The sequence below is a fragment of the Streptomyces sp. NPDC001292 genome, from assembly GCF_042896465.1.
GTDB lineage: Bacteria > Actinomycetota > Actinomycetes > Streptomycetales > Streptomycetaceae > Streptomyces.
The window spans coordinates 1-46,147 of record NZ_JBIAXG010000058.1; the positions used below are offsets into that span (position 1 = coordinate 1).

General features: G+C 72.0%; 41 protein-coding genes and 1 pseudogene. 14 read left to right on the forward strand and 28 right to left on the reverse strand.

Features of this window, described 5'->3' with window-relative positions:
- The first annotated feature begins 665 nt into the window (after positions 1-665).
- Positions 666-1,667, forward strand: a complete 1,002-nt coding sequence (trpS, locus tag ACFY4A_RS37190; protein WP_390833736.1) for a tryptophan--tRNA ligase — start codon at positions 666-668, stop codon at positions 1,665-1,667.
- Positions 1,668-1,716: 49 nt separating this feature from the next.
- Here the strand turns inward: trpS and proC are convergent, their stop codons facing one another.
- From proC to ACFY4A_RS37220, 6 genes and pseudogenes are all read right to left on the reverse strand, one after another.
- Positions 1,717-2,526, reverse strand: coding sequence for a pyrroline-5-carboxylate reductase (gene proC / locus ACFY4A_RS37195; RefSeq protein ID WP_390833737.1), 810 nt, complete (start codon positions 2,524-2,526; stop codon positions 1,717-1,719).
- Positions 2,527-2,603: 77 nt separating this feature from the next.
- The gene (locus ACFY4A_RS37200; RefSeq protein WP_390833738.1) at positions 2,604-3,377 is read right to left on the reverse strand and encodes an ABC transporter permease; all 774 of its coding nucleotides are present in this window, start codon (positions 3,375-3,377) and stop codon (positions 2,604-2,606) included.
- A complete protein-coding gene (locus ACFY4A_RS37205; protein ID WP_390833739.1) occupies positions 3,374-4,174 on the reverse strand; it encodes an ABC transporter ATP-binding protein in 801 nt (266 codons plus the stop codon). The genes ACFY4A_RS37200 and ACFY4A_RS37205 overlap by 4 nt, the downstream gene beginning before the upstream one ends.
- Positions 4,175-4,206: 32 nt before the next feature.
- Positions 4,207-5,051, reverse strand: a pseudogene (locus ACFY4A_RS37210) (class I SAM-dependent methyltransferase).
- 62 nt (positions 5,052-5,113) lie between these two features.
- Positions 5,114-5,617, reverse strand: coding sequence for an EamA/RhaT family transporter (locus ACFY4A_RS37215; RefSeq protein WP_390833740.1), 504 nt, complete (start codon positions 5,615-5,617; stop codon positions 5,114-5,116).
- A 43-nt stretch (positions 5,618-5,660) separates the two neighbouring features.
- Complete coding sequence (locus tag ACFY4A_RS37220; RefSeq protein WP_390833741.1) at positions 5,661-5,999, reverse strand: SH3 domain-containing protein; 339 nt, start codon at positions 5,997-5,999, stop codon at positions 5,661-5,663.
- Between the two features lie 182 nt (positions 6,000-6,181).
- Between ACFY4A_RS37220 and ACFY4A_RS37225 the strand changes: the two genes are divergently transcribed.
- Positions 6,182-8,398 carry a serine/threonine-protein kinase gene (locus ACFY4A_RS37225; protein WP_390833742.1) on the forward strand — a complete coding sequence of 739 codons (2,217 nt, stop codon included), beginning with the start codon at positions 6,182-6,184 and terminating at the stop codon, positions 8,396-8,398.
- 108 nt (positions 8,399-8,506) lie between these two features.
- On the opposite strand, the gene ilvD is transcribed toward ACFY4A_RS37225, so the two are convergent.
- The 4 genes from ilvD to ACFY4A_RS37245 all read right to left on the reverse strand — a co-directional run bounded on the left by ilvD (position 8,507) and on the right by ACFY4A_RS37245 (position 13,018).
- Complete coding sequence (gene ilvD / locus ACFY4A_RS37230; protein ID WP_390833743.1) at positions 8,507-10,360, reverse strand: dihydroxy-acid dehydratase; 1,854 nt, start codon at positions 10,358-10,360, stop codon at positions 8,507-8,509.
- Between the two features lie 238 nt (positions 10,361-10,598).
- A complete protein-coding gene (locus tag ACFY4A_RS37235) occupies positions 10,599-11,204 on the reverse strand; it encodes a TetR family transcriptional regulator (protein WP_390833744.1) in 606 nt (201 codons plus the stop codon).
- Positions 11,201-12,028: a sugar phosphate isomerase/epimerase family protein gene (locus ACFY4A_RS37240; RefSeq protein WP_390833745.1), complete on the reverse strand. Its 828-nt coding sequence runs from the start codon at positions 12,026-12,028 to the stop codon at positions 11,201-11,203. Before ACFY4A_RS37240 ends, ACFY4A_RS37235 begins: the two co-directional genes overlap by 4 nt.
- Positions 12,029-12,091: 63 nt before the next feature.
- Complete coding sequence (locus ACFY4A_RS37245; RefSeq protein ID WP_390833746.1) at positions 12,092-13,018, reverse strand: Ppx/GppA family phosphatase; 927 nt, start codon at positions 13,016-13,018, stop codon at positions 12,092-12,094.
- A 107-nt stretch (positions 13,019-13,125) separates the two neighbouring features.
- Here ACFY4A_RS37245 and ACFY4A_RS37250 point away from each other — a divergent pair, with 107 nt between their 5' ends.
- Complete coding sequence (locus ACFY4A_RS37250; RefSeq protein ID WP_390833747.1) at positions 13,126-13,956, forward strand: hypothetical protein; 831 nt, start codon at positions 13,126-13,128, stop codon at positions 13,954-13,956.
- Between the two features lie 144 nt (positions 13,957-14,100).
- Here ACFY4A_RS37250 and ACFY4A_RS37255 read toward each other — a convergent pair whose 3' ends face one another.
- Positions 14,101-15,918 (reverse strand): hypothetical protein, encoded by a 1,818-nt coding sequence (locus ACFY4A_RS37255; RefSeq protein ID WP_390833748.1) that lies wholly within the window; start codon positions 15,916-15,918, stop codon positions 14,101-14,103.
- 265 nt (positions 15,919-16,183) lie between these two features.
- Between ACFY4A_RS37255 and radA the strand changes: the two genes are divergently transcribed.
- Complete coding sequence (gene radA, locus ACFY4A_RS37260) at positions 16,184-17,593, forward strand: DNA repair protein RadA (protein WP_390833749.1); 1,410 nt, start codon at positions 16,184-16,186, stop codon at positions 17,591-17,593.
- Positions 17,594-17,675: 82 nt separating this feature from the next.
- Positions 17,676-18,800: a DNA integrity scanning diadenylate cyclase DisA gene (gene disA / locus ACFY4A_RS37265; protein WP_141359566.1), complete on the forward strand. Its 1,125-nt coding sequence runs from the start codon at positions 17,676-17,678 to the stop codon at positions 18,798-18,800.
- Between the two features lie 101 nt (positions 18,801-18,901).
- Here the strand turns inward: disA and ACFY4A_RS37270 are convergent, their stop codons facing one another.
- The gene (locus tag ACFY4A_RS37270) at positions 18,902-19,738 is read right to left on the reverse strand and encodes a hypothetical protein (protein ID WP_390833750.1); all 837 of its coding nucleotides are present in this window, start codon (positions 19,736-19,738) and stop codon (positions 18,902-18,904) included.
- A 203-nt stretch (positions 19,739-19,941) separates the two neighbouring features.
- Here ACFY4A_RS37270 and ACFY4A_RS37275 point away from each other — a divergent pair, with 203 nt between their 5' ends.
- The 5 genes from ACFY4A_RS37275 to cseC all read left to right on the forward strand — a co-directional run bounded on the left by ACFY4A_RS37275 (position 19,942) and on the right by cseC (position 24,723).
- Positions 19,942-20,904: an A/G-specific adenine glycosylase gene (locus tag ACFY4A_RS37275; RefSeq protein WP_390833751.1), complete on the forward strand. Its 963-nt coding sequence runs from the start codon at positions 19,942-19,944 to the stop codon at positions 20,902-20,904.
- Positions 20,905-21,293: 389 nt separating this feature from the next.
- Positions 21,294-21,833 carry a SigE family RNA polymerase sigma factor gene (locus tag ACFY4A_RS37280; RefSeq protein WP_384435094.1) on the forward strand — a complete coding sequence of 180 codons (540 nt, stop codon included), beginning with the start codon at positions 21,294-21,296 and terminating at the stop codon, positions 21,831-21,833.
- Entirely contained in the window at positions 21,821-22,483 is a 663-nt protein-coding gene (locus tag ACFY4A_RS37285) for a hypothetical protein (protein WP_390833752.1), read from the forward strand. Before ACFY4A_RS37280 ends, ACFY4A_RS37285 begins: the two co-directional genes overlap by 13 nt.
- Before the next feature lie 177 nt (positions 22,484-22,660).
- Complete coding sequence (cseB, locus tag ACFY4A_RS37290; protein ID WP_390833753.1) at positions 22,661-23,362, forward strand: two-component system response regulator CseB; 702 nt, start codon at positions 22,661-22,663, stop codon at positions 23,360-23,362.
- Between the two features lie 11 nt (positions 23,363-23,373).
- The gene (gene cseC, locus ACFY4A_RS37295; RefSeq protein WP_390833754.1) at positions 23,374-24,723 is read left to right on the forward strand and encodes a two-component system sensor histidine kinase CseC; all 1,350 of its coding nucleotides are present in this window, start codon (positions 23,374-23,376) and stop codon (positions 24,721-24,723) included.
- Between the two features lie 411 nt (positions 24,724-25,134).
- Here cseC and ACFY4A_RS37300 read toward each other — a convergent pair whose 3' ends face one another.
- The gene (locus tag ACFY4A_RS37300) at positions 25,135-26,727 is read right to left on the reverse strand and encodes an MDR family MFS transporter (protein ID WP_390833755.1); all 1,593 of its coding nucleotides are present in this window, start codon (positions 26,725-26,727) and stop codon (positions 25,135-25,137) included.
- A gap of 150 nt (positions 26,728-26,877) precedes the next feature.
- Here ACFY4A_RS37300 and ACFY4A_RS37305 point away from each other — a divergent pair, with 150 nt between their 5' ends.
- Positions 26,878-27,474, forward strand: a complete 597-nt coding sequence (locus ACFY4A_RS37305; RefSeq protein ID WP_390833756.1) for a TetR/AcrR family transcriptional regulator — start codon at positions 26,878-26,880, stop codon at positions 27,472-27,474.
- Positions 27,475-27,533: 59 nt separating this feature from the next.
- Here the strand turns inward: ACFY4A_RS37305 and ACFY4A_RS37310 are convergent, their stop codons facing one another.
- Positions 27,534-28,109 (reverse strand): M23 family metallopeptidase, encoded by a 576-nt coding sequence (locus ACFY4A_RS37310; protein ID WP_390833757.1) that lies wholly within the window; start codon positions 28,107-28,109, stop codon positions 27,534-27,536.
- 438 nt (positions 28,110-28,547) lie between these two features.
- Entirely contained in the window at positions 28,548-31,073 is a 2,526-nt protein-coding gene (locus ACFY4A_RS37315) for an ATP-dependent Clp protease ATP-binding subunit (protein WP_390833758.1), read from the reverse strand.
- 441 nt (positions 31,074-31,514) lie between these two features.
- On the opposite strand from ACFY4A_RS37315, the gene ACFY4A_RS37320 reads away from it, so the two are divergent.
- Positions 31,515-32,183, forward strand: coding sequence for an SCO3374 family protein (locus ACFY4A_RS37320; RefSeq protein ID WP_390833759.1), 669 nt, complete (start codon positions 31,515-31,517; stop codon positions 32,181-32,183).
- On the opposite strand, the gene ACFY4A_RS37325 is transcribed toward ACFY4A_RS37320, so the two are convergent.
- The 10 genes from ACFY4A_RS37325 to ACFY4A_RS37370 form a co-directional block, all read right to left on the reverse strand.
- Entirely contained in the window at positions 32,162-32,497 is a 336-nt protein-coding gene (locus ACFY4A_RS37325) for an Lsr2 family protein (RefSeq protein WP_390833760.1), read from the reverse strand. The genes ACFY4A_RS37320 and ACFY4A_RS37325 overlap by 22 nt on opposite strands.
- 217 nt (positions 32,498-32,714) lie before the next feature.
- A complete protein-coding gene (locus ACFY4A_RS37330; protein WP_390833761.1) occupies positions 32,715-33,248 on the reverse strand; it encodes an amino-acid N-acetyltransferase in 534 nt (177 codons plus the stop codon).
- Positions 33,249-33,257: 9 nt separating this feature from the next.
- Positions 33,258-33,722, reverse strand: coding sequence for a BlaI/MecI/CopY family transcriptional regulator (locus tag ACFY4A_RS37335; protein ID WP_390833772.1), 465 nt, complete (start codon positions 33,720-33,722; stop codon positions 33,258-33,260).
- Positions 33,723-33,885: 163 nt separating this feature from the next.
- Positions 33,886-34,074, reverse strand: coding sequence for a hypothetical protein (locus tag ACFY4A_RS37340; protein ID WP_390833762.1), 189 nt, complete (start codon positions 34,072-34,074; stop codon positions 33,886-33,888).
- Positions 34,075-34,128: 54 nt separating this feature from the next.
- Complete coding sequence (locus ACFY4A_RS37345) at positions 34,129-34,911, reverse strand: hypothetical protein (protein ID WP_390833763.1); 783 nt, start codon at positions 34,909-34,911, stop codon at positions 34,129-34,131.
- A 75-nt stretch (positions 34,912-34,986) separates the two neighbouring features.
- Positions 34,987-35,784: a type III pantothenate kinase gene (locus ACFY4A_RS37350; protein ID WP_225076891.1), complete on the reverse strand. Its 798-nt coding sequence runs from the start codon at positions 35,782-35,784 to the stop codon at positions 34,987-34,989.
- A 5-nt stretch (positions 35,785-35,789) separates the two neighbouring features.
- A complete protein-coding gene (gene nadC, locus ACFY4A_RS37355) occupies positions 35,790-36,767 on the reverse strand; it encodes a carboxylating nicotinate-nucleotide diphosphorylase (protein ID WP_390833764.1) in 978 nt (325 codons plus the stop codon).
- Between the two features lie 5 nt (positions 36,768-36,772).
- Entirely contained in the window at positions 36,773-38,503 is a 1,731-nt protein-coding gene (locus tag ACFY4A_RS37360) for an L-aspartate oxidase (RefSeq protein ID WP_390833765.1), read from the reverse strand.
- Positions 38,500-39,510 carry a pantoate--beta-alanine ligase gene (gene panC / locus ACFY4A_RS37365; RefSeq protein ID WP_390833773.1) on the reverse strand — a complete coding sequence of 337 codons (1,011 nt, stop codon included), beginning with the start codon at positions 39,508-39,510 and terminating at the stop codon, positions 38,500-38,502. Before panC ends, ACFY4A_RS37360 begins: the two co-directional genes overlap by 4 nt.
- Positions 39,511-39,518: 8 nt before the next feature.
- The gene (locus ACFY4A_RS37370; RefSeq protein WP_390833766.1) at positions 39,519-40,451 is read right to left on the reverse strand and encodes a Rossmann-like and DUF2520 domain-containing protein; all 933 of its coding nucleotides are present in this window, start codon (positions 40,449-40,451) and stop codon (positions 39,519-39,521) included.
- Between the two features lie 197 nt (positions 40,452-40,648).
- Between ACFY4A_RS37370 and ACFY4A_RS37375 the strand changes: the two genes are divergently transcribed.
- Positions 40,649-41,872, forward strand: a complete 1,224-nt coding sequence (locus ACFY4A_RS37375; protein ID WP_390833767.1) for a threonine aldolase family protein — start codon at positions 40,649-40,651, stop codon at positions 41,870-41,872.
- A gap of 88 nt (positions 41,873-41,960) precedes the next feature.
- Positions 41,961-43,067 (forward strand): DUF5937 family protein, encoded by a 1,107-nt coding sequence (locus ACFY4A_RS37380; RefSeq protein WP_390833768.1) that lies wholly within the window; start codon positions 41,961-41,963, stop codon positions 43,065-43,067.
- 214 nt (positions 43,068-43,281) lie between these two features.
- Here ACFY4A_RS37380 and ACFY4A_RS37385 read toward each other — a convergent pair whose 3' ends face one another.
- From ACFY4A_RS37385 to ACFY4A_RS37395, 3 genes are all read right to left on the reverse strand, one after another.
- The gene (locus ACFY4A_RS37385; protein ID WP_390833769.1) at positions 43,282-43,944 is read right to left on the reverse strand and encodes an AAA family ATPase; all 663 of its coding nucleotides are present in this window, start codon (positions 43,942-43,944) and stop codon (positions 43,282-43,284) included.
- A gap of 32 nt (positions 43,945-43,976) precedes the next feature.
- The gene (locus tag ACFY4A_RS37390; RefSeq protein ID WP_390833770.1) at positions 43,977-44,648 is read right to left on the reverse strand and encodes a response regulator; all 672 of its coding nucleotides are present in this window, start codon (positions 44,646-44,648) and stop codon (positions 43,977-43,979) included.
- 73 nt (positions 44,649-44,721) lie between these two features.
- Positions 44,722-45,927, reverse strand: a complete 1,206-nt coding sequence (locus ACFY4A_RS37395; protein WP_390833771.1) for a sensor histidine kinase — start codon at positions 45,925-45,927, stop codon at positions 44,722-44,724.
- Positions 45,928-46,147: the final 220 nt, after the last annotated feature.

The window sequence follows — 46,147 nt, forward strand, 5'->3', positions numbered from 1 at the left end:
GTTCTCAAGGAACGGACGCTTCCTTCGTACTCACCCTCTCGGGCTTTCCTCCGGGCGCTTCCCTTCGGTGTTTCCGACTCTATCAGATCTTTTTCCGATCCGATTTCCTCGGCGCTTTCCAGGTTTCCGCTTTCGCGTTTCCCTTTCCGGCGGTTCCGACTCTATCAGATCTTTTTCGACCTGACTCCCAGTCGGCGGGATTTGTCTTCGCGACCGTTGGGCCGTTCCGACGGGGTGAGACTTTAGCGGATTCCCTGCTCCCGTGCGAATCGGGGGCTGCGACCTTTCGGGCGCGGATTCCTCATTCCATGAATACGCACGCCGATGACACGACAACAGACAGACTGCACAACTGTCGTCGGTAAAGGGTGGCACTTAGGAAAGGTTGTCCGGGGACCGACCGGAGTCGGCTCTCACGTCAGGCAACTCGGAGAACACTACGTATCGCTGCGAGGTGTGTCAACTCACGGGCGGACGGCCCTCCGGAGTCCTATCCTGGGGTCATGACTACGCGTACGTGCACCCATCTGTGGTGGGCCGCCTGACGGCGGCCGTACTCACGTATGCATCCAACGGCCGCCGCCTCGGCGGCCGTTCTCGTATCTCCCTCCAGGACTCCGGGGGCCGGCCGACCGGGGACGGCGGCCTCGACCAGGAGGTGGAGTGTGGAGAGGACTCGGGTCTTCAGCGGGGTCAAGCCGACCGGACACCTGACGCTGGGGAACTACCTGGGCGCCATGCGGCGGTGGGCCGAGGTGGACCAGCACCGGTCGGAGGCGTTGTTCTGCGTCGTCGACCTCCATGCGCTGACCGTGGACCATGACCCGGCGCGGGTGCGCAGACTCAGCCGGCAGGCTGCGACGCTGCTGCTGGCGGCGGGGCTCGATCCGGAGCTGTGCACCCTGTTCGTGCAGAGCCATGTGGACGAACACGCCCGGCTGTCGTACCTGCTGGAGTGCGTGGCCACGGACGGCGAGATGCGGCGGATGATCCAGTACAAGGAGAAGGCCGCGCGCGAGCAACAGCGGGGCGGGAGCGTGCGGCTGTCGCTGCTGACGTATCCGGTGCTGATGGCGGCGGACATCCTGGCGTACGGAACGGACGAGGTGCCGGTCGGTGACGACCAGACGCAGCACGTGGAGCTGACCCGTGATCTGGCGGTGCGGTTCAACCAGCGGTACGGGCACACGTTCGTGGTGCCGAAGGCGACGCCTCCGAAGGTGGCGGCGCGGGTGATGAACCTCCTGGACCCGTCGTCGAAGATGGGGAAGTCGGACGACTCCGGGCCGGGCATCGTCTATCTGCTCGACCAGCCGGAGGTCGTGGAGAAGAAGGTCATGCGGGCGGTGACCGACAGCGGGCGGAACGTCGTCTACGACCCGCAGGAGCGGCCCGGGGTGGCGAATCTGCTGGAGATCCTGGCCGCTTGTCAGGGTGGGAACCCGGAGGCCCTGGGCGGTGTATATGAGTCGTACGGCGCCTTGAAGAAGGACACCGCGGAGGCCGTGGTCGAGCTCCTCAGGCCGGTACAGGCAAGGCACAGGGAGCTGTGCGCGGATCCCGCGTATGTGGAAGGGGTGTTGCGCAGGGGCGCGGAGAAGGCCAGGGAGATGGCGCGGCCGAGAGTGGACGCGGCGTACCGGGCGATCGGGTTGCTGCCTGCCTGAGTGAGCGGCGGCGGGGCGGGCGGCCTGCGTCGGCCGCCCGGTGCCGGGGTCAGTTGTTGCCGGAGGCCAGCTCGCGGCTGCGGTCGCGGGCGGCTTCCAGCGCGGCGATGAGCGCGGCGCGCACGCCGTGGTTCTCCAGTTCGCGGATGGCGTTGATCGTCGTGCCGGCCGGCGAGGTGACGTTCTCGCGGAGTTTCACGGGGTGTTCCCCGCTGTCGCGGAGCATCACCGCGGCGCCGATCGCGGACTGGACGATCAGGTCGTGGGCCTTGTCCCGGGGCAGGCCGAGGAGGATGCCGGCGTCGGTCATGGCCTCGACCAGGTAGAAGAAGTAGGCCGGTCCCGAGCCGGAGAGGGCGGTGCAGGCGTCCTGCTGGGACTCGGGGACGCGGAGCGTCTTGCCCACGGCGCCGAAGATCTCCTCGGCGTGGGCGAGGTGTTCTGCGGAGGCGTGGGTGCCGGCGGAGATGACCGACATGGCCTCGTCGACGAGGGCGGGGGTGTTCGTCATGACGCGGACGACCGGGGTGCCGGAGGCCAGGCGCTCCTCGAAGAAGGAGGTGGGGATGCCCGCGGCGCCGCTGATGACCAGGCGGTCGGCGGGGACGTGCGGGGCGAGTTCGTCGAGGAGGGTGCCCATGTCCTGGGGCTTGACGGTGAGGATGAGGGTGTCGGCGGTCTTCGCTGCTTCCGCGTTGGTGACCGGGGTGACTCCATGGCGGGCGCGGAGTTCTTCGGCCCGTTCCGGGCGGCGGGCGGTGACCAGCAGGTCGGCGGGTGTCCAGCCGGCTCGGATCATTCCGCTGAGCAGGGCTTCGCCGATCTTTCCGGTGCCGAGAACTGCGACTTTCTGGCTCATGGGATTCATCCTCCCACCGGTGGTCCGGGGTATGGGTGGACTGTCCGGCTGGCGGGACACCCTCCGGTCCTGTGGGGCTACGCGGTTCGCCGCCTGAGGGTGGCCGCTCCCAGGCCGAGGACGAGCAGGGCGCAGCCCGCCACGATCAGTGCGTCGCGTACGAATGTCGTCGTCACGTCGGTGTGGCGCAGCACCTCGTTCATGGCGTCGACCGCGTAGGACATCGGGAGGACGTCGGAGATGGCCTCCAGGGCGGGGTGCATGTCGGACCGGGGGGTGAACAGGCCGCAGAGGAGGAGCTGGGGGAAGATCACCGCCGGCATGAACTGGACCGCCTGGAACTCGGAGGCGGCGAAGGCGGAGACGAAGAGGCCGAGGGCGGTGCCGAGCAGGGCGTCGAGGAGGGCGACCAGCAGGAGCAGCCAGGGCGAGCCGGTGACGTCCAGGCCGAGGAACCAGACCGCCAGTCCCGTGGCCAGCGCGGACTGGATGATCGCGAGGGCGCCGAAGGCGAGCGCGTAGCCGGCGATGAGGTCGCCCTTGCCGAGCGGCATGGCGAGGAGTCGTTCGAGGGTGCCGGAGGTGCGTTCGCGCAGGGTGGCGATCGAGGTCACCAGGAACATGGTGATCAACGGGAAGATGCCGAGGAGCGAGGCGCCGATGTTGTCGAAGGTGCGCGGGCTGCCGTCGAAGACGTAGCGCAGCAGGAGCAGCATCACGCAGGGGACCAGCAGCATCAGTGCGATGGTGCGCGGGTCGTGGCGGAGCTGGCGCAGAACCCGGGCCGCGGTGGCGGTGGTGCGGGCGGCGCTCAGGGCACGGGGCGCGTGGGGTGCGGTGGTCGTGCTCATCGTGCTGTCTCCTTGGTGCGGCCTGCTGCGGCCGCCTCGTCGACCAGGTGCAGGAAGGCCGCCTCGACGGTCTCGGCGCCGGTTCGGGCCCGGAGTGCTTCGGGGGTGTCGTCGGCGAGGAGCTGCCCCTCGCGCATGAGGAGGAGGTGGTGGCAGCGCTCGGCCTCGTCCATGACGTGGGAGGAGACGAGGAGGGTGGCGTCTCGGGTGGCGGCGATGTCGTGGAAGAGGTTCCACAGGTCGCGGCGCAGCACGGGGTCGAGGCCGACGGTCGGTTCGTCGAGGACCAGCAGTTCGGGGGTGCCGAGGAGGGCGACCGCGAGGGAGACGCGGCTGCGCTGGCCGCCGGAGAGGTTGCCGGCGAGGGCGTCGGCGTGGCCGGTGAGGTCGACGTCGGCGATGGCCCGGCTGACGTTGTCCCGGCGGCGTTCGGCTGCCGCGCGGCCGGGGTCGAGGATCGCGGCGAAGTATTCGAGGTTCTGGCGGACGGTCAGGTCGTCGTAGACGGAGGGGGCTTGGGTGACGTAGCCGATGCGATTGCGGAGGGTGGCGTGGCCGGCGGGCAGGCCGAGGATCTCCAGGGTGCCGCCGACCTTGGCCTGGGTGCCGGCTATGGCGCGCATGAGGGTGGACTTGCCGCAGCCGGAGGGGCCGAGGAGGCCGGTGATACGGCCGCGCGGGACGGTGAAGTCGAGGCCCCGCACGACGGTGCGGGGGCCCCGGACGACGGTGAGGGCTTCGGCTCGGACGGCATCCGTTTCTGGGCGGGGTGGTGGCCCCGAAGGAATATTCATCATGCGATGATTAATGCGCGCGGGAGGGAGCGCCGTCAAGTGGGGTGAGGGGATGAGCCGCGTCGAGATGTGGTGGCGACGAGGAGAAGCACGTCGTAGGTCTCCTCCACGTGGCCGTCCGGGAAGACCTCCAGCAGGTGGTCCCGTTCCTCGGTGAGGAAGGCGTCCCTGTGTTCCTCGGCGCAGACCCAGGAGGCGTGATTGGCTGCCGAGGTTGGCGAGGTGGGTGTCGAGCGGGACCCGGCGGCTCCAGCGGACCTCGCGACGGGTGAAGCAGAGTCGTTCGGGGTGCGTCCGGCCCGCGCGGACGGCGGCCGCCTCTCGCTCGGCGTAGGGGTCGACGCGGAAGAGGCGGCGGATGCGGGCGTTCTGCCGGGCGATCCACTCGAAGCCGGGCGGCGTCCCTGTTCCACCACAGCGCCAGGGCACCGCCCGGACGCAGGACACGCAGGGCCTCCTGGACAGCCCGGGAGGGGTGGGTCCAGTGCCAGGACTGGGCGTAGGTGAGGCGGTCGGCGCTGGACGTAGGTGAGGCGGTCGGCGCTGGAGTCGGCGAGGGGGAGGGCGTTGCCGTCGCCGCGCACGATCAGGATGCCGGGGCGGGTGAGCCGGAAGTGGGCCGCCATGCCGTCGCCGGGCTCGACGGCCAGCACGTCGGCACCGCGTTCGTGCAGCAGGGCGGTCGAGCCCGGCGCCGATGTCGACGACTCGGGCGGCCGGCGAGGGACCGGCCGGTGAGTTCCTCCAGCGCGTCGAAGAGGGCGGGCGGGTAGGAGGGCCGGTTCGCCGCGTACTGGGCCGCGGCGGCGCTGAAGGAATGGGCTTGGCCTGCGTGGGCGGGCGGCGGGGATGCGGTCGTACGGCCGTCGTGCGACCGCACGAGCAATCCGTGGCAGGGGATTCCGGCGGCGTGGACCGGTTCGCGGACTGCGCAGCCCCCGCTCAGGAGCGGCGGCGCTTCTTGGATGGGTTGCCCGAGCGGCGGGTGGCCCGGCGTTCGTACTGTTCGCGGGCCTGCTGGTACTCCTGGCGGTGCAGCTTCTCGCCTGGGGCCTCGACGAGCGAGCGGAAGAAGTAGGCGAGGAGGGAACCGGTGAATCCGATGGCGAGCAGGCCGCGCAGGGAGGCCTGGCGGTCGGGGTCGGGGCGCTTGCCGAAGCCGTCCCAGGTGTGACGGAAGGCGAGCGCGCTGCACACCGCGAACATCACCACGACCAGGAGTTCCACGAAGGCGCCGGAGCCGGCGATCTGGAGTCCCTGGTAGGCGAAGCGGAGCACGAAGCAGGAGACGGCGGCCGCGGCGAGCGAGCCGGCGGCGACGCCGATACGGCGGGCGGTGTAGCCGTTGTCGTGGTTCACCCAGGTGGTGCCGAAGAAGCGCAGGGGCTCGGGGCGGGGCCCTGCGGAGCCCGCGGTGGTGCCCGGGGTGCCGTTGTCGTCGCTCACGGGTCGATTATGGCTCCGGGGTGCCCGCGGGCTCCGTCGGGGATCAGCCGCAGCGGCCGGTCACGTAGCCGTCGCTGCCCGTCTTCACATAGGTGTCCGAGACGTACTGGCCGCTTCCGATGTTGTCCCAGATGTTCGATGTGCCGTAGTAGCCCGACACCGTCGTACCCGGCGTCTGGCAGTAGATCGGCACCTGGGCGCCCTCGCTCAGCGTGCGGACGATGCTGTAGCCGGTGCCGGGGCCGCTGCGGACGTTGAGCTGGACGCCCGGCGCGACCGGGTAGTACTGCACGGCCGCCGCTGTCGCGACGGTCTCCGCGGTGTCGCCGCCGGACTCCTCGACTCGCTCCCCGACACGCTCTGCGGCACGGTCGACAGACATGAGAAACCTCCCCCGTCACACCCCATGACTGCCATGGGGCCCCGTTGATTCCCCGAGAACGCTTCGCGAAACACAGGTACGCGATTCGCACGTGAAGACCCGCAAGCCGCCTCGGTCCCGTTCGGGTCATCGACTAGGCTCCGTGCGTCGCACGCGCGAACGAACAGCACGGGGGGTGGTCCATGACGCCACAGCGCAATACCGGTGCGGGCGCGGAAGCGGAACTTCCGGAGTACGCCGGTCACTACCGCCTCGAGTCGTGTCTCGGCTCCGGCGGCATGGGCGTGGTGCATCTGGCCCGCAGCACCTCGGGGCTGAGGCTCGCGGTGAAGGTCGTACACGCCCAGTACGCCTGGGACCCCGAGTTCAGGGGGCGGTTCCGGCAGGAGGTGGCGGCGGCCCGGAGGGTCAGCGGCGCCTTCACCGCGCCCGTCGTCGACGCCGACCCGGAGGCCGAACGGCCCTGGATGGCCACCCTGTTCATTCCCGGCCCCACGCTTTCGGACCAGGTGAAGCGGAACGGGCCGTTGCCTCCCGCCCAGTTGCGGCGGCTGATGGCGGGGCTTGCCGAGGCGCTGCGCGACATCCACCGGGTGGGTGTCGTCCACCGCGATCTCAAGCCGAGCAACGTGCTGCTCGCCGAGGACGGGCCGAAGGTCATCGACTTCGGCATCTCCCGCCCGAAGGACAGCGAACTGCGCACCGAGACCGGCAAGTTGATCGGTACTCCGCCCTTCATGGCGCCCGAGCAGTTCCGCCGGCCGCGGGAGGTCGGGCCGGCGGCGGACATTTTCGCGCTCGGCTCCGTGCTGGTGCACGCGGCGACCGGGCGGGGGCCGTTCGACTCCGACAGCCCGTACATCGTCGCCTACCAGGTCGTGCACGACGAGCCCGACCTGACCGGCGTACCGGAGGACCTGGCGCCGCTGGTGCTGCGCTGTCTGGCCAAGGAGCCCGAGGACCGGCCCACCCCGGACGAGCTGATGCGGGAACTGCGCTCGGCGGCCGCCTCGTACGACACCCAGGCGTTCATACCGGAGCGGCTGACGTCTGGGACCGGTGTGTTCTCCGGAACCGGTGGACCGGACGCGGGTACCGGTGGGGCGGACGCGGCCGGTGACCACGGCGGTGACGCGTCCCCGGCCGAGCCCCAGGGGGAACCGAGGGGCCGTACGACACGGCGGTCCGGGCGGCTGACGGGGATCCTGACCGGGCGGCGCCCGCGCTCGCGGCGGCTCGCCGTGGCCGCCGGGGCCCTCGGACTGGTCGTCGGCGGCGGACTCGCCACGGTCCAGTTGCTCGACGCCGGGATGTCGCCGCACAGCTCGGCGCCGGAGAGCACTCTGCCCGGAGCCGCTTCGGCCGCGTTCTCCGAGTGGGTGGCCAAGCCCGTGTCCGGCGAGGGCGCCCCCCAGTGCTCGTACGGGGCCGGAAAGCTGTTCTGCGCGCGGCCGGGACTGGTCTACGCCCTCGATCCGGCGGACGGAAGCCTGCTCTGGCGGCACTCCGTACCCAAGATGCTCACCGGGGTGCCGCCGGTCGTCGCGGGTGGTCTGGTGCAGCCGATGACGGACCACGGCCGGCGTCTGGAGGCGCTGGACCCCGACTCGGGCAGGCCGCGCTGGCAGTCGGACGTTCCGGCGTACAGCGGAGTGCGCTGCGTCGGCGGCATGGTGCTGCTCACCGGCACCGACGGGCTGGTGCGCGCGGTCGACGCCGCGTCGGGCGAGACCAGGTGGAGCCGGCCGGTGCCCGGTCTTCCGCTGCCGCACTTCTCCGTGTTCGCCGCGGATCCGCTGGCGTACGCGGTGAGCGCGTCGGCCGACGGGGCGAACACTCGGGTCGTCGCGGTGGACCCGGCCACGGGCGATGTGCGCTGGGAGGCGCGGCTGCGCGGAACGCTGACGCCCGTGGGCAGCCGCGACGGCTCCCTCGTCCTGCTCTCCGCCGAGCCGGCCTTCGGCCGGGTGGACGCCGTGGTCCGCTACACGCCGCAGTCCAGGGCGTCGGTCCGGGTCACGCTGCCCGTTCCCCGCGACACGGTGCAGGCGGGCGTGCACGGCGACGTGGTGCACCTGCTGGGCGGCGGTGGCTCGCTGGACGCGGTCGACCTGGCGGCGCGGAAGGTGCGGTGGCGGCTGGAGACGGCCGTGAGCCGGGGTTCGGCGCCGATCGCCGACGCCGGCCACGTGTACTTCCTCGCCGGGGACGGGCGTCTGCTGGCGGTCGGGGCCCGCAGCGGGCGGATCGTCGGCCAGACCCGGCCGCGGCTCGGCGCGCACACGGACCGGGTCGCGGCGGAGCTGCCCGTGCCCGTGATCGTCAAGGGCCGCGTCTACGCGGGCGCCCCCGACGGCACCGTCTTCGCCGTGGACGGCCACGACCCGGCGTCCTGGTGACCTGCGGCCACGCTCCGGCCTCCTGGTGACCTGCTGAAGGGGCCGCCTCCGAAGAGACGGCCCCGCGGGTCCGCACGGATCAGGCCGCGTCAGCCGTCATCCGTCACGTCAGCCCAGGTTCGACACGTCCCGCACGGCGCCCTTGTCGGCGCTGGTGGCCATCGCGGCGTAGGCCCGCAGCGCCGCCGACACCTTCCGGTCGCGGTCCTTCGGGACGTACGCGCCGTTCAGGGTCTGCTCACGGCGGGACAGCTCCGCGTCGTCGACGAGCAGTTCGATGGAGCGGTTCGGGATGTCGATACGGATGCGGTCGCCGTCCTCGACGAGCGCGATCGTGCCGCCGGAGGCCGCCTCGGGCGAGGCGTGGCCGATGGACAGGCCCGAGGTGCCGCCGGAGAAGCGGCCATCCGTGATCAGCGCGCAGCTCTTGCCCAGGCCGCGGCCCTTCAGGTACGAGGTCGGGTACAGCATCTCCTGCATGCCGGGGCCGCCCTTGGGGCCCTCGTAGCGGATGACGACGACGTCGCCCTCCTTGACCTGCTGGGTGAGGATCTTCTGGACGGCCTCCTCCTGCGACTCGCAGACGACCGCCGGGCCCTCGAAGGTCCAGATCGACTCGTCGACGCCCGCGGTCTTCACCACGCAGCCGTCCACGGCCAGGTTGCCCTTCAGCACCGCCAGGCCGCCGTCCTTGGAGTAGGCGTGCTCGACGGAGCGGATACAGCCGTCGGCGGCGTCGGTGTCCAGGGCCTCCCAGCGCTCGGACTGGGAGAACGCCTCCGCCGAGCGCACGCAGCCGGGGGCCGCGTGCCACAGCTCGACCGCCTCCGGGGACGGGGAACCGCCGCGCACGTCCCAGGTCTTGAGCCAGTCCGCCAGGGAGGGGCTGTGCACCGCGTGCACGTCCTCGTTCAGCAGACCCGCGCGGTGCAGTTCGCCGAGCAGGGCGGGGATGCCCCCGGCGCGGTGCACGTCCTCCATGTAGTACGTGCGGTTCCTGGTGACGTTCGGCGCCACCTTCGCCAGGCACGGCACCCTGCGGGAGACGGCGTCGATCTGCTCCAGGCCGAAGTCGACACCGGCCTCCTGGGCCGCCGCCAGCAGGTGCAGGATCGTGTTGGTGGATCCGCCCATCGCGATGTCCAGGGCCATCGCGTTCTCGAAGGCCGCGAAGGTGGCGATGGAGCGGGGCAGGACCGTCTCGTCGTCCTGCTCGTAGTGGCGGCGGGCGAGGTCCATCACCGTGCGGGCCGCGTCCTCGTACAGGGCGCGGCGGGCGGTGTGGGTGGCGAGGACGGAGCCGTTGCCCGGCAGGGACAGGCCGATCGCCTCGGTCAGGCAGTTCATCGAGTTGGCGGTGAACATGCCGGAGCAGGAGCCGCAGGTCGGACAGGCGTTCTCCTCGATGCGGAGGATGTCCTCGTCGGAGACCTTGTCGTTGGCGGCGTCCGCGATCGCGTCGATCAGGTCGAGCGTGCGGACGGTGCCGTCGACCAGCGTGGCGCGGCCGGCCTCCATGGGGCCGCCGGAGACGAAGACCGTGGGGATGTTCAGGCGCAGGGCCGCCATCAGCATGCCCGGGGTGATCTTGTCGCAGTTGGAGATGCAGATCAGGGCGTCGGCGCAGTGCGCCTCGACCATGTACTCGACGCTGTCCGCGATCAGGTCGCGCGAGGGCAGCGAGTACAGCATGCCGCCGTGGCCCATCGCGATGCCGTCGTCGACGGCGATGGTGTTGAACTCGCGCGGGATGCCGCCCGCCTCCCGGACCGCGTCGCTGACGATCCGGCCGACCGGCTGGAGGTGGGTGTGACCGGGCACGAACTCCGTGAAGCTGTTGGCGACCGCGATGATCGGCTTCCGGCCGATGTCCGCACCTGGTACACCGGAGGCGCGCATAAGGGCGCGGGCGCCCGCCATGTTGCGGCCGTGGGTGACTGTGCGGGACCTCAGCTCGGGCATCGTCGCTCGCTCCTTCGGGAAGTTCTGCCGGGCAGCAGGGAGTCCCGGCAGAGTTCTGGCTCAGTCGAGCCTACGCCGGTCATCCAGGGGTCGGGACGCGCTGTCCGAAATGCGGGACGCGTGTCTCGAGGCGACGGGACGCGTCCTTCGGGTCGACGGATCTCCTGCCTCGGTCGACGGGACGCGTGTCTCGGGGGGACGCGTTCATCCGGGCGGACGCGGGAAGGCCGTCCGGGCGTCACGTCCCCGTGAGATGCCGCTGCACCACGGGTGCCACCCGCGCGATGATCTGCTCCACGTCCGCCGTCGCCAGCGGCTCCACCTTGATCACGTACCGCAGGATCGCGCACCCCACCAGCTGCGCGGCGGCGAGCTCGGCGCGCAGCTCCGCGTCGGGCAGGTCGAACCGGTCGGCGATGCGCCGCAGCAGCTGCGAGACGATCAGCCGGCGGAAGACGGCGGCCGCGGTGTCGTTGCTCAGCGCGGAGCGGACGATCGCCAGCAGGGGCGTACGGGTGGCCGGTCGCTCCCAGATACCGAAGAAGAACCGGGCGAAACGCTCTCCGACGCCGTCGAGCGGGCCGTCGACGAGCGCCTCCGGCGCGTTCAGCGCGGGCGCGAGGACGACCTCGATCGCCGCCTCGAACACCTGCTCCTTGGTGCCGAAGTAGTGGTGGACCAGGGCCGAGTCGACTCCGGCGGCCTTGGCGATGCCGCGTACCGAGGTCTTCTCGTAGCCGCGTTCGGAGAACTCCTCGCGGGCCACGGTCAGGATGCGGTCGCGGGTGTCGGCGGCCTCCTCGCGGCGGGGGCGGCCACGGCGGCGGGCGGTGGCGCCGGTCATCGCCTCGGCACCTTCACCGCCGAGGCCAGGTGCAGCCGGGTGAAGGCCAGGGCCTCGGCGAGGTCGGCCTCACGCTCGGCGCTGGACATGGCCCGGCGGGTGTTGACCTCGATGACGACATGGCCGTCGAAACCACTGATGGCGAGACGTTCCAGCAGTTCGGCGCAGGGCTGTGAGCCACGGCCGGGCACCAGGTGCTCGTCCTTCGCCGAGCCCCTGCCGTCGGCGAGGTGCACATGGCCGAGCCGGTCGCCCATGCGGTCGACCATCTGGAGCGCGTCGGTGCGGGCCGTCGCCGCATGGCTGAGATCGATCGTGAAGTGGCGGTAGTCGTCCTTCGTGACGTCCCAGCCGGGGGCGTACGCGAGCATCTCGCGGTCGCGGTAGCGCCAGGGGTACATGTTCTCCACCGCGAAGCGCACGTCCGTCTCGTTCGCCATCCGCCAGACACCGGCGACGAAGTCGCGGGCGTACTGGCGCTGCCAGCGGAAGGGCGGGTGGACCACGACCGTGCTCGCGCCGAGCTTCTCCGCGGCCGCCCTGGCGCGCTGGAGCTTGGTCCAGGGGTCGGTGGACCACACCCGCTGGGTGATCAGCAGACAGGGGGCGTGCACGGCGAGGATCGGGATCCGGTGGTAGTCGCTGAGTCTGCGCAGCGCCTCGATGTCCTGGCTGACCGGGTCGGTCCACACCATGACCTCGACGCCGTCGTATCCGAGCCGTGCGGCGATCTCGAAGGCCGTCGCCGTCGACTCCGGGTAGACGGAGGCCGTCGAAAGAGCGACCTTCGCATCCGGAATGCGTACGGGTTCGGGTTCCACCACGAGGGACAGGTTACGGGGTGCGACGGGTGAGGGCGGGGCCTGCGGCCACCCTTGTGGCCTTCGTCATCCCATGTGGTCGAGACGCCGCAGGATCACACCCTCCCTGAGGGCCCACGGGCATATCTCCAGGCGTTCCACACCGAAGAGGTCCATGGCGCCCTCGGCGACCAGGGCGCCCGCCAGGAGCTGTCCGGCTCGGCCGTCGGAGACGCCGGGGAGTTCGGAGCGCTCGTCGGTCGTCATGCCGGACAGCCGCGGCACCCACGCCTCCAGGGACTCCCGCTTCAGTTCGCGCTGGACGTAGAGCCCCTCGGTGGAGCGGGGGGCGCCGGCCAGCCGTGCGAGCTGCTTGAAGGTCTTCGAGGTGGCGACGACATGGTCGGGGGCGCCGAAGCGGCTGAACTCGCCGACCGTCCGCGCGATCTCGGCCCGCACATGGCGGCGCAGCGCCTTGACGTCCTCCGTGGTGGGCGGGTCACCGGGCAGCCAGGCGGCGGTGAGCCGGCCCGCGCCGAGCGGCAGCGACACGGCCGCGTCGGGTTCCTCGTCGATGCCGTAGGCGATCTCCAGTGAGCCGCCGCCGATGTCCAGGACCAGCAGCTTCCCGGCCGACCAGCCGAACCAGCGGCGGGCGGCGAGGAAGGTGAGGCGGGCCTCCTCCGCACCGCTGAGCACCTGGAGCCCGACCCCGGTCTCCTCCTGCACGCGCGCGAGGACGTCGTCGGCGTTGTCCGCCTCGCGTACGGCGGAGGTGGCGAACGGCAGCAGGTCCTCGACGCCCTTGTCCTCGGCGGCCTGGAGCGCGTCGCGGATCACGGCGACGAGTCTGTCGACGCCGTCGGAGCCGATCGCGCCGCTTGAGTCGAGGAGCTGCGCGAGCCGCAGTTCGACCTTGTGGGAGTGCGCGGGCAGCGGGCGCGCGCCGGGGTGCGCGTCGACCACCAGCAGATGCACCGTGTTCGAGCCCACGTCGAGGACACCGAGTCTCATGTACGGAACGCTACTGCCACCCGGCACGTCGTCCGCCCCCGGCGCCCTGTGCCAGGCACTGCTCGGGACGGTCCCGGCGCGGACGCCGGGCGACTTACCCTGGACGGGTGCCAAAGACGAAAAAGGCGAAGACCGATAAATCGGCGAACCCGGCGAAAGCAGTGAAGCCGAAGAAGCGGGGCGCGGAATCCGACGAGAAGGGACTCGACTTCGCGCGCGCGTGGGTGGAGTTCCCGGATCCGGCGGACGACGAGCAGGTCTTCCGCTGTGATCTGACCTGGCTGACCTCTCGTTGGACCTGCATCTTCGGAAGCGGTTGCCAGGGCATCCAGGCGGGCCGCGCGGACGACGGGTGCTGCACCCTGGGCGCCCACTTCTCCGACGAGGACGACGAGAAGCGGGTCGCCGAGCACGTGGCGAGGCTCACACCGGACATCTGGCAGAACCACGCCGAGGGCATGGAGAACGGCTGGGTGTCCGAGGACGACGAGGGCTCCCGGCAGACGCGTCCCTTCCAGGGCTCGTGCATCTTCCAGAACCGGCCCGGCTTCCCCGGCGGCATGGGCTGCTCGCTGCACATCCTGGCCCTGCGAGAGGGCCGCGAGCCGCTGGAGACGAAGCCGGACGTGTGCTGGCAGCTGCCGATCCGGCGGACCTTCGAGTGGATCGACCGGCCCGACGACACACGCGTGTTGCAGGTGTCGATCGGGGAGTACGACCGCAGGGGCTGGGGCCCGGGCGGCCACGACCTGCACTGGTGGTGCACCTCGGCGACGTCGGCGCACGGCGCGGGCGAGCCGGTGTACGTCTCCTACCGGGCCGAGCTGACCGAGCTGATGGGCAAGGCCGGTTACGACCGCCTGGTCGAGCTGTGCGAGGAGCGCCTGGCCTCCGGGCTGCCGCTGCCGGCACCGCATCCGGCGGATCCGTCCGTCTGACGGGCCGTCGGCCGCCGCGGGCATGCCGGTGCCGACATCGACCGTACGGGTGCCCGTCGGCTCCGGGCGCGGCAGCTCGCCGGAAGGCGCCGCCGGTGTTCGGGCCCGATCGCCGGCGGCGGGCGCGCCGGCGGTCGTGCGCCACTACTGGCGACCGCCCGCAGAGGCCGGGGCCGGGCATCCGCGGTCGCGCTTGGCGTGCCGACCCGAGCCGTCGCACGCCGTTCCCTCACGCCCTCCTTCTGGCCGGCCCTCGGACGGGCTGGGCGTGTCGCCGTCCGCGGACGGCGGGGGCGTGCTGTCCGGGTCGGTCGGCGACGGCTCGGTGGGAGTGGGTGTGGGATCGGTCGACGGCGATGGGTCGGTCGGAGTGGGGGTGGGCTCGGAGGGCGCCGGAGTGGTCGGCGTGGGACGCGGACCGGACGTCGCGGGCGGGTCGGCCGGGTGCTTGGGCCCGGTTCCGGAGGGGCTGGGTGCGGTGCCGTAGCCGCCGATGGAGACGACGGCACCGGCGGGCGCGATCGCCACCCGTGCGCTCCAGCGGCCGGAGGGCTCGCGCAGGTGGTCGACGTACACCTTGACCGTCAACGACTCGCCGGGCTGGAGGGTTCCGGACGGGCGGCTCAGGTAGAGCCAGGGCGCCCCGGTGGACGCGGACCAGTGGACCGGGCCGGGCCCGGCGGCGGTGAGCGTGATCAGGGTGGTGTCACCGGTGTTGTCGGCGCTCACCGTCAGGCGGCCGTCCTTGTGGCCGGTGCCCGTGACGCTGATGACCTCCACGGAGACGTCGGGCCGCCCGCTCGTGCCGAAGCGGCCGCCGGGCCCGGGCCCCGCGTTGCCGGTGTTCTCGTAGCCCCGGCCGGCCTTCTCGCCGCCCAGGGCGCCGGGGCCGTGCCCTTCGTGCGCGCTGGCGGCGGAGCCGTCGGGGCCCTCGTCGGCCGGGCTGCCGCGGTAGGCGGCCCACAGGGCCAGCACCGGCGCGGCCACCACCGTGGCCACCACCGTGGTCGTGACGGCACGCGCGCGGAGCCGGTCCCTGCGGGCGGCACGGTCCTTGGGATCCATCGGGAAGCCGCGCCGGTCGAAGCGGGGAGCGGTGCTCCGCGCGCGCGGGTGGCGGGCCAGGGCCCTGAGCAGGGCCGCGCGGGGCGCGGGCAGCACGGGCAGCCCGGCGGGGGTCACGGTGGCGCCGGGCCACTGACCGGGCAGGGCGCGCTCGGCGGTGCGGCGGCAGCGCGGGCAGTCGTCGACGTGCCGGACGAGCTCGCGCCGCAGCGGCGTGCCGAGCACGAGCCGGCTGTCCCCGGTGAGGCGGGACACGCTCGGGCAGGCGCCGGTCTCCACGACGGCGAGCGCCGCGCGGGTGCGCTCCACCTCGCAGGCGGCCGCGGCGAGCAGTTCCCGCGCGGTGGCGAGGTCCGTGCCGAGGACGGCGGCGACCTCGTGTGCGGCGAGATGGTGGCGTACGGCGAGTTCGAGCGCCTCGCGCTGCTCCGGGGTGGTGCCGGCGGCCTCCGGCCAGGCGAGCAGGGCGAGTTCGCGGCGCCGCTCCCGCTGGACCTCCTCGGAGACGGACGGCGGCACGGCCCGTGCGGCCGCGTGCCGGTCGCCGCCGGTGCGGCCCGCGGCGTGCGTGCCCGGACGTTTCTGCTTGGCCTCGGCCAGCTTGCGCAGGCACGCCCAGCGGGCCAGCGCGTACAGCCAGGCCCGGCGCTCGCCCGCGGTCCCGGGTCCGCGCTGCCCGCGCCGCTCGGCGAACGCCAGCGCGTCCCCGAGGGCGGCGGTCGCCGCCTCGTGGTCGCACAGCACGGACAGGCAGTACGTGAACAGGCCGTCGAGATAAGGCTCGTAGCGCGCGGGCGGGCGCTGCGCCACGGCGTGCGCGGCAGCGCGGTCGCGCGCCTCGCGGTGCGACCGGTGCGCACCGGTCGTGCGGGTCGAGGTGTCCGGACTGCTGCTCATCACCTGTGCGACCGTAGGCGGCGCGGGTTCGTCCCTCCGTGCACCTTGAGCACTTTTAATCCGTACGGGTGAAACGATCCCTCATAAGGGGAACGGAACCTCGGGTTCCATGACTCGATCGAGTGCGCCCGCGTGGCGACGCCCCGGCGCGGGGCCCGGCGCCCGGCGCCCGGCGTCCGGCTCGGGACCCGGCGACGACCCGGCGCGGGATCCCACCGGGCCACCGGCGGCCGGGCTGTCAGTGCCGGCGGCTACGGTTTTCTCCATGGCTGCCCGTACCAAGACCACCAAGGACCGCCCGTCCTACCGCTGCACGGAGTGCGGCTGGCAGACGGCCAAGTGGCTCGGCCGCTGCCCCGAGTGCCAGGCCTGGGGCACGGTCGAGGAGTACGGCGCGCCCGCGGTCCGTACGACGACGCCGGGCCGGGTCACCACCTCCGCCCTGCCCATCGGCCAGGTCGACGGCCGCCAGGCCACCGCCCGCTCCACCGGCGTGCCCGAACTCGACCGGGTCCTGGGCGGCGGGCTGGTCCCCGGTGCCGTCGTCCTCCTCGCCGGCGAACCCGGCGTCGGCAAGTCCACGCTGCTGCTGGACGTCGCGGCCAAGTCCGCCAGTGACGAGCACCGCACGCTCTACGTCACGGGCGAGGAGTCCGCGAGCCAGGTCCGCCTGCGCGCCGACCGCATCGGCGCCATCGACGACCACCTGTATCTGGCCGCCGAGACCGATCTGGCCGCCGTCCTCGGCCACTTGGACGCGGTCAAGCCTTCCCTGCTGATCCTGGACTCGGTGCAGACGGTCGCCTCGCCCGAGATCGACGGCGCGCCCGGCGGCATGGCGCAGGTGCGGGAGGTCGCGGGCGCGCTGATCCGCGCCTCCAAGGGACGCGGCATGTCCACGCTGCTGGTGGGCCACGTCACCAAGGACGGCGCCATCGCGGGACCGCGCCTGCTGGAGCACCTGGTGGACGTGGTGCTCCACTTCGAGGGCGACCGGCACGCGCGCCTGCGCCTGGTCCGCGGCGTCAAGAACCGCTACGGCGCGACGGACGAGGTCGGCTGCTTCGAGCTGCACGACGAGGGCATCACGGGCCTGGCCGACCCCAGCGGCCTGTTCCTGACCCGCCGGGCGGAGCCCGTGCCCGGCACCTGCCTGACCGTCACCCTGGAGGGCCGCCGCCCCCTGGTCGCGGAAGTGCAGGCGCTCACCGTCGACTCCCAGATCCCCTCCCCGCGCCGTACGACGTCGGGCCTGGAGACCTCCCGGGTCTCGATGATGCTGGCCGTGCTGGAGCAGCGGGGCCGGATCAGCGCGCTGGGCAAGCGGGACATCTACTCGGCGACGGTCGGCGGGGTGAAGCTCTCCGAGCCGGCCGCCGACCTCGCGGTCGCCCTCGCGCTGGCCTCGGCGGCGAGCGACACCCCGCTGCCGAAGAACCTCGTCGCGATCGGCGAGGTGGGTCTGGCGGGCGAGGTCAGACGGGTCACCGGCGTGCAGCGCCGGCTCACCGAGGCCCACCGCCTGGGCTTCACGCACGCCCTCGTGCCGGGCGACCCGGGCAAGGTCCCGCCCGGGATGAAGGTCCTGGAAGTGGCCGACATAGGGGACGCGCTGCGGGTACTGCCCCGCTCGCGTCGCCGGGACGCCCCACGGGAGCAGGAGGAGCGCCGGTAGACTTTGCCCTGGTCTCGCCCGTCCGTACGAACCGAGTGTGCGAAACGGGAGCGCCTGAAGTACCTGCGACCGGAGGAGTGCAGTGGCAGCCAACGACCGGGCAGCAGCTCCCGGAAAGTCCGGCGGGAGTTCCGGCGCCGATGGCCTGATGCGCGCCTCCCTGAGCGCCGTGGCACCTGGCACGGCCCTGCGGGACGGCCTCGAGCGGGTGCTCCGCGGCAACACCGGCGGGCTCATCGTGCTCGGCGCCGACAAGACCGTGGAGTCGATGTGCACGGGCGGTTTCGTCCTGGACGTCGAGTTCACGGCGACCCGGCTGCGGGAACTGTGCAAGCTGGACGGCGGCATCGTGATCTCGTCCGACCTGTCGAAGATCCTGCGGGCGGGCGTGCAGCTGGTCCCGGATCCGACGATCCCGACCGAGGAGACCGGCACCCGGCACCGTACGGCGGACCGGGTGAGCAAGCAGGTCGGCTTCCCGGTGGTCTCGGTCTCGCAGTCCATGCGGCTGATCGCCCTGTACGTCGACGGCCAGCGCCGTGTCCTGGAGGACTCGGCGGCGATCCTCTCCCGCGCGAACCAGGCCCTGGCGACCCTGGAGCGCTACAAGCTCCGCCTGGACGAGGTGGCGGGCACGCTGTCGGCGCTGGAGATCGAGGACCTGGTGACGGTCCGGGACGTCTCGGCGGTCGCGCAGCGCCTGGAGATGGTGCGCCGTATCGCCACCGAGATCGCCGAGTACGTGGTGGAGCTGGGCACCGACGGGCGTCTCCTGGCCCTCCAGCTCGACGAGTTGATCGCGGGCGTGGAGCCGGAGCGTGAACTGGTGGTGCGGGACTACGTCCCCGAGCCCACCGCCAAGCGCTCCCGCACGGTCGAGGAGGCCCTGGCCGAGCTGGACAAGCTCTCCCACGCCGAGCTGCTGGAACTGTCCACCGTCGCCCGCGCCCTGGGCTACACCGGCTCTCCGGAGACCCTCGACTCGGCGGTCTCCCCGCGCGGCTTCCGTCTGCTGGCCAAGGTGCCCCGGCTGCCCGGCGCCATCATCGACCGCCTGGTCGAGCACTTCGGCGGCCTGCAGAAGCTGCTCGCCGCGAGCGTCGACGACCTCCAGACGGTGGACGGTGTGGGCGAGGCGCGGGCGCGGAGCGTCCGTGAGGGCCTGTCGCGGCTGGCGGAGTCGTCGATCCTGGAGCGCTACGTCTGACCGGCGCCGGCCACGGCCGACCGGCTCAGGCCTCTTCGGTCACCCTCGACCGTCCGCAGCACCCTCTTCGGTCACTCTCGGCCCGGTCCGCCTCGTCCGCGTCAGTCCTCCGACAGCACGAACGACGTCCGCAGCTTCGCGTACCCCGGCACCTTCGCCTCGACCAGGTAGGTGCCCGCCCGGGCCGACCCGGCCGGAGGCGTCGCGCACTGCGGGGCGCTCGGCCTGCGGTCCCAGCGGACGGTGTAGGTGATGTCGCTGCCCGCCGGCACCCGGTACAGCCGGCTCCCGGCCGTCGTGGGGCAGTCGGCCGAGGACCAGTAGGCGGCGCTGCTCTCGGCCTGACTGATCATCACCACCGCGGACTTCGGCCCGAGATCGATCTTGCAGTCGCTCCCGGAGGAGTTCGCGGCGGTCAGCTCCAACTCCGGCGTCTGTCCGGGCCCGTAGGAGTTGTGCACGCTGCGCAGTGTCAACTTGACCGTAGCTGGGGTGCAGTTGGGCAGCGCGCTGCCGGCCGGCAGCACCGCGCCCGGACCGCCGCCGCCCTTGGCACCGTCGTCCCCGCCGCCGGTGGACCCGCCGGAACCGGCGCCGTCTCCGTTCCCGCCCCCGCCGTCGGAAGCGCCCGTGTCGCCGGTGTCGCCGGTCCCCGACCCCGACCCACCGGAGTCACCGCCGCCGGACTCGTCCCGGCCGCCGGGGCGTTGGCTGATCGCGGGACCGGAGCCGGAGGGTCCCGGCGTGATGGTCGAGGCCGAGGGCCCCGGATGCTTGTCGTTCGGCCCGCCGCCGTTCGTCTTGCGGCCCCCGCCTCCCAAGGGGACGATCCAGACGATCAGCAGCGCCAGCAGGGCGACCGCGGACAGCATGACGAGCCGCCGTCGCCAGTAGATGGAGGCGGGAAGCGGACCGACCGGATTGCGCAGAGATCCCACGGCCCAAACTGTACGAGAGATCGTCGGCTTCCCCGGCCCCACCCGCCGGGCCGACGACAGATTTTCCGGATCATCATCACGGCAACACCCATACTCGCGGGCCTCTTTGACCCCGCCGAGATCACCCGGGCACGGTCCGTGACGACACCAGCCCGCGCCGGATCACACAGCCGCCCACCCCCACGTGGCAGGATCGGAAGGCCATGACTGCGCCCACACTGCCCCCGCACAGCAGCCCCGACACCCCGGCCACCGGCACGCCCGCCGGTGCCGAGGCCTCCGGCACCTCCCTCGGACCGACCCTGCACACCCAGGTCATCACCTGGTTCGACGACCACGCCCGCGACCTGCCCTGGCGACGTTCCGACGCCGGCGCCTGGGGCGTGATGGTCAGCGAGTTCATGCTCCAGCAGACGCCGGTGAGCCGTGTGCTGCCGGTCTACGAGCAGTGGCTCGACCGCTGGCCCCGGCCCGCCGACCTCGCCAAGGAGGCTCCGGGCGAGGCCGTCCGCGCCTGGGGCCGGCTCGGCTACCCGCGCCGCGCCCTGCGCCTGCACGGCGCCGCGGTCGCCATAACGGAACGGCACGGCGGCGACGTACCGACCGAGCACGCGCAACTGCTCGCCCTGCCGGGCATCGGCGAGTACACGGCCGCGGCCGTCGCGTCCTTCGCCTACGGCCAGCGGCACGCCGTCCTGGACACCAACGTCCGCCGGGTGCTGGCCCGCGCGGTCACCGGCGTGCAGTACCCGCCGAACGCCACCACCGCCGCCGAACGGCGTCTGGCGCGCGCCCTGCTGCCCGAGGACGAGGGGACCGCGGCCCGCTGGGCGGCCGCCTCCATGGAGCTCGGCGCGCTGGTGTGCACGGCGAAGAACGAGTCGTGCCCGCGCTGCCCGATCGCCGCGCACTGCGCCTGGCGGCTCGCGGGCAAGCCCGCGCACGACGGACCGCCGCGCCGCGGACAGACGTACGCCGGCACGGACCGGCAGGTCCGCGGCAAGCTGCTCGCCGTGCTGCGCGAGGCCCACGCGCCCGTCCCCCAGCCGGTGCTCGACCGGGTCTGGCACGAGCCGGTCCAGCGGGCCCGGGCCCTGGACGGTCTCGTCGCGGACGGCCTGGTGGAGCCACTGCCGGGCGGACTGTACCGGCTGCCACTGACCTGACCCTCCGTCACCCGATCCCGGCATCTCACACCTGGCGCCCGACACCCACCACCCGACACCTGACCGACAGTCACCTCACAGGCCCGCCAAGGCTGCAGGGCGCGTCGCGGCCGTTCGTGTCACACACCTGCACGCCACCCGACCCCCCAAATCACCACCAAAAGGAACAAATCGGGGCATGGCCTTACCCCGTTCCTACTTCCGTTACACAACCGACGCACAGCCGAGGGCTGGCCGCAGGCTGCTTCGGACAGCGCCGTGACAACGCCTCCGTACCTTCAGTTGCGTGCCCGACAGGCACCGGACGGCTGCCGACCACAGCCCGTCCGCTCACGGCTTGGAGACCGGCTGCAGGCGGGTCGGGAAACGGGGATCGGAGGCGGTCGTACATGGCGCAGGGTGAGGTGCTCGAGTTCGAGGAGTACGTGCGTACCCGGCAGGACGCGCTGCTGCGCAGTGCGCGCCGGCTGGTCCCGGACCCGGTCGAAGCCCAGGACCTGCTCCAGACGGCACTCGCGCGGACCTACGGGCGCTGGGAGGGCATCGCCGACAAGCGACTCGCGGACGCCTATCTGCGCCGCGTGATGATCAATACGCGTACCGAGTGGTGGCGGGCCCGGAAGCTGGAGGAGGTCCCCACCGAGCAGCTCCCGGACGCCCGCGTCGAGGACTCCACCGAGCAGCACGCCGACCGCGCGCTCCTGATGGACATTCTGAAGGTGCTCGCTCCCAAACAGCGCAGTGTCGTGGTGCTGCGACACTGGGAGCAGATGTCCACGGAGGAGACGGCTGCCGCCCTCGGCATGTCGGCGGGTACGGTCAAGAGCACGCTGCACCGGGCGCTCGCCCGGCTCCGCGAGGAGCTGGAGGCCCGCGATCTGGACGCACGCGCGCTGGAGCGTGAGGAGCAGGAGCGTTGCGCGGCCTGACCGGCAGGGGTCCAGGCCCCGGGCCCAACCGGGCCCGGGACACCTACCAGGCGGCGATCACGGCGATGACCGTGCTCGCCGCCCTCGCCCTTTCGGCGTCCGCCTGCGGCACCGGGGGTACCGGCGCGCGCGACGAGGGCCCGGCCCACGCCGGCTCGGTCGCGGGCAGCGTCCCGGCCCCCTCCCCCGACCCCACCGGCCGGGCCCAGCGGGTGGACCCGGTCCGGCTGATCAAGGACGACCCGCGGGTCTCGGCCGCGGTCAAGCGCGGCCTCAAGCCGTGCGTGGCCGACGAGTACCCCGTCGACGTGTCGTACGGCGACCTGACCTCGGGATCGGCCGAAGACATCGTCATCAACGTGCTGACCTGTGGAGACGCGGTGGGTGTGGGCGCCTATGTGTACCGCGAGCAGGGGGGCCGGTACGAGAACGTCTTCAAGGCCGAGGAGCCCCCGGTCTACGCCGAGATCGACCGCGGCGACCTCGTGGTGACCAAGCAGGTGTACGCGCGGGGGGACCCGGTGTCGAGTCCGTCCGGCGAGGACGTGATCACGTACCGCTGGTCGGCGGACCGGTTCGTCAGGGAGTTCAGCACGCGCAACGAGTACAGCAAAAACGTCGGTGGCGCGGCGGTGACCCCCGGCCACTGACGGCAGCGAGGGGGTCAGGACCGCGGCCGCGCGACAATGGCGAGGGCGTGAGCCTGTCAGGCACGTCCGCCGCCGGGCGCGTCCACCCGTGACCGGTTCACCATGAGACCGGACCGGTGCCCGCACGGTGGGCCCGGAGCGCACGACGAGAAGCACACGAGGACTGAGAGCACCCGGATGGCAGAACAGACCCACGTCCTGTTCGTCGAGGACGACGACGTCATCCGCGAGGCCACACAGCTCGCCCTGGAGCGGGTCGGCTTCGCGGTCACGGCGATGCCCGACGGGCTGTCGGGCCTGGAGGCGTTCCGGGCCAGGCAGCCCGACATCGCGCTGCTGGACGTCATGGTCCCCGGCCTCGACGGGGTCAGCCTGTGCCGCCGCATCCGCGACGAATCGACCGTTCCTGTGATCATGCTGTCCGCGCGGGCGGACTCCATCGACGTGGTGCTGGGCCTGGAGGCGGGCGCCGACGACTACGTGACCAAGCCGTTCGACGGCGCCGTCCTGGTCGCCCGCATCCGCGCGGTGCTGCGCCGCTTCGGGCACGCCGGCGGCGTCCGGGCCGACGCCGACCCCGCCGCGGTGGACGGCGGGGTGCTGAGCTTCGGGGACCTGGAGGTCGACACCGAGGGGATGGAGGTGCGCCGGGCTGGGCACCCGGTGGCGCTCACGCCCACGGAGATGCGGCTGCTGCTCGAGTTCTCCTCGGCTCCGGGCACGGTGCTCTCCCGGGACAAGCTGCTGGAGCGGGTGTGGGACTACGGCTGGGGCGGCGACACCCGCGTGGTCGACGTCCATGTGCAGCGGCTGCGCACGAAGATCGGCCAGGACCGCATCGAGACGGTGCGCGGCTTCGGCTACAAGCTGAAGGCCTGAGCGGGGTGGTCATGCCGGGGATCTCGCGGCGCCTGCTCCCCAAGCGCCTGGAGCGCGCGGACATCCGTACGGGGCTGAGGTGGAAGCTCAGCGCGGCCATCGCGCTGGTCGGCGCGCTGGTGGCGGTCGCGCTCAGCCTGGTCGTGCACAACGCCGCCCGGGTGTCGATGCTGGACAGCGCGCGCGACCTGGCGGACGAGCGGGTCCAGATCGCCCAGCGCAACTTCGAACTGTCGGGGCGGCCGAACTTCCCGGGCATCCGGATCGACGACCCGCAGCTGCCCTCCGAGCTGCGGGAGAAGGTCGAGCAGGGTCGGCGGGCGACCTACGTCGCCGACCACACCGGCAAGCTGCCCGACATCTGGGCGGCCGTACCGGTCAAGGACGGCCACGTGCTGTCCCTGCACACACACTTCACCGACCGCAGCACGAACATCCTCAACGACCTCGACCAGGCCCTGGTCATCGGCTCCATCACGGTCGTCCTCGGCGGCAGCGCCCTGGGTGTGCTCATAGGGGGTCAGCTCTCGCGCCGGCTGCGCAAGGCGGCGGCCGCGGCCAACCAGGTCGCCAAGGGCGAGACGGACGTACGGGTCCGCGACGCCATCGGAGGTGTCGTACGCGACGAGACCGACGATCTCGCGCGCGCCGTGGACGCGATGGCGGACGCGCTCCAGCAGCGCCTGGAGGCGGAACGCCGGGTCACCGCGGACATCGCGCACGAGCTGCGCACTCCGGTGACCGGGCTGCTGACCGCGGCCGAGCTGCTGCCGCCCGGCCGGCCGACGGAACTGGTCCTGGACCGTGCGAAGGCCATGCGCACGCTGGTGGAGGACGTGCTGGAGGTCGCCCGGCTCGACAGCGCCTCGGAGCGGGCCGAACTCCAGGACATCGTGCTGGGCGAGTTCGTCACCCGGCGGGTGGCCGCGAAGGACCCGGACATCGAGGTGCGCGTGGTGCACGAGTCGGAGGTCACCACCGACCCGCGGCGTCTGGAGCGGGTGCTGTTCAACCTGCTCGCCAACGCCGCCCGGCACGGCAGGCCGCCGATCGAGGTGACCGTCGAGGGCCGGGTCATCCGGGTGCGCGACCACGGCCCCGGCTTCCCCGAGGACCTGCTCGCCGAGGGTCCGAGCCGGTTCCGCACCGGCAGCACGGACCGCGCCGGGCACGGCCACGGCCTCGGCCTGACCATCGCCGCGGGTCAGGCCCGTGTCCTCGGCGCCCGTCTGACCTTCCGCAACGTCCGTCCCGCGGGTGCCCCGGAGCACATCCCGGCCGAGGGCGCCGTCGCCGTCCTATGGCTGCCCGAACACGCCCCGACGAACACGGGCAGCCATCCCCTGCTTCCGGGGCAGTGACGCCCGGTAGCCGACGCACCAGGCCGGGCCGGCGCGCCCCCGGCGGCCCTCTGCGGCGCGGCGGGAAGCGGCCCCGGAGCGGGCGGTCCGTGGCCGCCCGCTCCGGGGCGGTCCGTGGCCGCCCGCTCCGGGGCGGTCCGTGGCCGCCCGCTCCGGGGCGGTCCGTGGCCGCCGCGGTGCCGGCCAGGACGCTGCGGCCGGCCAGGTGCGCCGGCCGGCCGGTCGGGCGTGGCGGACGGGGCCGCCCGCCGCGGTCCTGCGCGCGGCAGCGGGAGGGCGGACGGCCGCGGGCCCGCGGCGGACATGCCTGGGGCCCGTGGAAATCCGCTCCCGGCGGACTTCCACGGGCCCCACTCACGTTCGGCCCAGGCGGTCCGGACGGCCTGCGCCACGCGACCGCGGCTCGGGCGGTCAGACGGCCTCCGCCACGTCCTGACGCGCCTGCGCCTCGCCCGCGTCGGCCCGGTCCCCCGCGGCTGGTCCCGCTCCCCTCAGCGGGACCTCCTTGACGAACACCGCCGTGACGAGCGCGACCACCGCCACCACGGCGCCCAGCAGGAACGCCGAGTGCGTGCCGGCGGACACAGCGTGCTGGTAGGCCTCGCGGGCCTGGGCCGGCAGCTTGGCGAGGCTCGCCGCGTCCAGCTGTGCCGACTGCTCGGTGATCCCGCGGCCCAGGGCACCGGCCCGCTCGGCCATCTCGTGCTGGACGCGGTTGTTGAACAGCGCGCCCATGATCGCGACACCGAAGGAGGAGCCGAGCGTACGGAAGAGGGTGGTGGACGAGGACGCCACGCCCATGTCCTTCAGCTCCACGCTGTTCTGCGCGACCAGCATGGTGATCTGCATCAGGCAGCCCATGCCCGCGCCCAGGACGGCCATGTAGAGGCCGGAGGTGAGGCGGGTCGTGCCGGTGTCCATGAGGGACAGCAGGTACAGCCCGGCGATCATCAGGACGCTGCCGACGACCGGGAAGACCTTGTACCGGCCGCTGTTGGTGGTCACCCGGCCCGCGATCAGCGACACGACCATCATCGCGGCCAGCATCGGCAGGAGCAGCAGACCGGAGTTGGTCGCGGAGGCACCCTGCACCGACTGCTGGTACAGCGGCAGGAACAGCACCGCGCCGAACATCACGAAGCCGGTGATGAAACCGATCAGCGACATCAGGCTGAAGTTGAGGCTGCGGAAGATGTGCAGCGGCACGATCGGCTCGGCGGCCTTGGTCTGCCAGAGCACGAACCCGACGAGCGCGACGACGCCGATCGCGATGAGCTCCATGATCCGCGCGGAGGTCCAGGCGTACTCCGTGCCGCCCCAGGTGGTGACGAGGACGATGGAGCTGATGCCGACGGTCAGCAGCACGGCGCCCAGGTAGTCGATCCGCGCCTCGGCGCGCTTCTTCGGCAGGTGCAGTACGGCGCTGACCGCGACGAGGGCCACCGCGCCGAGGGGGAGGTTGATGTAGAAGGACCAGCGCCAGCCCCAGTTGTCGGTGATCGTGCCACCGACCAGGGGGCCGCCGATCATCGCGAGCGCCATGACACCGGCCATCATGCCCTGGTACTTGCCGCGCTCCCGCGGCGGTATCAGGTCGCCGATGATGGCCATCACACCGACCATCAGACCGCCCGCGCCGAGGCCCTGGACGGCGCGGAAGCCGATCAGCTCGCCCATGTTCTGGGCCATGCCGCTCAGCGCGGACCCGAGCAGGAAGATGACGATCGAGGTCATGAAGGCGCCCTTGCGCCCGTACATGTCGCCGAGCTTGCCCCACAGCGGGGTGGCCGCGGCGGTCGCGAGGGTGTAGGCGGTGACGACCCAGGACAGGTGCTGAAGGCCGCCGAGCTCACCGACGATCGTCGGCATCGCGGTGCCCACGATCATGTTGTCGAGCATCGCGAGCATCATCGCGATCATGAGGGCGAGCAGGACGACCCGCACGCTCCTGGGTTGTTTGCCGGCCTCGGCCGTCGCCGGCCCGGCTTTCGCGCTGTCCGCCATCCGTCCTACTCCCCCAGTCGACTGGTACTTACTTGCCGCCCGGCAAGTTGATTACACTCTGGAAAGTAGACCCTTAACTAGCCGGTCGTCAAGTAAGTTTTGCCGACCGGCCGGCAGGCAAGGTGTCCAGGGAGCGCGAGGAGTACGAAGATGGACGTCACGATGGACGGCACCAGGCAGCAGCGCCGCGGCAACACCCGCCAGCGCATCCAGGACGTGGCACTCGAACTCTTCGCCGAGCAGGGTTACGAGAAGACCTCCCTGCGCGAGATCGCCGAGCGTCTCGACGTCACCAAGGCGGCCCTGTACTACCACTTCAAGACGAAGGAAGAGATCCTCGTCAGCCTGTTCGAAAGCCTCACACGGCCGATGGAGGACCTGATCGAGTGGGGCCGACGGCAGCCGCACACGCTGGAGACCAAACAGGAGATCGTCCGCCGTTACGACCAGGCGCTCGCCGACGCGGCGCCGCTGTTCCGCTTCATGCAGGAGAACCAGGCGACCGTACGGGAGCTGCGCATCGGGGACACCTTCAAGGACCGGATGCGCGGCCTGCGGGACATCATCATCGACCCGGGCGCGAGCCTGGCCGACCAGGTCCGCTGCGTCAGCGCCATCTTCACGCTGCACGCCGGGATGTTCGTCATGCAGGACCTCGAGGGCGACCCCGCGGAGCGGCGCAAGGCCGTCCTCGAGGTCGCCATCGACCTGGTGACCCAGGCGCACCGGGGCGCGCAGGGGCCCTGACGCGCGTCCGCCGCCCGCTGTTGCTCAGCGGGCGGCGGTGCGGTGCGGCGTTCGGCCGGTCAGATGGCCACGCCCTGCGAGCGCAGGAAGGCCAGCGGGCTGACCGCGGAGCCGTAGTTCGGGGTGGTGCGGATCTCGAAGTGCAGGTGCGGGCCGGTGGAATTGCCGGTGTTGCCGGACAGGGCTATGTGCTGACCGGTGGCGACGACCTGGCCGATCCGCACGTCGACGCGGGAGAGGTGGGCGTACTGGGAGTACGTCCCGTTGGCGTGCTTGATGACGATGGCGTTGCCGTAGGCGGGGCCGTCACCGGCGCCGTTGGGGCCGGCCTTGACTACGGTGCCGCCGTGCGCGGCGACGACCTTGGTGCCGATCGGCACGGCGAAGTCCTGGCCGCTGTGCTTGTGCGCCCAGTGACCGCCGGCCTGGTTGAAGCCGGCGCTGAGCGCGAACTGCTTCACCGGCGCGGTCCAGGCGGCCGACTGCGCGACGGCGGCGGGGGCCGCCGCGGTCTCGGCGGCGGACGCTACTCCCGCGCCCATCGCGAAGGAGACCCCCAGACCGGCGGCCAGGACAGCGGCGCGGGTACGGAGCTTGGTCGTACGGGCGGAACGGGACGTGGCGCGCTGGAACATCGAAACCTCTGGGGGTCGGGGGCAATGAGAACCACCCGGACGCATGTGCCTTCGCCGGGCGGGCCATCCCTTGGTAACCCCGCCGGTCACCGACGCTCAAACACCCCTACTACGACAGAAAGTAGTAAGAGAGGGCAGTGTCGTATGTCTCTTGACGTGTCCCCCATTCAGGACAAATGCCCTGTAGAGAACCCATTCCGTAATATTTCATTGCCTTAAATGTCCGTTATTTCAAGCCCTGTCCCCCACTAAGCGCCGTAGTACGTGTCGGAGCGCTTGTGTGCCATGTCACCGGAGAGTGGGGGTGGACGCCTTTTCCCTGTGACGGAGGCCATGTGGCCCGCGTCTCAACGGGCAGCCCCCTCGGCCGCGGGCACACCGGCACACGAGAGGGGCCGGTGCCCGAAGGCACCGGCCCCTCTCGGACGCCGCTGAGGCTTACGCCTCCTTGCTCAGGTTCGGCCCGGGTCCACCGGCCGCCTGCTCGATCGGCGGGACGTCCGGCAGCGCGGACTTCTCCTCACCTCGGAAGGTGAAGGTCTGGGACTCGCCCTCGCCCTCGGTGTCCACGACCACGATGTGACCGGGGCGCAGCTCGCCGAAGAGGATCTTCTCCGAGAGCGTGTCCTCGATCTCGCGCTGGATGGTCCGGCGCAGCGGCCGGGCGCCCAGAACGGGGTCGTAGCCCTTCTTGGACAGCAGCTCCTTGGCGGACTGGGAGAGCTCGATGCCCATGTCCCGGTCCTTCAGACGCTCGTCCACCTTGCCGATCATCAGGTCGACGATCCGCAGGATGTCGCCCGGCGTCAGCTGCGGGAAGACCACCACGTCGTCGACGCGGTTGAGGAACTCGGGCCGGAAGTGCTGCTTGAGCTCGTCCGACACCTTGTTCTTCATGCGCTCGTAGTTGGTCTTCGTGTCGCCCGAGGCCGCGAAGCCCAGGTTGAAGCCCTTGGAGATGTCCCGGGTGCCGAGGTTGGTCGTCATGATGATGACCGTGTTCTTGAAGTCCACGACCCGGCCCTGGGAGTCGGTCAGGCGACCGTCCTCCAGGATCTGCAGCAGCGAGTTGAAGATGTCCGGGTGGGCCTTCTCGACCTCGTCGAACAGGACGACCGAGAACGGCTTGCGGCGCACCTTCTCGGTGAGCTGGCCACCCTCCTCGTAGCCCACGTAGCCGGGGGGCGAACCGAAGAGGCGGGAGACCGTGTGCTTCTCGCTGAACTCCGACATGTCGAGGGAGATCAGCGCGTCCTCGTCACCGAAGAGGAACTCGGCGAGCGCCTTGGACAGCTCGGTCTTACCGACACCGGACGGGCCGGCGAAGATGAACGAGCCACCCGGACGCTTCGGGTCCTTCAGACCCGCACGCGTACGCCGGATCGCCTTGGACAGCGCCTTGACGGCGTCGTTCTGGCCGATGACCCGCTTGTGCAGCTCCTCCTCCATGCGGAGCAGGCGGCTGGACTCCTCCTCCGTCAGCTTGAAGACCGGGATGCCGGTGGCCGTGGCGAGGACCTCGGCGATCAGCTCGCCGTCGACCTCGGCGACGACGTCCATGTCGCCTGCCTTCCACTCCTTCTCCCGCTTGGCCTTGGCGGCCAGGAGCTGCTTCTCCTTGTCGCGCAGGGAGGCGGCCTTCTCGAAGTCCTGCGAGTCGATCGCGGACTCCTTGTCCCGGCGGACGGCGGCGATCTTCTCGTCGAACTCGCGCAGGTCCGGCGGCGCGGTCATCCGGCGGATGCGCATCCGGGAGCCGGCCTCGTCGATCAGGTCGATCGCCTTGTCCGGCAGGAAGCGGTCCGAGATGTACCGGTCGGCCAGGGTGGCGGCCTGGACCAGCGCCTCGTCGGTGATGGAGACGCGGTGGTGCGCCTCGTACCGGTCGCGCAGGCCCTTGAGGATCTCGATCGTGTGCGGCAGGGACGGCTCGGCGACCTGGATGGGCTGGAAGCGGCGCTCCAGGGCCGCGTCCTTCTCCAGGTGCTTGCGGTACTCGTCCAGGGTGGTGGCACCGATGGTCTGCAGCTCACCGCGGGCCAGCATCGGCTTGAGGATGCTCGCCGCGTCGATGGCGCCCTCGGCGGCACCCGCACCGACCAGCGTGTGCAGCTCGTCGATGAACAGGATGATGTCGCCGCGGGTGCGGATCTCCTTGAGCACCTTCTTCAGGCGCTCCTCGAAGTCACCGCGGTAGCGGGAGCCGGCGACCAGGGCACCGAGGTCCAGGGTGTAGAGGTGCTTGTCCTTGAGGGTCTCGGGCACCTCGCCCTTGACGATGGCCTGCGCGAGGCCCTCGACGACGGCGGTCTTGCCGACGCCGGGCTCACCGATCAGCACCGGGTTGTTCTTGGTACGGCGGGACAGCACCTGCATGACCCGCTCGATCTCCTTCTCGCGCCCGATGACCGGGTCGAGCTTGGACTCGCGAGCGGCCTGGGTGAGGTTCCGGCCGAACTGGTCGAGGACCAGGGACGTCGAGGGGGTGCCCTCGGCAGGACCGCCGGCGGTGGCGGTCTCCTTGCCCTGGTAACCGGAGAGCAGCTGGATGACCTGCTGCCGCACCCGGTTGAGGTCTGCGCCCAGCTTGACCAGGACCTGGGCGGCGACGCCCTCGCCCTCACGGATCAGGCCGAGCAGGATGTGCTCCGTGCCGATGTAGTTGTGGCCCAGTTGAAGGGCCTCCCGGAGCGACAGCTCCAGGACCTTCTTGGCACGGGGGGTGAAGGGAATGTGGCCGGAGGGCGCCTGCTGGCCCTGGCCGATGATCTCCTCCACCTGCTGGCGGACCGCCTCGAGCGAAATCCCGAGGCTCTCAAGGGCCTTGGCGGCGACACCCTCACCCTCGTGGATCAGGCCCAGGAGGATGTGCTCAGTGCCGATGTAGTTGTGGTTGAGCATCCGGGCTTCTTCCTGAGCCAGGACGACAACCCGCCGCGCGCGGTCGGTGAACCTCTCGAACATCGTTAATCGCTCCTCAGAGCGGTCAGGCAGTGGGGGGAACTTCCCCTCCCTGTCCTTCCGCAGCTTAGTCCCGCAAGCGGGGACCGCTCATTCCAACTGCCGACACCGTCCTTGGCCTCCTGACCCCGAACGCCGACATCTGCTCCAACCCGATGGTGCGAGACGATGTTCCCGCAGGCCAGGCAGTTACCCCAGTCGCCAGTACGCCGATGGCGAACGTGAGACTCCGCTGCCCGGGTGCCGCCTGCGTGTCGCCCCCTCCCACTAGGCATCTCTTACCCGTACCGACTGACATTGCATGCCGCGTGCCCGAGTTCCCTCAGCTATGGGCGAACAACCTTGCGCCCTTTCCCACCCTCGCGGGCCCCTCTCGTTCGGCACACTTCGCACACACACTGATACCGAGCGTAACTCCGACGCGTTTCGGGCTGTTTCTCAGGCATGGTCGGCAGCCCTTCCACGGTCCCCGTTCCGGTCCCCTCTCCCCGTCAGCCGCCGGCCCCCGGAGACGGGGAGCGGGACTGGCGGCATTGGCGGCACTGGTACGAGAACGAACTGGGCTGGGGCACGGTGCCCGGAGCACCGGTACGACTTGTGGTGGGCCGCCGTTTCGACGTCCTGGACGTGCCCGCCGAGGCCGGACGTGTGGCGCTGCGCCATCTGTGGCCCGGCTCTCCGGTGGCCGTGCGGGGGGACCGGATGCGGCTGCTGGTCGCCGCGGGCAGCGCGGAGGAGCTGCCCGGACTGCTGGAGTGGCTGGAGTGGGGCCCGTCGGCGCTGGACCTGGACGTGGTGGCCCTGGGCGCGGGCGCACTGATGGACGCTCCGCCGCCCCCGGGCGCCAGTCCGCGGCCGCTCAACCCCGGCCGCTCCGGTTCACAGGGGGCCGCCGTGTGGCTGCGGCCCCCCGGGTCTGGGTGCGAGGTCGAGGCCTCGCTGCCGACTCTGTCGGCCGTGGGGGGCGGTGGGGGCACCCCCGATCTCGTACGCCTGGTGGACACGGTGGCGACACACGTCCACCGGATCCGGTTGCGGCGCGCGTGCGCCCAGCCGTTCCCGTTCCGCGAGGGGCTGACACAGGCCCCTGATCAGCCGTTGGCCTTCTCGTAGGCCTCGCGAATGGACGCGGGAACACGGCCGCGGTCGTTGACCTCGTAGCCGTTCTCCTTCGCCCAGGCGCGGATCTGCGCGGTGTCCTGGCCGCCGCCGGAAGCGGCACGCGCCTTTCCGCGTCCCCCCGAAGCGCGACCCCCGGTTCGCCGGCCGCTCTTGACGTAGGGCTCGAGAAGACCACGGAGCTTGTCCGCATTGGCGGTGGTGAGATCGATCTCGTAGGTCTTGCCGTCCAGCGCGAACGTCACGGTCTCGTCCGCCTCGCCGCCGTCGAGGTCGTCGACAAGAAGGACCTGAACCTTCTGTGCCACCGGATTTCCTTTCATCGATAACGTGAGGACCGGGGATGGCCGGTGTCCGCCGATTCGCCGTCCCCTGTTATATGCAGTGCAGCAGTACGCCGGAAAGCAAACCGCTTTTGCGGGAAAAACACAAACCCCTGGGAGAGACCAGGCACTCACCCCGTCCGGAAACATGCGCGTTTCGGACATAGGGAACGCGGGCATGCCGGGCCTGACGGAATGTCGATCACAGATGCAGAAGCATCCGGCTGTTGCCCAGGGTGTTCGGTTTCACTCGTTCGAGACCGAGGAACTCCGCGACACCCTCGTCATAGGAACGCAGCAGCTCCGCGTAGACATCGGCGTCGACGGGCGTCTCACCGATCTCCACGAAGCCGTGCTTCGTGAAGAAGTCCACTTCGAAGGTCAGGCAGAATACGCGGCGAACGCCGAGCCTGCGTGCCGTCTCGAGCAACTTCTCCAGCAGCCGATGTCCGACCCCGGCGCCCTTCAGTCCCGGCTTCACCGCGAGAGTGCGCACTTCCGCCAGGTCTTCCCACATCACGTGCAGTGCGCCGCAGCCGACGACCTCGGCGTTGTCGTCCCGTTCGGCGACCCAGAACTCCTGGATGTCCTCGTAAAGCGTCACCGTCGCTTTGTCGAGCAGGATGCCGCCGCGAACGTAGGCGTCCAGCAGTCGGCGCACTGCGGGGACATCGCCGGTCCGGGCCCGTCGGACGGTGATGGCTTTTGCGGTCTCTTCGGGACGTTCTACGGACATGAGCGGACGCTATCGCCCGCGGCCGTCCCGTGCCGAGCCGGGGTTCTCGTCACGGGTTTCCGGAGCCTGGGCGGTATCCGGGGCTTGGGCGGTATCCGGGACTTCACCGGTGACTTCGGGGGCGCCGGTTCCCCCGATGACGCCTTCGGCGGTGCCTTCGACGATGCGCACGGCATCCCGCAGGGCCTGCCGCTGTTCGTCGCTCATCATCCCGAAGAAGGCGACGAGAGCGGCGGCGGCGTTGTCGCTCTGGGACCAGGCGTCGTTCATCAGTGCGGCGGCGTAGGCGGCACGGGTGGAGACGGCCTCATATCGATAGGCCCGGCCCTCGGCTTCGCGGCGCACCCAGCCCTTGTGATGGAGATTGTCCAAAACGGTCATCACCGTGGTGTACGCGATGGACCTCTCCCGCTGAAGGTCTTCCAGGACTTCTCGAACGGTCACCGGGCGGTTCCACTTCCACACCCGCGTCATGACCGCGTCTTCGAGTTCTCCCAGGGGCCGAGGCACAACTCAGCACCCTAGTGGGAGATCCCGGCAATGGCGTGCCGAACGTACGCCTTCGGCGCCAAACGTGAACAAAAAGGACGTACCACCCCATGGTGAGGTGGCCTCACGCGGGGGTCGTACGCCGTTTTCAGGCGTCGGTCGGCGCGCCGGCCCCGGAGGTCCGGGAGCCGCTCTGCGCACGCGCGAGGGCGGCGTCCACGGCCGCGTCCTCCTTGGCCTTGGCGGCCCCGCCCTGGGTCTTCACGATCACCCTGACCAGAGCGATGAAGAACGCGGCCATGACGACCGGGGGAAGGAGTGCGGAGACGTAGTCCATGGATCCAGAGTAGCCACGACGGCGGGACGAACCGGGGCGGGGTGGCCCGGAGCGTCACACCGCCGCGAGACGCTGCTGCGGCTTCCCGGACGGCGGGCCCGGCTTCCGCCGCGGGAAGACCTCGCCCGGCGTGGGCACGGGCCGCCGAACGGGCTTCGGCGCCGGCGCCGTCCCGGGCTGCGCGGGGGCGGGCCGCTCCCCCGGCTTCGCGGCGGGCTTCTGGGCGGGCTTCTCGTCCCCGCCGTCCTGCTGCTGCCTCCCCCGGCCTCCCGGCAGCCCGCCCGCGACCGCCTGAAGCGCACCGCGGGAGGCCGCTACGGCCGACGGGACGCCTCCGGCCGGACGGAGGGGGCCGATCGGGTGGACGGAGCCGGTCGGGACGGCCGAGGCCGGCGGTTCGGCGGGGGCCGGGCGGGCGGCCGGGAGGGGGCGTGCGGCGGCGGGCGCGCGAGGGGGTGCCCCGGGCGGGGTGAGCGTCCGGCAGCGGTGCAGGAGGGCCGCTGCGGCCGGGTCGCCGCGCAGGGCGCCCAGGGCGGCCAGGTCGTCGTCCGTGGGCCGGTGGCCCGCGCCCAGGCACTCGGCGAGGAGCGCGAGGTAGCCGGCGGCCGCGCCGGGGAGGGCGGCGCGGTACCGGGCGAGGTCGGCCACCAGGAACGCGCGCAGCCGGACACCCTCGTGCATCGCCTCGTCGAGTGACTCGGCGAGCCGGCGACAGTCCCGCACGTCTTCGGCGCTGGCGGGACGGGGCTGAAGGGCGAGGGCGAGGGCGCGGCGGAGCACGAGCAGCTCCTCCGCGCCGAACGCCATGCCGCCGCGGGTTCCGTATGGCGTAGGCATAGGCCGACGATACGCGCTAATCAGACAAATTCGACATAAGTCGCGAGTGCGGCGTGTGGGGGTGTCGCAGCCCCATCAGGGGCGCGAGACGTTCCGCTCGTAGACCAGCCGCAGCCCGATGAGGGTCAGCCACGGCTCGTGCTCGTCGATCAGCGAGGACTCGCCGAGCACCATCGGCGCCAGCCCGCCCGTCGCGATCACCGTCACGTCGTCCGGATCGTCGGCCAGCTCCCGGGCCATGCGGCTGACCACGCCGTCGACCTGCCCGGCGAACCCGTAGATGATGCCGGCCTGCATCGCCTCGACCGTGTTCTTGCCGATCACGCTCCGCGGCCGGGCCACCTCGATCTTCCGCAGCTGCGCCGCCCTGACGCCCAGCGCCTCGACGGAGATCTCGATGCCGGGCGCGATGACCCCGCCGACGTACTCCCCGCGCGCGCTGATGGCGTCGAAGGTCGTCGCCGTACCGAAGTCGACGACGATCGCCGGGCCGCCGTACAGCTCGTTCGCCGCCACCGCGTTGATGATGCGGTCGGCGCCGACCTCCTTGGGGTTGTCGAAGAGGATCGGCACGCCCGTCTTGACGCCGGGTTCGACGAGCACGGCGGGCACGTCGCCGTAGTGGCGCCGCGTCACCTCGCGCAGTTCCTGGAGCACCGACGGCACGGTCGCGCAGATGGCGATGCCGTCGATGCCCTCGCCCAGTTCGTCGCCGAGCAGCGGGTGCATGCCCATCAGGCCCTGAAGCAGCACCGCCAGCTCGTCGGCCGTGCGGCGCGCGTCGGTGGAGATGCGCCAGTGCTCGACGATGTCCTCCCCGTCGAACAGGCCCAGCACGGTGTGCGTGTTGCCGACGTCGATCGTGAGGAGCATGGCCGTCACTCCGCCTCGCGCAGGTCCAGGCCGATGTCCAGGATCGGCGAGGAGTGGGTCAGGGCCCCGACGGCCAGGAAGTCGACGCCGGTCTCGGCGTACGCCCCGGCGTTCCCCAGGGTCAGCCGGCCCGATGCCTCCAGCAGTGCCCGGCCGTCGACGATGGCCACGGCCTCCTCGCACTCGCCGGGCGTGAAGTTGTCCAGCAGGATCAGATCGGCGCCGGCGTCCACGACCTCGCGCAGCTGGTGCAGGGTGTCGACCTCGACCTCGATCGGCACGTCCGGGAAGGCCTCCCGTACGGCCTTGAAGGCCTGCCCCACGCCGCCGGCCGCCACCACGTGGTTGTCCTTGACCAGGGCAGCGTCCGACAGCGACATGCGGTGGTTCACACCGCCGCCGCACCGGACGGCGAACTTCTCCAGCGACCTGAGGCCCGGCGTGGTCTTGCGGGTGTCGCGCACGCGCGCCTTGGTGCCCTCCAGCGCGTCCGCCCAGGCGCGCGTTGCGGTCGCGATGCCGGACAGGCGGCACAGCAGGTTGAGCGCGCTGCGCTCGCCGGTCAGCAGGTCACGCGTGCGCGTGGTGACCGACAGCAGCTTCTGCCCGGCCTCGACGCGGTCGCCGTCCTCGACGTGCCGCTCGACCTCGAACTCGTCCGTGCAGACCACCGAGAGCACCGCCTCGGCGACCCTGAGGCCCGCTACCACGCCCGTCTCGCGCGCGGTGAAGTCGCCCGTGGCCACGGCGTCCTCGGGGATGGTCGCGACGGTCGTCACGTCCACGCCGTGGTCCAGGTCCTCCTGGATGGCGACGTTGGCGATGTCCTCGACCTCGACGGGGTCGAGTCCGGCGTCCGCCAGGAGCTGGGCGAGCGCGGGGTCGAGCCCGCACTCCAGGTACTCCTCGTCGGCGTCCGCGCCGCAGGCACAGCCGTCGCCGCAGCCGCCGTTCGAGGCGAGGGGAAGGTCTTCGCTGCTCACTTGTGTCACTGCTCCAGGGGACGCGGGGCCGGGGCCCCGGGGCGGGTCGGGGGGAACTCTGCGGTGTCCGTGGCGTGCACGGCAGGCGTGCCGTCCGGGTTCAGCCGTACGACGATGTGGCGGCGCCAGTGGGTGTCGTCCCGCTCGGCGCGGTCCTCGCGCCAGTGGCAGCCGCGGGTCTCCTCGCGCAGCCGGGCGGCGGCGACCAGGACGCCGGCCACGCACAGGAGGTTCGTGGTCTCCCAGGTGTCGACGCCCGGCTCGGCGGTCTTGCCGTTCTCCTCCAGGGCCGAGCGGGCCTCGGCGTGCAGCCGCTCCAGCTGGTCGGCGGCCCGGGCCAGCGACGCGGCGGACCGCAGCACGCCCGCCCCCTCGGTCATGATCCGCTGGATGGCGAACCGGGTCTCGGGGGCGAGCAGCGGGTGGGAGGGCGTCTCGGCGTAGGGGACGGGTTCCGGCACGCACGCGTGCAGGCCGTTCTCCGAGTGCTCCCGTGCGATGTCGGCGGCGATGCGCTCGGCGTAGACCAGGCCCTCCAGGAGGGAGTTGGAGGCGAGGCGGTTGGCGCCGTGCACGCCGGTGCAGGCCACCTCACCGCACGCGTACAGGCCCGGCACGGTCGTCCGGCCGTGGGAGTCGGTGCGCACGCCTCCGGAGGCGTAGTGGGCGGCCGGGGCGACCGGGACGGGCTCGGTGACCGGGTCGATGCCGTGGGCGCGGCAGGCGGCCAGGATCGTCGGGAAGCGGTGCTCCCACATGCCGGCGCCGAAGTGCCGGGCGTCGAGGAACATGTGCTCGGTGCCCTGCTCCCGCATCCGCCGCATGATGCCCTTGGCGACGATGTCCCGGGGGGCGAGTTCGGCCAGTTCGTGCTGCCCGGTCATGAAGCGCACACCGTCGCCGTCGACCAGGTGGGCGCCCTCGCCGCGCACCGCCTCGGAGACGAGGGGCTGCTGGCCCTCGGCGTCCGCGCCGAGGAAGAGCACAGTCGGGTGGAACTGCACGAACTCCAGGTCGGAGACCTCGGCGCCCGCGCGCAGGGCGAGCGCCACGCCGTCGCCCGTGGAGACGGACGGGTTCGTGGTCGCGGAGAAGACCTGGCCCATGCCGCCGGTCGCGAGGACCACCGCGGGTGCGTGCACGGCGCCCACGCCATCGTGCTGACCCTCACCCATGACGTGCAGGGTCACGCCCGCGGTGCGGCCCTCGGCGTCCGTGAGCAGGTCCAGCACGAGCGCGTTCTCGATGGTGCGCAAGCCGTGTACGCGCACCGCCTCGACGAGCGCGCGGGAGATCTCCGCGCCGGTCGCGTCGCCGCCCGCGTGCGCGATCCGGCGGCGGTGGTGGCCGCCCTCGCGGGTGAGCTCGATGCCGCCCTCGTCGTCGGTGTCGAAGTGCGCGCCGGTGGAGATCAGCCGCCGTACGGCGTCGGGGCCCTCGGTGACGAGGATCCGTACGGCCTCCTCGTCGCACAGGCCGGCGCCGGCCACCAGGGTGTCGTCCAGGTGCTGCCCGGGGGTGTCGCCCTCGCCGAGGGCCGCGGCGATGCCGCCCTGTGCCCAGCGGGTGGAGCCGTCGTCGAGGCGGGCCTTGGTGACGACGACGGTCGTCAGGCCGGCCGCCTCGCAGCGCAGGGCGGCGGTGAGGCCGGCGACGCCGGAGCCGACGACCACGACGTCCGCCGCGATGGACCATCCGGGCGCGGGCGCGTGCAGTCGTATGCCTGTGCTGGTCACGAGGCGGCTCCCAGGGTTCCGAAGGTGAGCGGGAGGTTGTCGATCAGCCGGGTCGCCCCTACCCGCGCGGCGACGGCGAGGACGGCCTCGCCGGTGAAGTCGTCCCCGATCTCGGTGAAGTCGGACGGGTCGACCAGGGCCAGGTAGTCGAGTTCCAGCGGCGGGTCGAAGCGCGCGGCCTCGTCCAGGACCAGCTGGGCGGCCGCACGGACGGCCGCGGCGGCGCCCGGGGAGGCCTTGGCGACGGCCGCGGCGTCGGCCGCCGCGCGGGATTCCCCGAGGGCGCTGAGGGCTTCGGCACGCGCGCGCGTGGAGGGCACCTCACGGGCCCGCGCGCGCAGCGCCTCCTGGGCGGCGTGCCGGTCGCGGCCCGCGAACAGCGCCTGGGAGAGGGCCAGGGCGGTGTGCCGCTCCTGCGGGGAGAGGTAGCGGTTGCGGCTGGACAGGGCCAGTCCGTCGTCCTCGCGCACGGTCGGCACGGCGACGATCTCCACCCCTATGTTGAGGTCGCGCACCATGCGGCGGATCAGCGCGAGCTGCTGGGCGTCCTTCTGCCCGTACAGGGCCACGTCGGGGCGGGTGAGGTGCAGCAGCTTGGCGACGACGGTGAGCATGCCGTCGAAGTGCCCCGGCCGGCTGGCGCCCTCCAGGCGCTCGCCCATGGGCCCTGCGGTGATCCTGACCTGCGGCTCACCGTCGGGGTAGACCTCTTCGACGGACGGTGCGAACACGGCGTCGGCGCCCGCCTGCTCGGCCACCTTGAGGTCGGCCTCCAGAGTGCGCGGGTAGCGATCGAGGTCCTCGCCCGCGCCGAACTGGAGCGGGTTGACGAAGACGGTGACGATCACGAAGCCCTCGTCGCCGACGTGTTCGCGGGCCGCGCGGACCAAGGTGGCGTGGCCCTCGTGTAGGGCGCCCATGGTCATCACGACGGCGGTGCGGCCCCGGGCCGCGTGGTGGTCGCGCACGTACGTCAGATCGCCCACCGTGGGGGCGAGTTCGAGCATGCGACGGCTCATCGGTCTTCCCCGTTCTCGGGCAGGTTCGTGCCGCCGGCGAGTACCCCCAGCAGGTCCTCGGCCAGTTCGGGCTTGAGCAGGCCGTGGGCGAGCGCGCGGTCGGCGGTGGCGCGGGCCATCGCCAGGTAGCCGGCGACGGTCTGCGGGGCGTGCCGGCGCAGTTCGGCGACGTGGGCGGCGACCGTACCGGCGTCCCCCCGCGCGACCGGGCCGGTCAGGGCCGCGTCGCCGGAGCGCAGGGCGTTGTCCAGGGCGGCGCCGAGCAGCGGGCCGAGCATCCGGTCGGGGGCCTCGACGCCGGCCTCGCGCAGCAGCTCCATGGACTGGGCGACCAGCGTCACCAGGTGGTTGGCGCCGAGCGCGAGCGCCGCGTGGTACAGCGGCCGCATCTCCTCGGCGATCCACTCCGGCTCGCCGCCCATCTCGATGACCAGGGCCTCGGCGGCCAGCCGCAGCTCCTCGGGAGCGGTGACGCCGAAGGAGCAGCCAGCCAGCCGCTGCACGTCCACGGGCGTGCCGGTGAAGGTCATCGCCGGGTGCAGGGCCAGCGGCAGCGCGCCCGCGCGCAGGGCGGGGTCCAGCACCTTCGCGCCGTACCGCCCGGAGGTGTGCACGAGCAGCTGCCCGGGCCGTACCGCGCCGGTCTCGGCGAGGCCCGCGACCAGTCCGGGAAGGGTGTCGTCGGGGACGGTCAGCAGCACCAGGTCGGACCGTTCGAGCACGTCGGCGGGCGGCACCACGGGCACGTCGGGGAGCATCAGCCCGGCCCGCCGCCTGGAGGCGTCGGAGACCGCGGAGACAGCCACCGGACGGTGCCCGGCGAGCTGGAGGGACGCGGCGAGCGCGGGGCCCACCCGGCCGGCGCCGACGACGCCGACGGTGAGCCGCGCGGGGCGGTCCCTGGGGTCTGGTTGTTGGCTGCTACTCACGCGACGGTGACCTTCCCGTTCCAGTCCGCTCGGGGTACCGGACGATTTCTCGTCATGTTAACGCGATCGGTTCCGGGGTCGGTCCGGCCGTCCACAGGCTGTGGCTCCGCCGCACGGGCCGCGGGGCGGGGAATGACGGGCCGCGAGGCGGGAAATACGGGTGCCCGCCGTGTCCCGGACGCGCGATGATCCGGGGCATGAGTGATACGGCGGGGCAGGACGCACGGGACGCAGAGCTCGAAGAACGGGTCTCGGACGGGGAGCGGATCTCGGACGGGGAACGGCACAAGCGGCTCCGGAAGCGGCGCGCAGCCGCGTGCCGGAGCGCGGAGCGCGTGCTGGCGCGCCCCGGGTTCCTGGGGACGCTCCGGGAGCGGCTGGCGCTGCTGGACGGGGCGCGGGAGGTGTACGACCTCGACGAGTCGTCGGACATGTACGGCAACGGGGTCGTCGAGGCCCTGGAGGAGAAGGTCGCCGGCCTGCTCGGCAAGGAGGCCGCCGCCTTCTTCCCGACCGGCACGATGGCCCAGCAGGTGGCCCTGCGCTGCTGGGCGGGCCGCACCGGCGACCCGGCGGTCGCGCTGCACGCGCTGGCCCATCCCGAGGTGCACGAGAGGCACGCCTTCAGCCAGGTCGCCGGGCTGCGGCCGGTGCGTGTGACGAGCGAGCCCCGCCAGCCGACCGCCGAGGAGGTGCGCACCCTCGACGAGCCCTTCGGCACGCTGATGCTGGAACTCCCCCTCAGGGACGCCGGGTTCCTGCTGCCCACGTGGGAGGAGCTCGTCGAGCTCGCGGACGCGGCACGCGAGCGGGACGCGGTGGTGCACTTCGACGGCGCGCGCCTGTGGGAGTCCACCGTGCACTTCGGCCGGCCGCTGGAGGAGATCGCGGACCTGGCCGACAGTGTGTACGTGTCGTTCTACAAGTCCCTCGCCGGTTACGGCGGCGCCGCGCTCGCCGGTCCGAGGGAGCTGGTGGAGGAGGCCACGACCTGGCGGCACCGGTACGGCGGCAACGTCTTCCAGCAGTTCCCGACGGTGCTGTCGGCACTGGCCGGGCTGGAGCGGGAGCTGCCCCGGCTGCCGGAGTACGTGCGGCACGCGCGCGTGGTGGCCGCCGCGCTGCGCGAGGGGTTCGCCGCGGCCGGGCTGCCCTGGTGCCACGTCCACCCGGCCGAGCCGCACACCCACGAGTTCCAGGTCTGGCTGCCGTACGAGGCCGACGCGGTCGCACAGGCCGCGCTCCGGACCGCCGAGGAGACGGGCACGATGCTCTTCACCAGCGGCTGGGACGCCCCGGGGCCGCGCCTGGCCCGCACCGAGGTCTCCGTCCGGGCCGAGGGCCTGGAATGGACCGCGGACGACGTACGAGCGGCAGTGGCGGACTTCACCGCCCGCCTCCCCAAGAAGACCGACGAGTAGCCCACCGCCCCACCAGGGCGCCGCGCACGGGCAGCGGGCCCCGTCGCTCGGCGGTGGTGTTGTCAGTGGGTGCGGGCACCATGGGGGCATGAGTGTGCGGATCGACATCGCGGGGCTGCGGCCGGAGAGGGTGGCCGTCGTGCCCGCGCCCCTGGCCGAGCTCTGCATGGCGCTGCACGCGCTGTCCGAGCCGGGGCACCACCCCGGTCTCCAGGGCTGGGTGACCGGCGTCACCGCCCGGCTCGACTCGCACCTGGCCGACCGGATGTGCGAGGCGGACTTCCTGTGGCGGACGACGTTCTCCGACCTCTTCCTGCCGTGCGCGGGCGTGCCCGGCGGCTCCACGCTCCCGGGCGCGACGCTCGCCGACGAACTGGACATCCTCGACAAGTTGTCCGACGAGCAGTTCGTGGACGCCGCCCTGGAGTTCACCTGCGCCCTGCCGTACGGCCTGCCGGGCCCGGGACCCCTCGCCGACAGCGGGCTGCGCCGCCGCGCCGTGGAGCTGGCCGCCGCGCGCGGGCCGCAGCAGGTGCGGTTCACCGAGCGGCTCCTGGCCGATCCGCCGCGCATCAGGGCCTGGCTGCGGCAGTTCCTCGAGGACTGCGACGAGGCGTTCTTCGCGCAGACCTGGTCCCGGCTGCGCCACCAGCTCGCGGCCGACACCCGGCACAAGACGGAGCTGCTGCGCCGCAAGGGTTTGGCCGAGGCCCTTGCGGCGGTGTCCCCGGCGGTGGCGCTCGACGAGGCGGCCGGCCGGATCACCGTCGACAAGCTGGGCGAGGGCCGCACGGCCACGGCGGAGGGCGGCCTGCTGCTCGTGCCGACGAGCCTGGGCTGGCCCCATCTGATGGTGCTGCACCGGCACGGCTGGCAGCCGGTGCTGCACTACCCGGTCGGCTCCCCGGAGCTCGCCGCCCCGCCCTCGGTGGAGCAGCTGACCCTGCGGATGACCGCCCTGTCCCACCCGGTGCGGATGCGGCTGTGCCGCAGCCTGGCCCGCAGCGCGTTCACCACCAGCGAGCTGGCCCAGGTGCACGGCATGACCGCGCCGGAGATATCCCGGCACCTGAGCGTGCTGAAGAAGGCGGGCCTGGTCACCACCCGGCGCCGGGGGCGGTACGTGCTGCACCAGCTGGACGTCGCGACGGTCGCCCGGCTGGGCAGCGACTTCCTCGAAGGGGTGCTCCGCTAGGGCCTTTCGTTCGGATCGGGCCGGATCAGGGAGCGGGGTCTGGTGCCGGGGGCACCTCCCACGCCCTTCACGCGGTGGGGGAGCATCGGCAGGCGGAGGAGGGCGGCAGGGCCCTGCCGCCCGACGACAACGCGGCTGGGGGTACCCCTGCTCGAAGCAGCTTGGGGGAGCGGCACCAGGGCCCGCGAGCCCGGCATGATCCGAACGAGAGGTCCTAGTCACCTGAGCCGGGCGTCCGGCGGGGCCCGTCGAAGCGGATGTGCCGGACCCCGACCTTCGCCTGCCGCAGTCGCGTCCGCAGCGGGCCCTCGGTGTTGGGCCGCAGCGTCAGGCCGGCCAGGACGGCGATCCGGTCCGCGGTCTTCGGCACGGTCGAGTGGTCGGTCCACAGGTGTTCGGCGAACTCCGGCTCGCGCAGCCGCTCGAGACAGTGGTCGAGCTGCTGCACGGCCCAGCTCTCCCTGCCCGCAGCGAAGTTCTTCCCGGCGACATATCCGATGAGGTGCCCGAGCCCTCGCTCCCGCAGCCGCTTCAGAACGGTCTCGCGTTCCGCGAGGAGCGTGAAGTGGCGTACGTCGTGGCCCAGTTCGCGCAGCCGCCCGACGGTCTCGGCGAACTGACCGGCGTCGGTGACGGTCATGGGGGCGATCACGACCCCCTCATGCCGGGTGAGGGCCAGGTCCAGGACCTCCACCACCCCCTGCCGCCAGGACACCAAGTCCCGGAAGTCCCCGCGCAGTTCGGGCGGCAGCGTGCGGTGCAGGCCGAACCCGGCACGTTCGGGATCGCAGAGGACGCTGCCGGGCAGACGGCGCTGGATCTCGTGTGCGGTCTGTGTCTTGCCGCCCCCGAAGGGACCGTTGATCCACAGGAGCATGCGCAGACCCTACCGACGGCCGCGTACGCCGTTCAGCCGTGTCCGCCGGCCCGGACGAGCCCCGTCTCGTAGGCCAGGACCACCACCTGCACCCGGTCCCTCAGGCCCAGCTTGGTCAGGATGCGTCCCACGTGGGTCTTCACCGTCGCCTCGGACAGCACCAGCCGGGCGGCGATCTCGCCGTTCGACAGGCCCTGCGCGACCAGGACCATGACCTCCCGCTCGCGCTCGGTGAGCCGCTGGAGTTCCTTGTGCTGGGGCTTCTTGCCGCCCGTGGGCAGCATCGGGGCGAACCGGTCGAGCAGCCGGCGGGTGGTTGAGGGCGCGACGACGGCGTCTCCGCTGTGCACGGCGCGGATCGCGGCGAGCAGGTCGCCGGGCGGCACGTCCTTGAGCATGAACCCGGAGGCGCCCGCCTTCAGCCCGGAGAAGGCGTACTCGTCGAGGTCGAAGGTGGTCAGGATGAGCACCTTCGGCGGGTCGGGCTCGGAGCAGATGCGGCGGGTGGCCTCGACACCGTCCAGTTTTGGCATGCGCACGTCCATCAGCACCACGTCGACGGCGGTGGCGCGCAGCACCTGGAGGGCCTCGACGCCGTCGCCCGCCTCCGCGACGACCTCCATGTCCGGCTGGGCGGCGAGCACCATCCGGAATCCGGTGCGCAGCAGCACCTGGTCGTCGACGAGCATCACGCGGATCGTCATCGGGGTCCTCTTCCGTTCGTCATCGGCGGGTCGGGCGGGTGCGCGACAGGTGTCAGCGGGGCGTGCGCGGGCGTCAGTGCACCGGTTTGAGCGGCAGCAGGGCGCTGATGCGGAAGCCGCCGCCGGGGCGCGGACCCGCGTCGAGGGTGCCGCCCACCATGCCGACGCGTTCGCGCATGCCGATCAGGCCGTGCCCCCGGCCGTCGGCGCCGCCCTCCTCGTACAGCTCGTGCGGCGCGCCCTTGCCGTCGTCCTCGACGAGCAGTCCGAGGCCGTCGTCGAAGTAGACCAGGCGCACGCTCGCGCCCGCGTTCGGCCCGCCGTGCTTGCGGGTGTTGGTGAGGGCCTCCTGCACGATGCGGTACGCGGTGAGCTCGACCCCGCTGGGCAGCGGGCGCGGGGTGCCCTCGATCCGGAAGTCGACGGGCAGTCCGGAGCCCCGGCACTGCTCGACGAGTTCCTCGATCTGGTCGACGTCGGGCTGCGGCACGTACTCGCCGCTCTCCTGGTGCTCGCCGGTGCGCAGCACGCCCAGCAGGCGGCGCATCTCGGCGAGGGCCTGGCGGCCGGTGGAGGAGATCGTCTCCAGGGCCTTCTTGGCCTGGTCGGGCGCGGCGTCCAGGACGTAGGCGGCGCCGTCGGCCTGCACCACCATCACCGACACGTTGTGCGCGACCACATCGTGCAGCTCGCGCGCGATCCGGGCGCGTTCGGCGGCGACCGCGACCTTGGACTGCGCCTCGCGTTCCTTCTCCAGACGGGCGGCGCGCTCCTCCAGCTGCGCGAAGTAGGCGCGGCGGGTGCGCATGGAGTCGCCGAGCACCCAGGCGAGGGCGAACGGCACCGTCTGGAAGACGGTTATCGCGACATTGCCCAGGGCGCCCGCGTCGTGCTGCGGCCAGCGCATCTGCGCGAGGGTCGCCGCGCACAGCCCGCCGGTCAGGGCGAACCGGGAGGCCCAGCGGGCGCCGATCGTGGCGACCGTGTAGATGATCACCAGCATGGCGAAGTCGGCGGCCATCGTCTCCACGTCGAAGACCAGCTGCGCCAGGCCCGCCGCGCCCGCCAGGACCAGCATCTTCTCCGGCATCCGGCGGCGCAGTGCGACGACCACGCACAGCACGAAGGACAGGGCCAGGGCCGCGCCGACCGAACCGTGGTGGCCGGGCGCCCCGTTGATGTTCGACACACTCACGCTGGAAAGCCCGAGGAGGATGAGGGCCCAGGAGCCGTCCACCCACATCGGGTGCCCGCGGAGGAAGTCATAGAGGCGCTGCACGTAACCCAGAGTAGGGAAGCGGCACAGGGGCAGGGGTCAGCCGAAGGGCCGATCCGCACGGGGGCCTCGTACTCCCCAAGGTGGAGGCATTGATCACTTGTACGCCTCGCTCCGGCCGGGCGGACCCTAGGGCGTGTTTCGAAAGTAGCGCCGTCCGCCCGGAGGGCGGGCCCCGCGGCGTCTGGTGCGGTGCATCGCAAGGCGGAGGGTCGTCCGCGTA

Excerpts from the sequence above, each read along its gene's own strand:
- ACFY4A_RS37330 (WP_390833761.1), bottom strand. The coding sequence starts at position 33,248 with ATGTCCGTAGAACGTCCCGAAGAGACCGCAAAAGCCATCACCGTCCGA.
- ilvD (WP_390833743.1), bottom strand. The coding sequence starts at position 10,360 with ATGCCCGAGCTGAGGTCCCGCACAGTCACCCACGGCCGCAACATGGCG.
- ACFY4A_RS37310 (WP_390833757.1), bottom strand. The coding sequence starts at position 28,109 with ATGTTCCAGCGCGCCACGTCCCGTTCCGCCCGTACGACCAAGCTCCGT.
- ACFY4A_RS37390 (WP_390833770.1), bottom strand. The coding sequence starts at position 44,648 with ATGACGATCCGCGTGATGCTCGTCGACGACCAGGTGCTGCTGCGCACC.
- cseB (WP_390833753.1), top strand. The coding sequence starts at position 22,661 with ATGGCAGAACAGACCCACGTCCTGTTCGTCGAGGACGACGACGTCATC.
- ACFY4A_RS37375 (WP_390833767.1), top strand. The coding sequence starts at position 40,649 with ATGAGTGATACGGCGGGGCAGGACGCACGGGACGCAGAGCTCGAAGAA.
- ACFY4A_RS37225 (WP_390833742.1), top strand. The coding sequence starts at position 6,182 with ATGACGCCACAGCGCAATACCGGTGCGGGCGCGGAAGCGGAACTTCCG.
- ACFY4A_RS37205 (WP_390833739.1), bottom strand. The coding sequence starts at position 4,174 with ATGATGAATATTCCTTCGGGGCCACCACCCCGCCCAGAAACGGATGCC.
- ACFY4A_RS37335 (WP_390833772.1), bottom strand. The coding sequence starts at position 33,722 with ATGACGCGGGTGTGGAAGTGGAACCGCCCGGTGACCGTTCGAGAAGTC.
- ACFY4A_RS37345 (WP_390833763.1), bottom strand. The coding sequence starts at position 34,911 with ATGCCTACGCCATACGGAACCCGCGGCGGCATGGCGTTCGGCGCGGAG.
- ACFY4A_RS37305 (WP_390833756.1), top strand. The coding sequence starts at position 26,878 with ATGGACGTCACGATGGACGGCACCAGGCAGCAGCGCCGCGGCAACACC.
- radA (WP_390833749.1), top strand. The coding sequence starts at position 16,184 with ATGGCTGCCCGTACCAAGACCACCAAGGACCGCCCGTCCTACCGCTGC.
- ACFY4A_RS37385 (WP_390833769.1), bottom strand. The coding sequence starts at position 43,944 with ATGCTCCTGTGGATCAACGGTCCCTTCGGGGGCGGCAAGACACAGACC.
- ACFY4A_RS37315 (WP_390833758.1), bottom strand. The coding sequence starts at position 31,073 with ATGTTCGAGAGGTTCACCGACCGCGCGCGGCGGGTTGTCGTCCTGGCT.
- ACFY4A_RS37320 (WP_390833759.1), top strand. The coding sequence starts at position 31,515 with ATGGTCGGCAGCCCTTCCACGGTCCCCGTTCCGGTCCCCTCTCCCCGT.
- ACFY4A_RS37350 (WP_225076891.1), bottom strand. The coding sequence starts at position 35,784 with ATGCTCCTCACGATCGACGTCGGCAACACGCACACCGTGCTGGGCCTG.
- ACFY4A_RS37275 (WP_390833751.1), top strand. The coding sequence starts at position 19,942 with ATGACTGCGCCCACACTGCCCCCGCACAGCAGCCCCGACACCCCGGCC.
- ACFY4A_RS37245 (WP_390833746.1), bottom strand. The coding sequence starts at position 13,018 with ATGAGACTCGGTGTCCTCGACGTGGGCTCGAACACGGTGCATCTGCTG.
- ACFY4A_RS37220 (WP_390833741.1), bottom strand. The coding sequence starts at position 5,999 with ATGTCTGTCGACCGTGCCGCAGAGCGTGTCGGGGAGCGAGTCGAGGAG.
- ACFY4A_RS37235 (WP_390833744.1), bottom strand. The coding sequence starts at position 11,204 with ATGACCGGCGCCACCGCCCGCCGCCGTGGCCGCCCCCGCCGCGAGGAG.
- ACFY4A_RS37200 (WP_390833738.1), bottom strand. The coding sequence starts at position 3,377 with ATGAGCACGACCACCGCACCCCACGCGCCCCGTGCCCTGAGCGCCGCC.
- ACFY4A_RS37340 (WP_390833762.1), bottom strand. The coding sequence starts at position 34,074 with ATGGACTACGTCTCCGCACTCCTTCCCCCGGTCGTCATGGCCGCGTTC.
- ACFY4A_RS37300 (WP_390833755.1), bottom strand. The coding sequence starts at position 26,727 with ATGGCGGACAGCGCGAAAGCCGGGCCGGCGACGGCCGAGGCCGGCAAA.
- proC (WP_390833737.1), bottom strand. The coding sequence starts at position 2,526 with ATGAGCCAGAAAGTCGCAGTTCTCGGCACCGGAAAGATCGGCGAAGCC.
- ACFY4A_RS37380 (WP_390833768.1), top strand. The coding sequence starts at position 41,961 with ATGAGTGTGCGGATCGACATCGCGGGGCTGCGGCCGGAGAGGGTGGCC.
- ACFY4A_RS37255 (WP_390833748.1), bottom strand. The coding sequence starts at position 15,918 with ATGAGCAGCAGTCCGGACACCTCGACCCGCACGACCGGTGCGCACCGG.
- panC (WP_390833773.1), bottom strand. The coding sequence starts at position 39,510 with ATGCTCGAACTCGCCCCCACGGTGGGCGATCTGACGTACGTGCGCGAC.
- cseC (WP_390833754.1), top strand. The coding sequence starts at position 23,374 with ATGCCGGGGATCTCGCGGCGCCTGCTCCCCAAGCGCCTGGAGCGCGCG.
- ACFY4A_RS37280 (WP_384435094.1), top strand. The coding sequence starts at position 21,294 with ATGGCGCAGGGTGAGGTGCTCGAGTTCGAGGAGTACGTGCGTACCCGG.